This window comes from Natrinema versiforme, from assembly GCF_005576615.1.
Lineage (GTDB): Archaea > Halobacteriota > Halobacteria > Halobacteriales > Natrialbaceae > Natrinema > Natrinema versiforme_A.
This window is the reverse complement of sequence record NZ_CP040332.1, coordinates 171892-229562: the sequence shown is the minus strand read 5'-3', so window position 1 is coordinate 229562 and position 57671 is coordinate 171892. Positions and strand designations below refer to the sequence as shown.

The window sequence follows — 57671 nt, the reverse complement described above, 5'->3', positions numbered from 1 at the left end:
CATGGAACCAGCTTATCTGAACACGATGGTCACCGCAGGCCAAATCTCGATCTCTCAGGATACCGATGTCGAGGAAATCCATCTCAACCTCTACACGCGTAACGAAACCCGGACCTTTCTGGAAGCCACGTTCGATGACCTCACTGACGACCAAGTCCAAGAGATCCATTCAGCAGTCGAAGGTCATCCCCTGTACCAAAGAGTAGAGTCCCACGTTTTTCGTGCCGAAGAGAGGGCGAGGGCTCCATCGAGATCCTCCACCAGAGGTGACTTCCTGTGAGTCAACAACAGAGTACCGACAACGTTTCAATCGGCAACATTCCGGTGGATATCGCGAACACGCAAACAGGTGTCGTTGATCCCACCGATGCCCCCGACGAAATCGAGTCGATCACCCGTGGGCTTGTTGGCGAGCACCCACCAACGAATCTGCTGGTCGTTCTCAAAGCGACTCGCTGGTGGTACATTCACGGCAAGGGCGGAACGGATTCGCTTTCCGTGGGCCATCGAATGGGCGCGTCATCTTACGACCGATACGCCCAGCGATGTCGAGCGATTCGACGAGTTCCTCGAGTACCTTGTCACGGTCGGCTTCGCTGGCGAGAAAGCAGTCCTTTGGTGACCCCCGCCGCAAGTTTTTGTATGCCCCTGAGGGGTGTGGCGTCCTGAACTGACGCACTCGCCGTGAACTCGATTCGGTGAACACAATGGCTACGACCAGTGATTCGTCAGTCTCCTTCGATCAGACCGACACGCGATCGGACGAGATGAACAGCACCATCGAACAATGGATCGATGAGCTCGTCGACGGCATCGACGACGCGCAGGCCAGCGCAGAGTTCCAGGAACGGCTAAACATCCAGAGTCGCTTCCATGACGACTCGTATCGAAATACGCTCCTCATTAAGCGCCAGTGTCCTGAGGCAACCCGCGTTGCAGGCTACCAGACGTGGCAGGAAGAGTTCGACCGCCACGTCCAAGAAGGCGAGTCGGCCATCTGGATCTGGGCACCGATCATCACGAAGCAGTGCCTGGAATGCGAGAATTCGCCGAGTTATCACGATGATACCAAGTGTGACTACAATGAGACACCACCTGAGGAGTGGTCGAAAGGCCTTGTCGGGTTCAAGTCCGCGCCGGTGTTCGATGTCTCCCAGACCGAGGGCGAGCCGCTCCCCGGCCTCGAGACGGAAGCGACTGGTGACGCCGGCGACCTCGTCGCCCAGTTGACTGAGACCGCTGACGAACTCGGTGTGATGGTTCAGATAGTTTTCGAAAAAGGAACGATGCTGATCTCGCACGGACGCTGATCCACGAGTACGCGCACGCCCTCCTTCACTTTCGAGCAGGAGGTGATAATTATTGCCCGTTTCGGTGGTTAGTTCGGCTCGGTCGAGTGCGACCACCTCGTCTTCGAAGCGAATCGGGTACGTAACGTGGAGCGGCGGATGCTCGCCCGACGCAGTTGCCGATCCAGTTTCGAGGACCTCAGCGACGAGTTCGCGCATTTCGTCGATCCCGTCATCATTCCCTCCATCGTTTGAGCGGACGTCGAACGTCGCTGGTTTGAGGATCTCATCCGTCGTGGCATCAGACATCTGCAGGACGCCGGTCGGATCCATACTACACCCGGCGAACGCGGCACAAAGGCCAGTTGCGAGAGACACGAGGGTGCGATGTCTGGAGGGCATCATCCGGATAACAACGTGTCAAGTGCAAATACTTTCTGCTCACGTCATCGTTTTGCACGCCTGGTAGCAGAGTGGTCGACGGTCTTATCGCGACCGTATCGGCGTGGCGGTTATCTTCCCGTGGGTCGAAAGTTAGTAGGCTAGTGGTTTGTAGCAATCCACATCCCGAAGTTGTGCACTTCAGGAAAGCCATTCTGTATAGCGGAATATGATATATAAAAATCTAATAGCATAGAAATCCGCTCTAGCACTCCTCTAACCACTGAATATCGAATAATTCTCTAACTGCACTGCTGGTCATGATTATGCCAATAATCACGGCCACTTTGAAGTACCCCGACGCTGTCGGTGAAGCACTAATGCTACAACCCCCTCACAACGCCGCTTGCCGGGGTAGAGCCGCCAAGAACGGGGTTCGAGATTTCTCTAGGCGCCTCAGTCGAGTCCGTAGAGATGGCGAGGGCCGTTTTCGTGCTAGACCAGATGCCTTTCCTATATTACGACAAAGTACGAACGGTGTTCTATGACTGGAGGTGAATCGAGCTCCGAGGACCCGATAGAACACCAACCCACGGGTGAAGACCGGGTACGAATGGTCGCCCGGCAGGTTTCAGAGCCGCGGACAGCAAACTGGATCGTCTCTGAAGCGGACTGGTCACACGAGCCGACTAAGCGCGTCCTCGAACGGCTCGTCGACGACGGCATCCTCCACCGTAACGACACCGGGGACCACACGACATACTTCCCCGATTATCGTCGTCAAGCGATTAAGGAGGCTATACGCCTTCGGGACAGCGACCACACCGTCGAAGACCTCACCCAACGGCTCACCGAGATGAACGCTCAGATCCGAGGATGGAAGGACGAGTTTGATGTCGAGTCACCGAACCAACTTCGCGGGACGATCGCTGACCAGGTACTCGACGTCACCGAAGAGGACCGTCGCCGAGAGGTTGCGCGTGAGTGGGAACAGCTCCAGCGGCGAATCGAAATTGTGGGTTTTGCTATCCGAGAGTGGGACTTCCTAGCCCCAGGGACCGAACGTGGCGGGGCCCGGAGGTGACGGACCTCGTTCTCCACACGTCCATTGCTGCCAGATGAATATTTAGGCCTATTCCGAATCACGTATAATGTTTTTATAGTAGTGGTCCATGATACGGCATATGAACCGCGAGACGGATAGTACGAATTCGTCTGGGGCAGCTATTTCTCTTTCAATACCCCCTTTAGATCCGACTTTGTTCAAACATAAGGCGACGAGCGACGTCCTGCTCTTTTTAACAAATCACCGATTCAGCGACTTCTCACTGCGAGAACTCGCGACACAGATCGGTCACTCACACCAGTCCGCCCGGCGGGCAGTGAACGTTCTCAGCGCGAACGACCTGGTCGTCGAATCGCCCGAAAGCAATCAGCGACTCGTCCAGATCAACAGACAGCGTCTGTCAATTCCAGACGATCCGATCCTCCGGATTCCCCAACCAGAGTATCACCAACCCGTCAAAGCCGCGGTTACGGAGCTCCGTGAGAACATCACCGATGTGGTCGGCATCATCCTCTATGGGAGTGTGGCTCGGGGCGAGGCTGACCGACGAAGTGATATCGATCTCTGGGTACTCACTCGCTCTGGGCGGGCTGAAAGCCAACGAGAGGCGAACACCATCGCACGCGACCTCGAAGAAATGGAATTCGATGGTGACCGATATGCGTACGATATCGACGTTGAGGCCGTCCAGGCGATTCCAGCCTACACTGAGAACATTCGGGAAATCGTTATTTCGGGAATTCCGGTCTACAAGACGAGTGACTTCGAAACCGTCGAAAACCTCCTTATGGAGGAGGCAGGCGACGATGAGTAACGGCTCAGATCCAACTGCTGTCCTCACTGCACTCGAGCGTGCACAGGACGCCTTTGAGATGGTCGGACGAGGTCGGACAGAGTTCGAACACGGAATTAGTGCCGACGCAGACTGGAAGACACAGCTGACGAAAGCGTGTCGCCTCCTCGAAGTGGCATTGTTCAGATTAGCTGGTTCCAGCAGTATGCGTAGCTCTGCAACCATGTTTCAGCAGTTGCTGGATTGGCGTTTCTGAAACAGTTTCCAAACTGGGAGGTACGTCGCTTTATCTCTTGGAAGAGACGTTCGACAGCGTTCCGATTTCCATGTTTTTCGTATCGAAATCGGAGCCTAAGATGATGGAGTGCAGCTTTGAGCCAGGGTGCTGAATCGACGAGAAACATCTCAGTGAGTGCGGTTGTACGCGTTGAATAGAGCTTGACGTGGCGGAATTCGTGTGTTTTGGGATCGATAGCAGCGTACAGCCAGTAGCGTTGATCGTCGAGTTGGATCACGGTTTCGTCGAGCGCAACGTGATCCGGCTGTTTGCCAGCTGCCAGCTGTAAATCGGCTTTTTGCACCCAATTATGGATCGTCGATCTTGCCCGTTCGACACCGAATCTCTCTAAGGCAGAAACAGTATCCGAAAGTGATAATCCGGCCAGATGGAGCTGGATACTCAGTCGCATCAGTTCGCGCGGTGTCGCCTCGCGCTCCACAAAATCTAATTGAATGCCGCTACTAGAGCCGTTGAGGCGGCTGAGTTCTGGCATGGACACCTAGAATTCTGACCGCCTCGCTTTTCAGACCGTATCTGAACAGCGCCCGTCACCGCGCCATTGTTCAGATAACATCATGACCGGAAGTCGGGATACGAGAGGTAGGGTGCAGTGGGTGACTCCGGAGTCTATTTCGCTCGACCGCCGATTATTTCTTCCGAATGTTAGCCGGTACCCCAATTCCCGTATATTAGAAGCGATAATCCGCGAGTGGAATGCCGACAGAGTACACGAATTACGTTGGCGGACAGTGGACCGAATCGGAACGCGGAGACACGTTCGACGTTCGAAATCCTGCAGATACCGACGAAGTCATCGGGACCTATCAGGCCTCAACGGAGGCGGATGTCGAAGACGCGATCGAAACGGCGGTCGCCACTCAGGGCGACTGGGCCGGTACTCCTGGGCCGGAGCGCGGTCGAATTCTCAGGGATACGGGCGAGGCACTGGCCGTACGCAAGGACGAGGCAACGGAAACGCTCGTCCGAGAGGAGGGCAAGACTCGGAGCGAGGCCGCCGGCGAAGTCCAGCGCGCGATCGACATCTTCCGTTATTACGCGGAGAAATCCCGCGACCTCGGCGGAACGTCGAAGGCATCAAGCGCGCCGGCCTCCGAACTGTACACGAAGCGAGAACCGCTCGGCACCGTTGGACTCATCACACCGTGGAATTACCCGATCGCGATTCCTGCCTGGAAACTGGCCCCTGCGCTTGCGGCCGGAAACACGGTCGTCATCAAGCCGGCTTCGCAGGCGCCGAGCATGACTCGAATCATTTTCGAATGTCTCGACAAGGCCGGACTCCCGTCCGGAGTCGCGAATCTCGTCACGGGATCCGGAAGTGAGGTCGGTGCGCCCCTGGCTGCCCACGATGAGATCGACGGCGTCTCGTTCACCGGAAGCACGTCGGTCGGCACGGCGGTCGCGCAGTCAGCAGCGGACGACCTGAAGCGAGTCCAGTGCGAAATGGGCGGCAAGAACCCTACGGTCGTCATGCCCAGCGCCGACATCGACAGCGCCGTCGATATCGTCGGCGTCGGGGCGTTCGGAACGACTGGTCAGTCCTGTACCGCCTGTTCCCGCGCGATCGTCCACGAGGACGTATACGACGAATTCGTCGAGGCGATCACCGACTACGCGGAGTCGCTCGAGATCGGGCCCGGACTGAATGATCCGGACATGGGTCCACACGTCAGTCGCGGTGAACTCGATTCGACGCTCGAGTACGTCGACATCGCTCGCGACGACGGCGCGACTCTGCAGACCGGTGGCAACGAATGCACCGGCGACGAGTACGACGGTGGGTTCTTCGTCGAACCGACCGTCGTTACCGAGGTCGAAAGCGAGATGCGAATCGCACAGGAGGAGGTGTTCGGACCGGTTCTCGCCGTAGTGAAGGTCAGCGACTTCGAGGAGGCGGTCGCGGTCGCGAACGACGTCGATTACGGGCTCTCGGCGAGCATCGTGACGCAGGATCTCACCGAAGCGAACCGCTTCGTCGATGCGGTGGAAGCGGGCGTCGCGAAGGTCAACGAGAAGACGACCGGGCTCGAACTCCACGTTCCCTTCGGCGGATACAAGGACTCGTCGACGAACACGTATCGCGAGCAAGGTGACGCGGGTCTCGACTTCTTTACCGCGACGAAGACGGTGTATATGAATTACTGACGACTGTGACCGGGTATCGGTCCGAAAATCCGGTTTCCCCTAGGAAAATTTCGTGTTGAGTTCGATCACGTTCGCGGCCCGTTGAACACTTTCGGCGATTTCGCCGTGCAGGCGCTCGTCGGTGATTCGACTGGCCGGTCCAGTGACGCTGATGGCCCCGTGTATTATCTCGTCGTTTTTGATCGGAGCGGCGACGCATCGGAGCCCCTCGATGTTCTCTTCGTCATCGATCGCATAGCCCCGCTCGGCGATCGTCTCGAGATTCTCGTAGAGTTCCCGTTCGTTCGTAATCGTGTTCGGACCGCGCGGCGTGAATTCGGCAGTGGAGACGATTTCTTCGGTCCGGTCGGACGGCAGGTGTGCGAGGATGGCCTTTCCAAGCGATGTCGAGTAGATCGGTTGTTTCTGACCGATACGCGACGCCGTCTCGACTGCGTGCTCCCCCCTCGCTTTGTACAGATACGCTAACTGACCGTGCTCTTCGAGCCCGAACTGAGCAATCTCTCCCGTTTCGTTCGCCAGTTCGTCGACCTTCTCGACGATGACGTTGTAGTTACACGCCTGCTCTCGGACGTCGTTGGCCATATCGAGGATCTGCAGTCCCAACCGGTATCCGTTCCCCTCACGGACGATGATCTCCTGATCCTCGAGCGTTCGGAGGTGGCTGTGAACGGTGCTTTTCGAATGGCCGAGCTCGTTCGCCAGTTCCGTGACGGTGATCCGATCCCGCTTTCGGATCGTTTTGAGGATGGTGAACGCTATTTCCACCGACCGTATCCTGCGTCCGGGGCGTTCGTTGGGAACGTTTGCCATACTAACAATGATTGTGGTTCATTCATATAAATCTGTTCCCGGTAGGGGAACTTCTCGGGCTGACACGGACCCACTGGGACCTCGTATTCCCGCTCGAGATTAGGCATGAGCGCGGATTTCTCCGGATCATTCGCCCGTTCTCAGCAACGATACTTATCGCCGCTATCTGATCTCACAAATCCCTGCTTGGCGTAATACTTACCCGCGCCCTCGAGAATAAATTACAATCATATGGTTGTACGCATTCGGTAGACGGGAACTAGACCGATCATCGCCGGTAGGGAGAGGGGTGCGTCCAGAAACGGTGGGCGCGTTTCCGGAGCGGCATCCGAAACTATTCGCGCCGAATTCGAGCTGTACGAGTCACGGATTGCCTATCGCGAGACAGTCGTCAGTTTTACTACTTAGAACGGCAATCGTGTGGTATGCCCAAGTACGATATCGTTATCGTCGGCGGCGGCTGTGTCGGCTGTTCGACCGCGAAACATCTCGCGGAAGACCGCGAACTGGACATCGCTCTGGTCGAAAAGGAACACCGGCTCGCCGCACATCAAAGCGGGCGGAACTCCGGTGTTCTTCACCCCGGTTTCAACTATGAACCGGGGTCCACGAAGGCGCGGTTCGCTACCGAAGGGACGACTCGGATGAAAGCGTACGCGAACGAACGAGATATCCCCCTTCGGGAGTTCGGCGTCGTCGTCGTCGCTACTACCGCCGCCGAAGAGCGCCGGCTATCGTCGATTCAGCAACAGGCCGACGCCAATGGAGTCGAGACCGAAATCATCGGCTCGGAAGAGCTTGAGGAGCGCGAGCCTCACGCGCAGGGTCGCGCCGCATTGTACTGTCCGGAGGCCGCGTCCGTCGATTCCCAGCAGTACGTCTATGAACTCGCCAAAGAGGCCAAGAACGCCGGTGTCGACTTCTACATGGGGCATACCGTGGAATCGGTGTCCGCCTCGTCCTCCGACGTCCGGGTCCGGACCGATAAGGGAGCGATCAACGGCGACTACTTCGTTAACGCGGCCGGTCTCTATGCCGACAAGCTCGCCGCGGAAGTCGGAGTGGGAACGGGGTACCAGATTATCCCCTTCCGAGGCGACTACTACGAACTCGTTCCCGAACGCCGGCACCTCTGTAACACGATGATATATCCGACGCCGGACCCCGAATTGCCGTTTCTCGGCGTCCACTATACGCGCCGAACCGACGGAAAGGTCATCGTCGGTCCCAATGCAGTGCTCGCGTTCGCTCGTGAGGCGTACCGGAATACGGAGTTCGATCTCGGCGAACTTCGCGACGTGCTCAGCTACGGCGGGTTTTGGAAGCTGATGATGGAGCCGAAAATGATGAAGGTCGCGTGGGAGGAGTTGAACAAATCATACAAAAAGAAGGCGTTCGTCGAGGCCTCCCGGAACCTCGTCCCCGAGGCGCGCGCTCAGGATTTCGTCCGCAGTTACGCCGGTGTACGCGCTCAGCTCGTCGACGGAAACGGCGAACTGGTGAAGGATCCGATGGTCCAAGACGGACCACGCTCCCTCCACGTGCTCAACGCCGTCTCACCTGGGCTGACGTGTTCCCTTCCGTTCGGTGAGCACGTTGCCGAGCAGGTCCGCGAAGAACTGTAGGCCAGTAGTCGACAGCCTTCGGTTTGACCGCCGCCGCCTCGAGGCGGTTACTCGTCCTCGTCGTAGTGGAACTCCGTCCACGGTCCGTCGGCGAACGGGTAGTCCCGGATCACGTCGAGGTTCACATCGACTCCGAGGCCGGGTCCGTCCGGTACGGTCAGCATCCCGTTATCGATGTCCGGTTCGCCGTCGATAATATCGAACGCGAGCTCGAACGGATACATGCCGGGATCGGGTCGACCGTCAATCGTCGGATCGTTTTCGAAGACCGGATACTCCAGCAGCCGCACTTCCGGGGCTGCGGCGACGAGATGGGCGTTGGCGATCAGTCCGAGCCACGTGCCGAAGTTATGGGGAACGAACTCGACGTCACGACCGCGACAGAACTCGATCGCAGGACGACAACCCGAGAACCCCTCGTGATGCCGCACGTCGCCCTGAAGGAAGTCGACGGCACCGGTCTCTCCCAGTTCGACGAGCCCGGACGGGGACTCTTTGCTTTCGCCGCCCGCGAGCGGTGCACCGTGCTCCGCTAATGAGGTATACCCCTCGTGATCGTCCGGCTCCACCGGTTCTTCGATCCAGAACGCACCTTCACGTGCAGCGTGTTCGACGAGATTCTGAACGGTATCGTCCCCGTACGAGCTCCGGAGCTTCCACCACGTGTGGACGTCGAGCATGAACGCCATCTCGTCGGTCGCCGCGGCGAGCTGCTCGACCGTCCGCCGATCCCCGTCCGGTCCGATCCCGGGACGATACTTGTAGCCGAAGAACCCCTCCTCCTCGAGGACCTCGGCTTGCTCGACGTAGCCTTCGGGCTCCATGTACATCCCGCCGCTGGCGTAGAGCGGCATTTCCTCAGCCGGCTCCGTCTCGTATTCGTCGGTGAGCAGGTCGTAAACGGGCGTGCCAAGTTCCTTTCCTCGGAGGTCCCACAATGCGACGTCGACCGCCGAGATCGCCTCCGTCTGGAGGTGTGCCGGAAGGTTCGTATCGGAGATCAGATCGTGGGCGTCGGTCACCTCGGTGATCGTCTCTCCCTCGAGCGCGTCGGCGACGGTACCACCGAGAACGTCGGCGAACGTTCCCTGTGAGTCGCCTTCGAAGTACTCGCGCATCGCGGAGCTACTCGCACCAGCGGTAGCGAATCCCTGTTCCCCGTCACGCGTTTCCAGAACGACGAGAACGACGTCTCGCTTGTTCAACCGTCGGGTGCCGCCGTGGAACGAGCGGTCTTGCGGTGGATCGATCGGCGATGATAATGCATAGCTATCTACATGGGCGATGTCCATACGTGACACACCTTCGGACATCTATTAAATAGTTACGGATCATTTCTCCGCATAGCGGCGTGATGTAGTGGGGTTTCACCAACGTAATCGTTGGACGTATCACTGATTTAATCTGCACCCTGCACCGGGACGTAACCGCACTCGTCACACTGGTACTGGGGGTGTTCGTACGGCCTATTCTGACTCACGTCACATCGAGGGCATGCCATGGGTAGTGTCAATACACTGCACGATATCTAATAAAGTTTGGTACGGCAATTGTCGCACCTGCGCCGTACGCGTATTCGACCGATGGGACGTAAGTCGCCACATCTCGAGTTCTTTGACGGTTTCGCTTCCGGACGCTGCCGCGAGCCGTGCTGGTCGACCGGACCGTCCAGATGTGCTTGGTATTACTCCGTCTCGGCTCTCTGCCCAATCCGTTCGGATCGAACCGTATCGATGACGCCGCGGAGATATCCGACGGTGAACCCGCGAGCGCGGTGTCGCCAGTCATCGTCGCCGACCATCTCCGGAACGTGATCCGGAAGGACTGCTCCCTCGAAGCCGATGTCGTTGAGCGCTCGAACGGCTTCGGCTGGATCGAAGTTCCCGCTATCGACGAACGTTTCGTGGAACTCCGGTACCGTTCCGACGACGTCGCGGAAGTGGACGAAGACGATCTGATCCCGCTTACCGAACCGCTGGATTACGTCAGTGATGTCTTCTCCCATCTGAGAGAAGCATCCGAGACAGAGCTTCAACCCGTGGTTATCGCTCGGGACGAGTTCCATTCCCCGTTCGAAGTTCTCGACGCTGCGGAACAACCGCGGAATGCCAGCGAGGGATTCGAGAACCGGCGGGTCTACCGGATGGAGGGCGAGGTCGACCCCGGCCTCCTCCGCGACCGGGAGCACCGACTCAAGGAAGTACCGGTAATTGTCCCAGAACTCCTCTTCGGTGTACTCTCGGTCGAGGCCCGGTGCGAGCTCGTGCGGGTCGTCGAGTTCGTCCAGGTCGAACGCGGTTCCCTCGGCCTCGCCGCGGATTTCGACCGGGGATGTCCGCATGGGAACGACGCTCCGGGGGTTCCACTGATACCCCAGTATCGGAATGTCCGCTTCCCCGAGGTTCCGGATGAGCGTCGAGATCTGGTCGATCGCTTCGTCCGCCCCGTCTCGGTCGAACATGATATCGCCGTACATCGAGTACGGGAGCGAGTGAACGCCGGTCAACGAGAGTCCGGCGTCTTCCACCCGTTCGCGGGCGGCAGTCAGTTCGCTGACTGACGGGATCTGATCCGGGCCGACCGCGATGGTATCGGATCCGTCGCGATCGTTGAACGCGTCGGGCTCTTCTTCCGTATCGGCGTGGTCGACGAAGATGTCCGTCGCACCGAGCTGACGGACGTACTGTAACCGCGACTCCGAAAGGGATCGTGTTCGGACACCGACTCGAACGTCTCCCAGACGCTCTTCAGTGCTCATACGTCGTACCACTCACAGGCGACCTAAAGCTTTTCGGGAGCATACTCATCCCACGACGGGGAGATTGCCGTCGTGACCGTGCAATTCGCGCCGGTCCGGTAATTCAGGGACGAGCCCCACTGACCGGTCCCGGGTCTCGAATCCAGTGTCCTTCCGGGCGTCTACACGACGGTTGTCCCCGAATTACCGGTCCGTCCCGATAGGAACCTATTCGTACACTCGTCGTCCGGTTTCGCGCGAGAGGATCTCGTCCCAATCGTATTCGACTCCGAGCCCCGGTCCGTCCGGAACGGTAACGAAGCCGTCGCCGTCGATCGTATCGATCGAGTCGGAGTAACCGTTCGCGTACACCGGCGGCTGGGTATTCTGACAGTCCGGATGAACCAACGCGACCTCGTAGTAGTTGCTGTTTCGCGTCGCCGCGAGGCACTGCCGGTGGGCGGGGCCGGGCGCGTGGTATTCCACGTCCAGGCCAAACCCCTCGGCGATGCGAGCGATCTTCATCGCACCGGTAATTCCCCCATCGTATTCGGGGTCGGCGCGGACGAAATCGGTCGCCTCGGCAGCGACGAAGTCCGCGTGCGGTTCCACGCCTCGGACGTGTTCCGTCTGTAGCAGCGGTGTCTCGAGTTTCTGTCTGAGTTTCCGATGAGCGTGCTGCGAAACGCCGCCGTCGCGGTACGGATCCTCGTACCAGAGGAAGTTCGCGTCGTCGCAGGCCTTCCCCATCTTCAGCGCGTCGGCGAAAGTCGACGGCTCGCAGGCGGGGTCGAGCATCAGGTCCATCCGGTCGCCGACCCTGTCCCCGACCGCCCTGACCGCCTCGGCCGTCTCCGCTGGGTCGGTCCAGTTGCCGCCCCAATCGTGTATCTTGAACGCCGGATACCCCATCTCGAGACACTCCTCGGCGAAATCGGCGAACGCCGCCGGAGAATCCAGGCCACCGTTCTTGTCTCCCTGATACGTCGAGGCGTAGCCGGGAAACGATTCGCGGTACGTTCCGAGTAGCTCGTGGATCGGAGCGTTTCGGTACTTTCCGGCGAAATCCCAGAGCGCGATATCCAGCGGCCCCAGTCCCATCCAGTCGTACTTTCGCAGGGCGCGTTTCATCGCGCTCCAGTGGCGCTCACGCTCGAGCGGATTTTCGCCGATCAGGTAGTCGGCGACCATGTTTATCTGTGCGGCCGCGGGCGAGTTCCCACCGACGTACTCGCCGGTGATCCCCTCGTCCGTGTGAATGCGGAGTGCGAACAACCGTCGCTCGGTCGAGGACCCCGGTTCGTAGACGACGCTAAAGCCGTTCGGACTGTATCCGACGTCGGTCAGTTCGTACGCGAACTCTATCGATTCGATGCGCGTAATAGTCGGTGGCATTCGTTCTCCGATGTGATATGTGGTGACATATATCTTCTGTCGTTTGCTCGACCTCGTCCGGCATCTCTCGGCGTGTGACTATCGCTTGCGGTGGGTCTCGACGACATCCCAGTCGAGTTCGATGCCGAGCCCGGGATCGTCCGGAACGTCGATATATCCGTTCCGAATGAGCGGTTCATCGGTGTCGACCAGGTCGTCCCACCACGGAACGTCGCGGGCGTGAAACTCCAGCCCGAGGAAGTTCGGGACCGACGCGCCGACGTGGACGCCCGCCATCGTTGCGACGGGGCTCCCGATGTTGTGCGGAGCGAGCGTCATGTAGGACGTTTCCGCGAGTTCGGCGATTTTCTTCGTCTCGGCGATACCGCCCGTCTTCGGGATATCGGGTGCGACGAAGGCGACCGATTGCCGTTCGACGAGGTCGCGGAACCCGTGTCGGCCGTAGCGATTCTCGCCGGTGAGCAGTTGTTGATCGACGCTCCGGTTCAACCTCGTCATCGCCGACTCGTTCTCCGGCGGGATCGGGTCTTCGATCCACGCGAGGTCGTACGGTTCGAGGATCGCACAGAGCCGTTCGGCCGCCTCGACGCTGAGGTTCCAGTGGAGGTCGACCGTGACTTCGGCCTCGTCGCCGACTTCGTCGGTGACGGCCTCGACGAGGCGCCGCTTGTGTTCCAGTTCCGGTTTGTCGAGGTGACGAGAGAGGGTGTCGATGTCTCGGCCGGACGGCACGTCGAGATCGAACTTCACGATTTCGTAGCCGTCGTCGACCGCGTCGCGCGCCGAACGCGCATACGCCTCCGCTTCGTAGGTCTCGGTTCGTTGGTCGTTGCGGGCGGCCGCGACCATTCCCTCTCCGCCGTGGCAGTCGGCGTACATCCGAACCTCGTCCCGCATCTTCCCGCCCAGGAGTTGATAGACCGGCTGATCGAGGAGCTTTCCGGCGGTATCCCAGAGCGCGAGTTCAATACCGCTGATCGCAATGGTCCCGATCCCCTGCTGGGACCCTCGACCGGAGAGACTGGCCCGCATGAGGTTGTACAGTCGTTCGACGTCCAGCGGGTTCTCTCCCCGCAGGACGGGCTCGAAATAGTCCGTGATCACCTCGTGGACTCCCGGTGACGGATACGCTTCGCCGACCCCGGTCACACCGGTATCAGTTTCGACCGTTACGATCGTCCACGGGAAATTGCCGTCGACAACGACGGTGGAAACATCAGTAATTTCGGCGGGATTGTCTTCTCGTGACGGCGTGCGATCGAAGTCCTGCCACATGGTCGTCGCCAACCGATCGGCGAAGTCGGAGTACATGGTACCGATCTCTTCGTCTCAATTGATAAGCCTGTTCCTCCCCTTCACGAGAGGGCGTCGTGGACGAATGTCTCTGCAAGTGGTAATCCGTTGTCTGACGACGGCTATCGCCATCGCTGATCAAACCCCATCGCGGTCTCGGACCGAGACGGGACCCATTTCGTTCCCTATAGGGGAATAATATGGCATAGGGGCTGCGCTCTCGTCGGATGACCCGGTGGTACGGTGGCCATCGTGTCTACGAATATACAACGGTACCATTGTAGATCGAGAGCTGTTTGCCCTTGGTTTACATCTATACGTTTGTAAGTTCATGGCTGGCCACCGTTCCCCTATCGGGAATCAATCGTGATCGCAGTGCGACCGAACCGGCTCCCCGATCCCGTCGGCTGACCGATTCTCCCGGAATCGAGCCGGATCAGCAATCGAAGCACCACTCGGTGTTCCTCAGTGGGGAACAGGAATCGCGGAACGTGTAATCGAACGAACTGAAATAACTCCACGAACCACGACAACCGAATGCAGCCTCTGGACCGTTCGACGGTCCGTTCAGTTCCCTGCCGATGCTGCAGAACGGTCAGTCCGTCATGTGAACGCCGGCCTGCGGCTCGGTCGGGTCGGTCGGGACTTCGATGAGGGTCGGGCCGTCGCTCTCGAGCGCGTCGGCGACGGCCGACTTGAGTTGCGCCGGCGTCTCGGCAGCGTGCGCCTCGAGACCGATACCCCGGGCGATCGTCTGGAAGTCGAGGGGCGCGTCGGTCCAGCCGTACTCGCTCGTGGACATCCGATAACTGCGTTCGGCCTCTTCGGAGATGATGGCGTAGTCGCTGTTGTTGAGGACGACGACGGTGACGTCGATACCCTCGTCGACGAGCGTATGGAGTTCGTGGACGCTCATCATCAATCCGCCGTCGCCGACGATGGTGAGTACCGGCCGATCAGGATTCGCGGCGCGGGCACCGATCGCCGACGGGAGTCCGGTCCCCATCGTCGCCCACGAGCCGGGGTTGACGTAGTTCCTGGGACCGTACGCGGGGAACGTCACAACGGTCCAGACGCGCGACCCACCGGCGTCCGCCGTTACGATAGCGTCTCTCGGCGCTGCCGTACGGATGGCGTCGAGCGCGGCGACGGACGGGAGCGGCGCTTCGTCCGTCTCCAAGAGCTCGGCTATTCGATTCCGATCGGACTCGCGGACCGATCGCGCGCGATCGACCCCCGACCCGCTCGAGACCGTGTGATCGGCCAACGAGTCGTCGAGCGCAGCGAGCGTCCGCGCGGCGTCCGCCGCGATACTCACCGCCGGGTCGTAGCTGGTGCCGATGTCGGAGGCGTCGAGCGTCACGTGAACGATCGATTCGGGGAGATCCACGGCCCACTTGCTCGTACTCACGGCGTCGAAGTCGGTGCCGACGCCGAGCGCGGCGTCGGCGTCTCCCAGCAGCGCCCGCAGTTCCGCGCTCGATCCGCCACAGAGAACGCCCGCCGAGAGGGGATGGTCCTCCGGGAACGTTCCCTTTCCCTTGTACGTCGTCACAACCGGCGCGTCGAGTCGCTCGGCGACGTCTCGGAGGTCGGCCGACGCCGCCGCGGCTCGAACACCGCCGCCGGCGACGATGACGGGTGCATCGGCGTCGGCGAGCAGCGACGCCGCTTCCGATACCTTCTCGTCGGGAGCCGCGGGGGCCTCGGCGGGCTCGATCTCACCGGCCGCGGCCAGTTCGACCGCCCTCGGGAGGAAGTTCTTCGGAACGCCGATTCGAACGGGACCCTTCGGCGGAGTCCTGGCGATCCGGATCGCGCGTCGGAGTTCCGCGATCGTACTCTGTGGCGTCTCGACGAGTACGTTCTCCTTGACGACGTTGTCGTACGTGTCGGGCGGCGTCTCGTGAATGCCGTCGCCGCCGCGGACCTCCGGTTCCGTTTCGACCGAAATATGGATCAGCGGCGTACAGTCGTTGAGCGCGTTCTTCAGCCCGTTCATCGCGTTCATGTCCCCCGGGCCGGGGATGACCACGGTTGCAGCCATCTCACTGCTCGACTCCGCGTATCCCCACGCGTTGTGGGAAACGACCGTCTCGTGGCGCGCCATCACGAACTCGACATCGTCTCGGTCGCTGACTGCCTCGTTCATCGGTAGCGTTTGCTTCCCCGGAATTCCGAACAGCGTCGTGATCCCTTCATCGACGAGACAATCGATTATTGCGCTTCCAACCGTCATATCTTCCCATGCTATTTCAGACTGCTAAAGCTTTCGGGCGGTCGGTCGGTGTCCTCGTAACTCCGTCCGCAACCGATCGACTCGAAACGCCTCGGCGTTCGCGGTCGAAAAACTCGTCTCGGTCGCTTCCGCGCTGTCCCGTTCGAACCGAACCGTCTTTACTCGACGAGGCGAGCGATATCGTCGTCGAGTTCGCCGTACAGCTCTTCGGCGCGTCGCTCGTCCTCCTCCGAGAGAGAGCGAATCGGCTCGCGGACTTCGCCGCCGTGGAGTCCGGCGAGCTCGAGTCCTTTTTTGACGGCCGGAATACTGATCGCCCCCGGAATCTCGTTTTCCGTCCCGGTCTGGTCACGGAAGTTTTGATACGGGAGACAGATGTTCCGCAGTTCCCGAGCCCGTTCCCACTCCCCGTTCGTCAGGGCATCGAACAGCTCGAGGCCGACCTCCGGGCGGAAGTTGCTCACACCGGCAGAGAACCCTTCCGCCCCTTCGGCCCAGAACGCGACCGCGAACGGTTCGGCGAGGCCGTTGACCCACACGACATCGTCGTCACCGGCTGCAACGCCAGCACCCAACTTCACGGCATCCGGAAGCGCGTATTTGATTCCGACGATACCGTCGACCCGCGTGAGTTTGCCGAGATATTCGATCGAGGGATCGAAGCCGCGGACGTACGGTACGAGTGGCCGATCAGTAGCTGCAGCGAGTTTGCGGTAATACTCCAGCAACCCCTCTTCGTGAAGGTAGGTGTGATCCGGCGGCATGATCATCATGGCGTCGACGCCGATCCGCTCGTATTCACGGATGAGTTCGGTGGCGTTGCTCGTGCTTCCGCCGACGCCGGCGAGCACGCAGGTGTCCTCGGGGAGAGCATCGACCGCCGTCTCCGCGGCGTCGATTCGCTCTCTCTGCGAGAGGGAATGATATTCGCTTATGTTCGCGGTCGCGAGGAACGTTCTGATCCCCTCTTGATAGAGTGTTTCGGCGTTTTCACTGAGCTTTCCGTGCTCGATCTCTAACTCACCGTTCAATGGTGTGAGAAGACCCGCCGCTACTCCTCGAAGGTGCTCCTGCACCTGACTGGCTGACAATGCCATGTTGATCGTTTGTCTCGTCAATCCGCATAAACCCATCGGCAACAAAGAGCGTTCTCGTCCCGTCCGATATTCGGGGTTTGTTTGCCGTCTCCGTCGCTTGCCCTGCTCGGTAACAGCCGGTCTCTTTCCGGATTTCCGCTTTCACCCGATTTAGATCGTTCGAGACCGGCGTCAAATGATTCTTGAGGCCGGTCTTCGGCCGAAGTCCGCAGACTGCGTGCTAACGGGTCGCGGTAACTCACACGGATGGCATGCGGCGGTAGCAGTCTTTCAGGCACACGATCGTCCGCTCGCCACGACTTCCGCGCTCGCTTGGACCCGACCGATCGGACTATCAGCGGGCGACGATTCCGCTGTCGATTTCGTCTTTTACGCTCCTGTAGTAGCGCTCGGCACGCTGTTTGTCGTCTTCGGTTAGCTCCACGATCGGTTCGCGGATCGGGCCGCCGTAGAGACCGGCCAGTTCCATTCCGTATTTGACGACGGGCACGTTATTGGCCGCATCGAGGTCGTTGTCCTTCCCGGTCTCTTCTCGCAGGTCCTCGTACGGGCGCAAACAGTCTCGCAGCGAACGAACTCGCTCCCAGTCTTCGTCCCTGATCGCGTCCATCACCGCGAGTACTTCCTCGGGGAGGAAGTTCCCGATCCCGGTCGTGAGCCCTTCCGCCCCTTCGATTGCAAATGACGGTGCGAACCGTTCCGCGATCCCGTTTGACCAGACGATGTCTGCGTCCGTTGTCGAGACGGCCTTCGAGAACCCGTTGATGTCGTTGACGGCGTATTTAACGCCGACTACGTTCTCGTAGGTCGCGAGTTCCCGAATCAGATCGAGCGTGACCTCCGGCCCTCGCTTGTAGATCACCACGCCGAGGTCGGTCGATTCGATGATCTCGCGATAGTAGTCGATGAGCCCGCGCTGGTGCTGATACGTGTGTACCGGATGCATGATCATCACCGCATCGGCGCCGACGGCTTCGTAGGCGTTCGTCAGTTCGATCGCCGTTTTCGTACTGCCGCCGACGCCACCGACGACGGACCCCTGATCATCGACTGCATCGACTGTGGTCTCGACGACTGCCACTCGTTCGTCGTTCGTCAACGAGTAGTACTCGCCCGTATTGCCACACGGAATCACCAGCGATCCGCCGGCGTCTACGATGTGATCAATGTTTTCGGCCAGTTCGTCGTGTCGAATTTCGTCTCCATCCTCGTCGAACGGTGTCGGATTTGTAAAGGCGACACCTCGGAGGTCGGACTTAAGCTGTTGATACGGCACAGACAGTGGTTCGGAAGGCCGGATTATAAATATTTGGTAGGATCGTCCGATCGACAGCCGTGAAAAGGGGCCAGCACGCGTGTTGAGTCCTCTTCTCTGGACCCCTTACTATAGATCAACATACTAAAACGCTATTTTAATCTCTATATTTGTGGACGCTATCGGAGCGCGGCGGTATAATTAATACTCTCCGATTGATTGGACAAGACGGATGCTCACTGTTGAACCAGATTCACTCGAATCGTTCGCTCGAGCCACGATTGAGGCGTCCGGTGCGACCCCTGAAATCGCGGAAACCGTCGCTCGTTCGCTCGTGTCGTCGGACTTAGTCGGTCACTCCTCGCACGGTGTGGTGCGGCTTCCATACTACGCTGATCAGATCGCCGCCGGTACGGTCGACCCGACGGCGATGCCGAGCATTGAACAGACGGGACTGTTTCACCAGATCGACGGAAGCGGCGCGTTCGGGCAAGTGACCGGTCGCCGAGCCGTCGAACTGCTACTCGAGACTACGAACGAGCATGGCGTCGGCGTCGTCGGTATCCGTAACTCGGGCCACCTCGGTCGCATCGGTGAGTGGGCGGATCGGATCGCTGACGAGGGATTGCTCTTCTCCTCGTGGGTCAACCTTCAGGGCGGGGCCCAGCGGATAGCACCGCCTGGGACCGCGGACAGACGCTTAGGCACGAATCCGATTACCTTCGCCGTGCCGACGTTCGACGCTCTCGATTTCAATCTGCTCTACGACGGGGCGACTAGCCAGGTCGCCCACGGAAAGATCATAGAACGGGACGGATCGGGGGAGACGCTCCCGCCGGCGTGGACGATCACAGAGTCGGGCGAACCGGTCGAATACGCCGCTGATTTCGAAGACCAAGTAGGAGCTCTCCTGCCGCTTGGCGGGACGGAATCCGGACACAAGGGATTCGGGCTCGCCATCATGGCTGAGTTGTTCGCATCGCTCGTCGGCGACGGTCCCGTTTCCACCAAAGAATCACAGGACTGGGCTGGTAACGGAGCGGCGTTCCTCGCGATCGACCCATCGGTGTTTACTACCCGGGAAGCGATCAGTATTCGGGTCGAAGCGCTGATCGAGTACCTTCGGTCGGCGGAACCGATCGCCGACGACGGTGAGGTGATTCTCCCCGGAGAACCGGAGCACCGAACCGCTCGAGAGCGCCGTGATCAGGGGATTCCGATAGAAGACGCAGTGGCGGACAACTTGGAAACGGTCGCGACCGACCGTGACGTCGAGGACGCGCTTCCACCGGCGTTTCGCTAACGGCTTAGTCCGACTATACCCGTCGTTTAACTCCGCTCGTAATCGAGAACGGGAAATGAATTTTCTCCGTCGGAGCGTCAGTGAAGTCTGAGGACGGTCCCGCCATCGCTGGTTCTCTCGGCTCACTCGCGGCCACCATCTCGGTGACGGATATCCGCGGCTGGCCGGGTCGGTCGCTCAGCGTCTCCGGAGAGAAGGGTATGGCTCCCTATCCCATGATGTTGTTCGGGATATACGTGACCAGTTCAGGGAATAGGATGAGAATGATTACTGCGAGGACCATTGGAATGTAGTAGGGGATGATCGAGCGGATGACCTCTTCAAGGGACGCGTCAGTCACTTTCTCGAGGACGAAGAGGATCGCTCCGAACGGCGGGGTGACGACGCCGATCATCAGCGTGAACACCATCACGATCCCGAAGTGAATCGGATCGATTCCGACGGTCTCGATCACTGGGATCAACAACGGCGTGAGAATCGTGATCGAAGCGGTGACGCTCATGAAGGTCCCGATCACGAGGAGCAGGGCGCAGATGAGAAACAGGACCGTCGTCGGGTCGGTCGAGACGGATGTCACCCAGTCCGTGAGCAGCATCGGCAATCGAAGTTGCAGGGCGACCAACCCGTAGACCGTTGCCGATGCGATAATGAAGGTGAGCGAGAACGTCTCGACCATGCTGTCTCGGGCCTCGTCCAGAAAGTCACCCAGGTTCAGTTCGCCGAATACGCAGGCCAGAACCGTGACGTATACCACCGCTATCGCACCGGCCTCTGTCGCCGTGAAGTAGCCGCCGAGGATACCACCGATTATGAGTACCGGAATGAAAATCGCCAGTATCGCCTCTTTAAACGTCGACATCACTTGTGTCAGCGAGAACGGATCGCCGCGTTCGTATCCCCGCTTGAAGATGATGACGGTCACGAATACCATCAACAGCAGTCCCAGAAGGAGTCCGGGTAAGATTCCGCCGAGGAACAACTGTCCAATCGATTGTTCCGCCAGAATCGCATAGAGGATGATCGGAACGCTAGGTGGGATAATCGGTCCAATCATCGACGAGGATCCCGTGACCCCGATCGCGATATCTTTGTCGTACCCGTGATCGCGCATCACCGCGTACTCAATGCGACCGAGACCTGCCGCGTCGGCGAGAGCTAGGCCGGACATTCCCGCGAAGATGATACTGGCCAGGATGTTAACGTAGACGATCCCGCCTCGGAACTGACTGACAAGTGCGGACGCGAAGTCGAACAACCGCTCAGTCATTCCGCTCGTGTTCATCAACCGACCAAGTAACACGTAGAATGGGAACGCGAGCATACCGAAGCTGTTGATTCCGTTAAACAGCCGGCTATTGATGATGACCGAGTTGAAATTGATCCCCGTTGGGAGCGCCATCATAATGATACTGGTCGCGAGCATCGCAATCGCGATCGGCGTCCCAATCCCGTACAGTACTAACAGAATGCCGAGGAACAACACTGCGAGTACCACCGGGTCGAGGAGCGGAATCGTAATCATTTCGCTCTTTCCTCCTCAGCGGTACCCGTCAGCGTTTCGCGTCTTCTCACGGGTGAGACTCCGACGGTCGATATCGCTCTCTGCGTCGAACTTCTACTTATCATTCTGAATCACCTCGAGTGGAGTCTTTCGGTCGAACGAGACCGTGGAGAGCAACTCTTTGAGTTTGAATAGCTCGTACCCTAACATCCACGTGAGCCCGAGACCGATCGCGAGATACACCATTCCGATGTTCACGGCATCGATGTCCGCCCAGTTACTGTTCCACGAGCTCTGTGCGCCCTGGAGCAGTCCGAACACGACGATAGAAAGCGTGATAATGACGATGAATCGAACGAGGAGATCGAAGACGGCTTTCACTCTCGGATACTTCTCCTCGAGTTTCCGAAGCACGATATCCATGCTTATATGTTCGTTATTCCGGGATGCGACGGCCGCACCGAAGTAGGTCCCGATCACGAGGGCCAGTCTGGCCGCCGGTTCCGTCCACGCCAGTGTCACTGATAGATCTATCAGACGAAGGACTACCTGTACCGTTACTAGCACCACAGTCACCAAAAAGAAAGTGACGGCTATCGCTAGGGCGAGACGATCTACCAGTGACTCTCGACGTAGCCCTAATGATTGGTCAATTTCCATAATAAACTGGTTGGGTTCGTTCGTATTCTATCTTATTGAATTTTTCTTATATACTTTGCCATTGATCTAACGAACCGGCGAAATCATCGAACATACTTTCGACGACTGGCCTGGCAGCGTCCTTGAACGCTTCTCGATTGACGTCTTCGATGAGTTCCATTCCGCCCTCTTGGAGTTCGGACTCCATCTCACTGATCTGATCCCGAACGCTCTCAGAGATTTCTTGGGTCGCTTGATTCGATGCTTCGTCGACGAGATCCTGATGGGATTCATCGAGACCCTGATAGAAGTCCTCGTTCATGTACAGCGCGCCGACCTGAACGTGGTGGCCAGTGTAGCTCAGGTAATCCTGGACTTCGTTCAGGTTGAACGAGTGGATCTGTGGGATGTCCCCCTCCGAAGCGCCGACCGTGCCAGTCTGGAGTGCGCTGTACAGTTCGTCGAGGGCGACCGTAGTGGGATTGGCACCGATCTCTTCCCAGATCGCGACCCAGTTGTCTAACGGTGGCAGCCGGAGGTCGACTCCCTCAACGTCCGCCGGTTCCCGGACCGGTTCATTAGAGGTAAAGTGTCGAAGCCCACGGTCGATCCACTGTCCGATCATTCGTTGGTTGCCCTCAGAGATGATCTGTTCCAGACCAGGCTGGAACTCCTCGCTCTCGGTAACGCGGGTCAGGTGTTCGAAGTCGTCGAAGACGATCGGGATGTTGACGAACTCGTATTCGGGAGCGTACTGTGTGAACGGCCACCGTGAGTCTGCGTGCGCCTGGATCGCTCCTTCCCTGACCTGTTCGGCGATTTCACCCTCTCCACCGTAGGACCCCCCGGGAACGACTTCGACTGTGAGCTCATCGGCCTCATCTTCGACAATCTCCTTGAACCGATCGGCGGCCTGTACCGTCACGTGGTCCGACTCGTACGAACTCGCGATTGTGATCGTGTTTCCACCACCGCCGTTGCCGCCACCGATGCAACCCGCAAGCGAGCTGAGTCCGACTACCCCCGCACCGAGCACCGACCTCTTGAGCACTGTCCTGCGCTGGATGTTATCCAAACTCATACAGATCGACGGTATTGGTGATGTCACTTATAGTTTTTGGACAGCAGAGAATATTACGACCATTATGCAATATTATTTTTATAGAAATGTACGTGTGAAGGCGAACTATGCAGACGAATATCCGGTTTCGGGAGAAACTGGCTAGTTCGAATGCTACCTGCGGACCCGATTGAGCGCGAGTTCCGCGTTGCCGATACCGAATAGGTCCCACGGGACACAAATTGTTTATGGGATTACGAACAAGGAGTTGATATGGACCGAGCGCTGATAATCGCTGAACCGACCGATAGAGGGCGTGAATTGGTTGAAATTGCCGGGGAGATGGCTGCCGGTTCCGGTGCGGAACTCGTGCTCCTTCGCGTGATCGACGAGTCGGAGTACGGACGCGACCTCCAGCGGAAAGCACAGACTTCCATGGGAGACGTCGACAGTGTGGACGAACTGACGAAGCGGGCGAGAGAGGCGACGGCCGAACTGGGAGACGAGGTCCTCGGCGAAGACGTCTCGTACACGGTCGAGGTTCTGTTCGGAGATCTCCCAGACGACGTGTTAGCGAAGGCCGACGAACTGGGCTGTGATCACGTCTTTATCGCGGGCGAAAAGCGATCGCCGACCGGCAAGGTACTGTTCGGGGACACCACTCAGTCGGTTCTTTTGAACTTCGACGGCCCGGTGACGTCGTTGATCGGCTGACCGGCGGATAGTCGACGCGAGTCGCCCGAACCGGAGCGTTGAACGAACCGCACAGAAGGGTTGTCGGGAGCCCTACCGAACCAAAATATTTTGTCGTCGTACTCAGAAAAGGCTACCTGGAGTGCTCGAGACGGTATCGCATGCGAGCGAGACAGACACGGCACTTCAATATAACCTATGACGAACGAACACAACGTATTAGTTCTCCACCAGGTTCCGCATCAGGGGTCGCCGTCCGATGTCGCGTCGGCGATCAGCGATCGCATCGAATCAATCGAAATCGAGACAGCGAACGACTATAACGACGCTCTCGACCGAATATCGAGGGCAGATATTGTCGTGTCTCGTCGACTCGATTCGACGTTGCTAGAGTCGGCGGAGAAACTCCGTTGGGTCCAGGCGCTGAGTGCTGGCGTCGGGAGCTACGATCTCGATCAGCTCCAGCGGGAAGATATCGTGCTCACGAATGCATCCGGTGTCCATTCGGTGCCGATAGCCGAACAGGTGCTCGGATACATGCTCACATTTGAACGGAACCTCCACGAAGGAATCCGACGACAGAACGCACGGGAATGGCGCCACTATCGGGCAGGGGAGCTACGGGGCAAAACGGTGGGAATCATCGGGCTCGGTGAAATCGGACAGGAGATTGCGAGGGTTACTGACGCGCTCGGAATGACCGCTATCGGAACGAAACGAACCCCAGAGGAGCTATCGCACGTTCGGGAGGTTTACGGTCCCGACGAGACGCTAACGGTTGTCGGAAAGGCCGACTACGTCGTTATCGCCTGCCCGCTCACGGCGGAAACAGAAGGACTTATCGACGGGCGAGCGCTGGATTCGATGAAACCCGACGCCGTGCTCGTCAACGTCGGACGGGGAAAGGTCGTCGACGAAGACGCACTTCTCTACGCCCTCCGAAAAGGACAGATCGGCGGTGCCGCACTCGATGTACAGGCCGAGGAGCCCCTCCCCACCGATTCTCCGCTCTGGAACCTTTCGAATGTAATCATCACACCTCACATGGCCGGTGCGACGCCTCACTACTGGGATCGATGTGCGGAGATCTTCGCAGAGAATTACGACCGGTTCACCGCTGATAAATGGGAGGAGATGCGTAATCGAATCGTGTGAGGTCCTCTTCACTACCGATGAAGTGCCGTTCCCGAGTGGGGAATCAAATCACACACATCGTCGACGGTGCTTCGAGGAAGAAGACCTCAAGAGCTGTTAGAGACCGAGTTTGAACAGACGATTACTGCCGAGCGCGATGAGGACCACTCCCATGATTGCAGCGAGAAGTGAGAATGAGACGGTCCAGCCGTAGAGGTCGGCGAGCAGGCCGATGACCAGGCTACCAGATGCTCCCGTTACCATGTACACCGTTCGGACGAGACCGAATCCTGCGCCACGATCGGCTTCTGTGAAGAGGTCTATGAGCCGTGACTGGAGTGGCGCACCCCAACTCATAGCGAGACCAATGGAGGAGACACCGATGGCGTAGACGGGGAGGCCATCTCCGACGAGTATACTGCCGTAACCGATTACCCCCGCAGCCATTGAGAGTGCAGTAGTCGGTTTCCTCCCTGCATAATCCGAAAGAGATCCTAGCACCGGCTGTGTTATCCCGTGGACGAGGAAGTACAGAGAAAACAATCCGCTCGCGATTTCCGGTGAGAGTTCCTGTCCCTCGGTAAAGAAAGTGGGTAAGAAAGACGCGGTGGCCTGCCATGTGAACGCACAGAGGAACGCGAGACTCGTTGTGAAAGCGACAGACGGTTTCGCAAGAAGGTCGCTGACGGTCGAGAACGTAAACCGGTTCCACAGTGGCTCGTCGGGTCGTTCCGGGCTGGTCGGCCGAATTCGGCTCGCAAAGAGGAAAAAAACTGGCACAGCCATTACGGTTCCGAGTAAAATTCCGGCCCGCCATCCATACCGAACGGCAATTCCCGTTGCTGCAGCGGGTGCGATAAGCCCCGCAGCTGGACTTCCAGCGACGTGGATCCCGATTACACTGCCGATGTCGTCATACTGTTTCGCTAGAAAAGTCGTCGCGGCCGTGTAGTGGAGGCCGGCGCCGACGCCGAGAACACTGACGAAGAGCACGAAGAAACCGTATGCCGGTGCGATCGCGATACAGAGACTCGATACGCCGGTAAGCCCGATCGCGGACAGAATCACCTTCCGCTCTCCGAGCCGCTCGCCGAGGACGCCGCTTGGAAACTGCATGAGCGCGTACATCGCCCACATAAGTGACAATGCTAAGCCGACAGCACCGTTCGAGACGGAAAATTCGTCAGTGATCGCTGGAACCAGAGGACTGATCGCCAGTCGCGCGACCATCGTTACCATGAAGGCTAACGTACAGAGAGCCAGCGATCGGTGTGCATGACGCGAGTTCACATGTCCCACCTTCGGCTTGACTACCCTATGAATTTCGATTGAGGAAGATTTAGGAGCAAATACGGTAAGACGAAACGCTCCGAGGGCTGACAGAGTTCCCGATAGGGGAACGGGTAACTCTCCCCGTGAGTAAGACAGGTTACGAGAACAGGTTCGTTTTCATATAAAATAGATAAAGCATTGGTGAAATCATGATTAATCCATGGATGAAACAGTGGGGGATGGTAACATACTGAATACGGAATCAGAAATCGGGGTTCGACTGTGATAGGGAAATCAAAAGAGTCGTTCCCTCCTCGGGAATTCACTTGCCTCTTTTACGAGGTATCAGAATCAATTCTCTGCTTGAACCCTCTCAACTACAGTAGGACTCTATTTACATCCATACCGTTGTAAAAGCCTTATTCTACTGGATATCGAAACCAGAGTGATTACACGAGTTGGAAGTAAGTTTATCATATATCTATGTCTCGTGGTCAGAATAGCGCGTTGGCAGAAACAGCATCAGTCGCGGCTCTGCCGATCAGATGTTTGTGACGAGGCTGTGGTCTTCGTCGATCACCTGCACGTCTTCATTCAGCAACGCGACGACAAATTAGGAAACGTATGATCCGAAGTACACGATGAGCGCTGTGATCCGTTCCGAGTTGATCGCCTCGAGAGAGTCGGGGAGTAGGAACGGAACCATCTTGTAGACATCGTGAACGATATACCTCACTAACGCGAATACGAGGCTAATCACTTCATTACCTTTGCTCAGGTGCTCGATTGTGTCCTCATAGGCCGCGACATCGCCAGTGCTGCGAATGATGACTGCGAGACCGTTCAGTGCCCCTCGCGGGTGGACCGTTCTATCTAAATCCGATCGAAGTTGCCGTAACCGGGCGTCTCACAGAGATTTTCTAGATATTTATTAAATGCTTCAACTACATTTGCTTCGATCTGATCGTCCACGTTCGGAACTCGATCAGTTCGTTGGTAACGTCCTCATGACGGTTTTCGAAATCGTCGCGGTCGCTGAGTCGGTTCTCGATAGTCACAATTTCCGCCTCGATTTCGTCACGTTTGTACACCTGGTGATCAATTTTATTGATCTCCTTGTGCCGTTCGAGAATATCACTGTATTCTTCGGTCTCAAATCGTCGATTTCGTCGGTGAGAGTTTTCTTTCCATATATCAATTATCCGATTAGATCGCTCCGACGCACGTCGTCGCTAGTTGTCTCGAAACACTGCTAGGTCTTCCGGTACTCAGTGCTGCTCTCTTTGATTTCAGAGAGTTTCTCCTGCCGATTATCGAACTCAACTGATCTCGGATTGGTCTTCAAGTGATCCTCATGTACTGCTCAGAGTCGTTTGACCGTCGTTTCGATCTATTCTTAGACGACTGATGGTCCATAGGTCCAGCACATGAACTGTCTCTGCGCTCTCTAGCAGGCGGTTCATTACGGGTCCGTCATCATTCTGTGTCGTGTCCGTGCGGAACAATCCCATTTTATTAAAAATCTTATTTAATTGGATTTGGAACCAGAATTATGAGACCATCTCGGAGAGGACACTGTATAGTTCTGAACCTCCTCGATTGGCACGTTTCCGTCGAGAGCTTGATGCGGTCTTTGATGGTAGTAGTGCACGAACTGTTCAAGTCACTCGCGGACGCTCGGCCGACTGCCCACCCACGAATTATGGAAGCGGTCGATACACATTTTGAGGGTGTGAGACCACTTTTCGATGAGGTATCGGTCGGTATAGTTGTCCCGACCGCTTAGTTCGACTCGAGAGAGGGCAGTCCGATAGCCGAATGGATCGACGAGAAACTCAGCATCGGAGAGACCGTGTTTCTCGCGGAGTTTCTGCAGAAACGCAGCCGCCGGATCAGTCCCATGACGACTAAACAATGCAACGTCAAGACTCAACTTTGACTCGATGTCTATTGCAGTGTACAACCAAGACCACTCACCATTGATCTTGACAGCGGTTTCGTCGACAGCGACCCGCGACGGCGATGCCGTCCTCAGAACGCGAAGTCTGATGGGCCGCACGAGAGCTCCGCTCTCGTGGACGTCGGCGGGTCGCGTCCGCTGTCAGCCAGCCGATGAACCCAGTTCCAGACCGCTCCGTGAGAGCGTTCAACACCTAATTCAGCAAGAATCATTGTTGTCTCCTGAAGCAAAAACCGGTTTGGTGGAGGTGGACGGCGAACGCCCTAACAGGCGTCGCCGTCCGCTCGTGGTCGTATTTAGTTTGTAGCATTCTGCCAGACGGCGAAGGCTTGGAGCCACGACTCTGCTGTTGATGGTTTTGCGTGACTGAAGCAGTTTGAGAACGAAGAATTTCGTTGTTTTGTCTCACGAAAGACACGTTCAGAAGCGGTCCAATTTCCATGTTCCTCGTATCGAAATCGGAGTCCAGAGCGACGGAGTGCAGTCTGGAGATGTGTTGCTCCATCGATGGGAAACACGGTATCGTCGAGGACATGTTTCTCAGTGAGTTCCTGCAGAAACCGTTCTGTCAACGCGGTCGTAGTCGTCGAATACAGCAGTATATGGAGAATTTTGTTCGTTTCCGGATCAACAGCAGTGTACACCCAATACCGATGTTCGTCGAGTTGAATCACTGTCTCATCGAGCGCGACGTGATTTGGCTTCGCGTCATCTTCCGGCTGGAGATCGCACTTGTGAACCCAATCGTGGACTACCTTTCGACTGCGTTCGACACCGAACATCTCTAATTCTCGAACGGTATTCGAAAGCGAGAGGTATGCAAGATGGAGCCGAATACCGAGCTCCAGTAGCTGGCAGGGCATCCGCTCTCACCCCCGCAACACTCAAATCGATCAGTCGCTACACCCGCTAAGGCGGTCGATTTTTGGCATGGATATTACAAAATCGTGCCGCCTCACTTTTCACACTTAACGAAACAGCACCCCGCTCGTTCTCCCAATATTCTTCTAAGCCCCCCTCATAGCTCTCGTTGAGCAGGTCTGAAAGCATAAAACAAATCAACATTACGACCCGCTTACTTCTCAATCTGGCTTAACTAGACAGTACCTCCAATTAATCGCCAAACCTGACAAACCCAATCAATTAAACCGAACGGTCCGTGAGTCTCTCGGAGCATGCGCCGGCAGGGACAGGTGATGAATGCCCCCGTTGGCTGCCAACTACGACGCTGTTCCCCGACGAGAGGGCGGTCCGGGTGCGGCTCACTCCGGGGACCGAACCAGGTTCTCCAGGTCAACGGGGGCTGTACCGTCGCCGAGCTGCCGGACGTTCCCAGCGACGATGTCCGCCAGCCGGTCCCAGTGTGCCGGGCTGTGCCCGGCGTTGTGCGGCGTGATGGTCACGTTCTCGAACCGCCAGAGCGGGTGATTGTGGGGGAGCGGCTCGGGGTCCGTCACGTCCAGCCCTGCTCCGCCGATGGCGTTCTTCCGGAGGGCGACGATGAGCGCATCGGTGTCGACGATCGGACCGCGGCCAACGTTGACGAGGTACGCGTCCGGCGGCAGCGTCTCGAACTCCTCGGTACCGACCAGTCCGCGCGTCGTCTCCGTCAGCGGCGTGGCGACGACCAAGTAGTCGGTATCGGCCAGCGCGTCGTGGAAGTCCGCGTCGTCGAACCCGATCACCCGGTCGGTCGGGCCGCCCTTCTTGGGCGTGTAGCGTATGCCGATGGTGTCCACGTCGAACGCCGTGACCCGGTTCGCGACGGCTTTGCCGATCGCTCCGAGGCCGACGATCGTGACGGTGCTATCCTTGATCTCGCGGGCCTGGTAATGTCGCCACTCGCGTCGCTCCTGTCGTCGCCTGGCCTCGTCTAACCCCCGGGCGAACATGAGAATATAGCCGAGCACCTGTTCGGCGATGTTGGGGGCGTGGACCCCTGAGGCGTTCGTCACGGCAACTCCGTGCCCGGCCAGCGCGTCGAGCGGCAGGTGGTCGTACCCCGCAGCGACGCCAGCGAACAGTTCCAGTTCCGGCGTGTCGTCAAGCAGATTGGCGTCGAAGTGGGTCGAGGTGATCACCCTGGCCTCGACCGCGAGCGCCCGCTCTTCCTGGGGCGTCGTCGCTACCTCGATTCGGTGGTCCGGTAGCCGGTCACGGAGTTCGGCCGCGTAGTCTCCCGCCGGCATCCCGTGGGTTCCGGCTCGAAGGACCAGTACGTCGATGGTACTCATGAGTGCGTCCTGATGCTGGACGAGCGTGCACAAATTCCTTTCCCCACCGGGACCGATCCGTTTCTCGTGTTTGGTGTCCAATTGTCTTGTACACCGAGACTCCTCTATCTTACAACTATATGGATGTAATACAACGCTCCGCGGGTCGAATACTTCGGAGACCGGATTCCATGACGGGTAATAACTCGTCGGACACCCACAGTTCGAGGCCGGAAACCGCCGGCCATCAAGCCCACTGATTACGTAGCCTCCAGTTATCGATGAATCTACGCCCAGGAATCTGGTCTGCCGCGGCTGCCACACGGCGTTCGAACAACGGCCTAGTCGAGAAGCGACGGCGCGGCGGAGGCGTAGAGCCGGTGGAGGTGCATCGTATCGTCCGCGCGAAGCACTCGGTCCGCATCCGGGACGGCGCCTATCGTCGACAGCGCCGCGACCAGGCCGGCGTGGTCCATCTCCACGACCGGCGGGAGTCGCACGCTGCGGATCGTACTCCCCGTGACGTTATGTCCTTGCCCTGCCGGTCAAAGACGACGACATCGAGCCCATCGACGGAGCGTCGGGGTACGGTCGTACGCGTCTCCAAGAAGTTCCGCCTCGCGGTCGAGGAACCTGCTCGGTAGGACGCACTCGACAAACGCCGTGTCGTCGTGCTGGTTCTCGACAATGGCGATTTCGTCGACGACCGGGACGTCGCGGTTCGAGGTCCGGCCGACTTCGACGACGTCGATGCTCAACCGAATCTCATAGTCGGTGGCGTCCTCGGGCACACCGAGCTCGTTCAACATCTTCCGTTATCCCTCGCCGGTCGCGCCGCTGTGGTTGCCCATCGCGGGGAATACGAAAGGCTCGTAGCCGGCCGCCGAGGCGGCGTCGGCGACGTCCGAGACGATGGCCGCCAGGTTCGAGATTCTGCGGCTCTCATCGCTGAGGACGATCTCGCCGCCGTCGGGGACGCCCTCGAACGGTAGGTCGTGAACCGCCTGCCACACCGTCTCGGCCGTCTCCTCGAGTGGACCGGGTCCGTTTCCCACACCTGTTCGATGACGCCCATCTCGGGCAGGGGCGGGTCGCCGCACGCTTTGAGTATCATGTCTGCCGGTATCGACAGGTGACTCGCGGCGTTCTCCGGGTTCATACCGCATCGATCGAGGGGTGGGTGATAAATGTGTCCGCCACACCAACTAATCGGTCGCGGTCGACGTTCCCCACGGAGCGCCGTCACGTTCGCCGAACCGCCCTATGGAAACCTGTCTAAAATGATTGGACACCCCGTCTCAGCAGCCGGATCCGTGGCCACCCGAGGAGTTATTCGGATGGGGGACACACGCGAAGGTAATGTCGGAAGACCTGCACGACAAGACGACGCTCGTCGTCGGGGCAAGCCACGGGATTGGGAAGAAAATCGCCGAGGAGTACGCCGAGCGGGGGTCGAACGTCGCGGCGCTGGCCCGCTCCGTCGGCGACCTGGAGGCACTCGTCGAGTCGCTGCCGACCGACTGCGTCGCGGTCGAGTGCGACGTTCGGGACGACGCGAGCGTCGCGGACGCCGTGACGACGGCCGTCGATGCGCTGGGGCCGATAGACGTGGCCGTCAACAGCGCGGGGACGATCGCCCGGAGTCGGCTCCACGAGGCAGACGAGGCGGACTTGACGAGGGTGGTGGACGTGAACCTCCTCGGTGCATTGCGCGTCAGCAAGCACGTCCTCCCCTCGCTGATGGAGACTGAGGGAACGTTGATCCACGTCTCGTCTGAGGCGGGGTCGGTCGGCGTCCCGGAGCTGCCGACGTACTGTGCAAGCAAGGGCGGCCTCGACGCCGCGGTCCAGCAGCTCGCGGTCGATTACGGGCCGGATGGGGTCTCGGTAGTCGGGATCGCCCCAGGGACGACGAAGACGTCGATGAACGAGGCCGTCAGGGAGCGGGACCCGTCGTGGGTCGAGGAGCGCGCGGCGGGGATCCCGTCCGGCCGCCTCGGGATGCCGGAGGATATCAGCGGCCTTGCAGCGTATCTCGCTGCCGACCGGTCGGACTACCTGACCGGCGAGGTGGTCCACATCGACGGCGGGTCGACCGCGTGAGCGGCCGGATCTGATCAGTAGTGTTTCGTCTTGAGCTCGATCACGTTCGCGGTGTTCTGTAGCTCCGGGACGAGCTCGTTCTCGATGCGATCCTCGTCGAAGTCGTGTTTCGGCCCGGCGACGGAGATGGCGGCGTCGGCGGTCACCCCTTCGCTGCTCACCGGTACGGCGACCGACCTGACGCCGTTGACGCGCTCTTCGTCCTCGATGGCGTACCCCTGCTCCCGGACGGTCTCGATTTCGTCCTGGAGCGCATCGCGGTCGACGATAGTGTGTTCCGTCGCCTGCGGGAGGCCGTGCTCCTCGATGATCTCACCGATTCGTTCGTCGGACTGCTGGGACAGCATCGCCTTGCCGAGCGCCGTCCAGTGCATCCGAGTGTACTCGCCGGTCGGCGCGTTGTTGAAGATGGCACCTATCGGTTCTGTCCGGTACAGCATCACCCGGTAACCACACTCCTCGCAGCCGATAGTCGCGACCTCGCCCGTCTCCTGGGCCAGTTCGTCAATCTCGTTGCGGCCGACTTGGTAGAGCCCGTTGTTGTGCCGGACCTGACCACCAACCTGCAGGAACCGAAGGCTGAGCTGGTACTGGCCGTCCCGCTGCACGACGTATCCGGCATCCTCCAGCGACTTGAGGTAGATGTGGACCGTGCTTTTTGGGACATCAATGTAGTCGGCCAACTCCCGGACGCCACAGCCGCCGAACTCCTCCATCCCCTCGACCACCTCGAAGAGATTCTTGACTGCCCCGATTCGGTTCGGATTGTTTCCCGTGTTCCTACCCATGTGTGAGTATGACGTACTACCCCACAATATTATTTTTGAAACCCATCCAACACTATTGGACAAGACCAACTCGAACAATCATTATAGTATGCCGGTTGCGAGGCTGTTCGGGACCAGGAACGAAAAAGCATGGCTGCACCACGGGGTCCGAACGGTCGGGGTCGCCGCGCGGCCCTATGCGGTTCGTTCGAGAAGGCCGCGCATGTATCCGACCGCGAAGAGGCGGCCCTTGGTGTGGTAGCCGGGGTTCGAGTTGTCCTCGCCGACCATCGTCGGGACGTGGTCGGGCCGCATCACCACGTCATCGTCGACGGCGTCCTGGTAGGCCTCCATCGCCGCGAGCATGTCCGTCGGTCCGTCGTCGTGCCACGTCTCGACGAAGTCGTCGGCGTCTCCGTCCACGTCCCTGAAGTGGACAAAATTGATTCGGTCGCCGAACCGGCGGATCGTTGCGGGGATGTCGACGCCCATCGCCGCGAAGTTCCCCTGGCAGAACGTGATACCATTGTATTCGCTGTCGTAGGCGTCAAGGACGCGCTGGTACGCCTTGGGGCTGTTGACAATCCGCGGGACGCCGCCGAGCGACGCACGTGGCGGATCATCGGGATGGAGGCCGAGTTTCACCCCGGCTTCCTCCGCGACGGGGGTCACCTCCCGCAGGAAGTACTCCAGCGCCTCCCAGATCTGCTCGCGCGTGGCGTCGACTGCTTGCTCCGCCCCGTTCCGGTGCATCCTGTCATCGGAGTAGGCGGTCACGAGCGAGCCGCCGCGGGCCTCGACGTGGGCCTCCGTCCGCGCCCACCGGATTCCGACCATCCAGTCGTAGCAGACCACGGGGATGTCAAGGCGCCCGCAGTTCCGGATGAACTTCTTGAACTCGGCGATGTCCTCGTTGCGGCCCTCCAGTCCGAGCCTGATGCGGTCGGTCAGGGGGACGCTGCCCTCGATGACGCCGACCTCCAGCCCGGCGTCCTCGTACCAGTTTTTCAGATGCTGGAGTTCGTGGTAGCTCCAGTCGGTTTTGTCGTCGCCGATCTCCAGGGTGTGTACCACGGCGTTGTCCACGCCCATCTGCTTGGCAAGCTTCCATCTATCGTCAGGTTGCGGCGGTAGGACTACCGCTAGGTCGACCATAGGACCACGAACTGGAACCACAAATAAATAGCTTTCTTTTGGGTAGATTGCTGCCGGACAGCTGATGGCTCGGGTCGGCAACCACGTGGAACGGCGCGGACAGGGGAAGATAGAAATACCATGCCGTGCGAGTCTTTGACAGACCACGAATGAGCGATACGTTCGAGGGAGAGGCGGCTATCGTCACGGGTGCATCGAGAGGAATCGGCAGCGGCATCGCGACCGAACTCGCGGACCGGGGAGCGTCGGTGGTGGTCAACTACCGCTCCTCTGAGGAGCGGGCCGAGGCGGTCGTCGACGAGATAACTGACACCGGCGGGGAGGCCGTCGCCGTGCAGGCCGACGTGAGCGACGAGGACGACGTGGCGGCGATGGTCGAGGCGACCGTCGACCGTTACGGGTCGCTGGACGTGATGGTGAACAACGCGGGCATGACGACGCTCGGCCCGGCCGAGGAGATAAATCTCGACGATTGGCGGCGGGTGATAGATGTCGACCTGACCGGCGTGTTCATCGGCTGCCAGGCGGCGGGCCACCAGATGCTGTCACAGCCCGACGGCGGGTCGATCGTCAACGTCGCGTCGATGATGGGAGAAATGGGCTTTCACATGCGAGCGCCGTACTGCGCGGCAAAGGCGGGCGTCATCAACCTCACCCGGACGCTCGCCGTCGAGTGGGCGACGGAGGATGTCACCGTGAACGCGCTCGCCCCTGGATTCATCAAGACCGACATCACCGATCAGACCCAGGGGTCGGCGGGGTACACCGATGACGACATCCGGCGGCGGACGCCGATGGCCCGGTACGGCACGGTCCAGGAGATGGCGAACTGTGTGGGCTTTCTCGCCCAGGGCGACACGTACGTCACCGGCGAAGTGCTGTGCGCCGACGGCGGCTGGACATCCGACGCCTGGCGGTATCACGAGGAACGTGCCTAACTCGGGTGAACGGCTTCGGAATCCGGGTCACATCCGGAGACATTCGCCCTAGGGAAAAGTTTTTTATAATTAACGATGAACCAGTATAGGTAACCATGACAGATGGTAATCCATGGCTCAGTAGACGTTCGTTAGTCAAGGGACTCAGTACAGGCGCAGTCGCGGCCACGGCCGGTTGCTCAATGGTTGGGGACCTCGGCGGCGGCAGCGGCGACGGCGTTGAGATGACAATCGCAAGCACCTTCGAACCCGGCCATATCCTTGTGCAGGCCGCGGAAACGTTCAAAGAGGAGATCGAGTCAGAGTCGGACGGCGACATCTCCGTCGAGATCAGCCCCGGCGGGTCGTACGGGTCCGAGGACGAGATCGGTGAGGTCGTTAGCCAAGGCGGCGTCGAGGCTCACGCCGCGGGCAGCTTCCCGTACTTCCAGTTCGCGCCCGAGTACTGGTTCTTCGGGTGCCCGTTCGTCCTCTCGGGCTACGATCAGCTGCTGTCGGTGCTGGAAAGCGACGAGATGCAAGAGGCCCACGACGCGCTCGTCGAGAACGGCGACCAGCGCCCGATCGGCCAGCAGATCTACCGCGGCGCGCGGAACTTCACGTCCAACACACCGATCCGCAGTCCGAGCGACGTCGACGGGACCAATCTCCGTCTGCCGGAGCTCGACCCGTGGGTCGCCATCTGGGAGGAAGTGGGTGCGTCGCCGACACCGGTCGCGCTGGACGAGCTGTACAGCGCGCTTGAACAGGGAACCGCAGACGCCTCCGAGGGCGGGGCGGAGCAGATCAGCTCCTTCAACCTTTACGAGGTCCAGAGCCACCTGAGCCTCACGGAGCACCTAATCGCCAATGGGAACATCTACATCAACGATACGTTCTACCAGGGGATCGACGAGACCTATCAGGACATGATCATGGAGGTCGGCCAATCGGCGACGTCCTCGGCGGCCGAGCAGTCACAGTCCCGCGAGGAGGAACTGATCCAGGGCCTCGCCGAGGAGGGCATGGAGATTGTCGAAGACGTCGACGTAGAGGCGTTCCAGGAGGAGGCGGCACCGGCGGTCGAACAGCTGTTCGAGAACACGTGGGCCTTCGACTGGGAAACCGTCCAGAACATGTGAGACGGCGGCAATCGTACAGATAACCACCCGAGACACCCACCGTTTCATTTACAATGGAAATCGACCAATCGCTTGACCTGAAGCGCGACCGGCTTTTCGATAAGATTGTCCTGTACAGCGCGACGGCGCTGTTTACGATCACAATCATTTTGACCACACTGCAGGTCTTCATTCGGCTGTTGAATCTCCCCACGTTCGGCTTCCTTCACTGGACCGAACCGGCGGCGCGGTTCGTGCTCATCGTCGCGACCTATCTGGGTGCCGCCGTCGCCGTCCGGAACAACGAACACATCGCGATCCGGTTCCTGCTCGACCGGCTCACGAACTGGAAGCCATGGCTCGGCTACCTGGTTCAGGTGGTCGGGAAACTGATCATTATCGGCTTTCTCTGGATCGCACTGGAGGGAACGGTCATCACGACCGTCGAGGATTGGACGACGTCGATCGGCGGGATCGGCTTCGTCACGTCCGGCCACCTCTACCTCGGTATCGGTATCGGGATTGGAGTGATGCTGATCTACGCAGTGATCGATTTCGTGGGCCTGGCCCGCGAACTCCTCGCGATGCGGACCGAGGGAACCGACAGCGGCCAGTTCGAGGAGGGGATAGCCGATGAGTGAACTGCTTATTATCGGCGCCCTGTTCCTCGGGTTGCTGCTGGTGCTGTACGCGCTCGGCGTCCCGGTCGGGATCGCCATGGGAGCGACGTGCGTCGTGATAATGGTTTCGCCGTACGGGCGCGGCCTCAACTACGGGCTGATAGCCCAGCAGTTGCTGTACGGGCTCAACAGCTTCACGCTGCTCGCTATCCCGTTTTATCTCCTGTTAGGGCGGCTGATGAACCGCATCGGGATGACACAGCGGATCTTCGCCCTGGCGAACGCCTTCGTCGGTCAGTTCCGGGGCGGCATCGCACACGTCAACATCGTCGCCAGCATGATCTTCTCGGGGATGTCCGGCCTCGCCGTCGCGGACGCCGCGGGACTCGGTCGCGTCGAGTACACCGCGATGCGCGACCAGGGGTACGAAAAGGACATCTCGCTGGGCGTTACCGGCTCCTCGGCAATCATCGGGCCAATCATTCCCCCGAGCGTCCCGATCATCATCTACGCCGTGCTGGCCGAGGAGTCGATTGGCCAGCTGTTCCTCGGCGGGATCCTCCCGGGGATCCTCATCGGCGTGTTCCTGATGTTGCTCGTCTTCCTGTTCGTCTATCTACGGGGTTACGAGACGGAGGACACCTTCGATCTCTCTGAGGCGTGGCAGTGCTTGAAGGAAGCAGTGTTCCCGCTGTTCGCCCCGGTCCTCATCATCGGGGGGATCCTCACCGGGACGTTCACTGCCACCGAGGCGGGCGCAATCGCCGTCGTCTACACCGTCCTCCTTGGGATGTTCGTCTACAACGAGCTCTCACTGCGGGGGCTGTTCGAGGAACTCCAATACGGAATGGTCGAGACGTTCTCGCTGACATTCATCGTCGGCATCGCGTCGCTGTACGGGCTGGTCGCGCTCCAGCTTCAGCTGCCGATCCTGATGGCGGAGTCGATCACGAACTTCTCGAACGACCCGTCAGTCGTGATCTTCCTGCTGGTCGCGCTCCTGCTGGTAGTTGGGACGTTCATGGAGACGATCGCCGCGATCACAATCCTCGTGCCGATCTTCATGCCGATCCTCGACGTCGCGGGGATTGACCCGCTCCACTTCGGCATCGTGATGATCCTGACGCTGATGCTGGGCCTGCTGACCCCGCCGTTCGGCGTCATCCTCTTCGTGTTGGAGAAGGTAACCGACGCGAGCCTGGAGGAGGCGATGAAGGGCGTGTTACCCTACTACATACCGATTCTCCTGGTATTGCTTCTCACTATCCTCGTCCCGGAGATCGTCACGTATCCGGCGACCGAGCTGCTAGGCACCTGACGGCGGCGTCGGGTCCTGGTCGCGGTCGCTTTCGCACCATTCGTCGTCTCGGGGTGGGTCGTCCGACTGCGTATCTGAGTGGCCGCGTCCTCGAGTCGCCAGTCGTGCCTCCTGGATCCCTATGATCGGGGTTGCACCGACGGAAACGCTTTTTTATCCACGTCGTAGAGACTTGTCTATGGCAACGTTTGAGGGATACCCACGGGACAGCGGCCCCGCCGGGGTCCGAAATTACGTCGCAGTGATACCCACGTCGGTCGCCGCGTCGGCGGTCGCCGAGGCGATCGCGGACCGCGCCGGTGAGCACATCCGGGCGACGCCCCACCAGATGGGGATCGACCCTCCGGACGGCGCGCGCGAGCAGATAGAGCGAACGCTGACCGGCGTGGGGCGAAACCCCAACGTCGGCGCGGCGGTCGTCGTCGGTCTGGGTCCGGAGACGGTCGACGCCGAGGTGGTCGCGGACGGGATCGCAGCGGCCGGCCGCCACGTAGAGACGCTCTCGATCCGCGAGGCAGGCGGGACCGAGGCGGCGCTCGATGCAGGCGTCGAACTGACGCGGAAGTGCTGGTCAGGGATCGCCGACGCGCGTCGGGAGGAACGCGACGCGAGCGAACTCGTGTTCGGCGTGGAGTGTGGCGGTTCCGACGCGACGAGCGGGATCGCTGCCAACCCGGCCGTCGGCGCAGCCTGCGATCGGCTGGTCGCCGACGGCGGCACGGCAACGTTCTCCGAGACGCCCGAGTTCATCGGCGCAGAACACATCCTCGCGGAGCGCTGTTCCGACGCGGATGTCCGCGAGCGGCTCCTCGACCGGGTCGAGCGCCGGGAGTCGACGGCACAGCTGATGGGCGTCGACCTCCGCGGCGCACAGCCGAGCCCCGGGAACCAGGAGGGCGGGCTGACGACGATCGAGGAGAAGAGCCTGGGGGCTATTTCGAAGGGTGGGACGACGCCGATCCGGGGGATCGTCGACTACGCCGAGCGCCTCCCGGTCGGCGGCGGACTGGTACTGATGGACACGCCAGGGTACGATATCGAGAGCGTCGTCGGCAAGGTCGCCGGCGGGGCGCAGGTCATCGCCTTCACGACGGGTCGCGGGTCGACGACGGGGAACCCGCTTGCGCCGGTGATCAAGGTGACGGGGAACCCGAAGACTGCGGACCGCCTCGCGTCAAACATGGACGTAGACGCGAGCACCGTCATCGACGGCGAGCCGATCGAGTCGGTTGGCGACCGGGTGTATAAGACGCTGTTGCGCGTGGCCAGCGGCGAGCGGACCGCTGCCGAGCAGCGCCGGCTGGAGGAGTTCGCGATCAACGAACTGCAGCCGAACGAACTGGCGGAGCTCCGGGGGGACGCATGAAGGGGACCGTCCTCGGCGAGGTCGGCCTGCACATGGCGGACGCGGACAACGTCGTCACGGCCATCGATGACCTGGAAGCAGGCGCGGAGCTACCGTACAACGGCGAGATGGTCGAGCTCGCGGAGGCCGTCCCGTTCGGCCACAAGGTCGCGCTGGTGCCCCTGGAGCGGGGCGACGCCGTCGTGAAGTACGGCGAGACGGTTGGCGAGGCGGTCGAGCCGATCACTCCCGGCGAGTGGGTGCACACGCACAACTGCGAGAGCACGCGCGGGCGGGGCGACCGCGCCGCGGAGGACGGGGAGGTGGCCTGATGTCGTCCCCCGAAGGGCGCGAGGAACCCGCGGCCCTCGGCGAGCGGTTCGACGCCTACCGGCGCGACGACGGCGGCGTCGGCGTGCGGAACCGGGTTCTCGTCGTGCCGTCGGTGATCTGTTCGCACGTCGTCGCCGAGCGGGTCGCGGACGCGAGCGACCGCGCCGTCTGCGTCCCGCACGACCACGGCTGCGGCCAGATCGGGGCCGACCACGAGCAGACCGAGCGGACGCTTCTGAACCTCGCCCGCAACCCGAACGTTACCGGCGCGACCGTCGTCGGGCTGGGCTGTGAACACCTCCAGAGCGGGCCGTTTGCCGAGCGGATCGGCGAGCACGGCGTACCGGTCCGCGAGACGGCCATTCAGGACGCCGGCGGAACCGAGGCGGCGCTCGACGCGGGCGTCGAGGCGACCGGAAACCTGGCCGACGCCGCGGCCGCGGCGGACCGGACGGACGCGGCGCTCGCGGACCTGACAGTCGGCGTCGTGAGTTCGGACCTGTCCCCGTCGAGCAGCGAAGTGGCGGACCCGCTCGTCGGCAAGACCGTCGACGCGCTGGTCGACGCTGGCGCGCGCGTCGTCGTCGCCGGAACCGAGCGGCTCGTGCCCCACCGCGACGCGGCCGCCGACCGCGCGGCGAGTCCGGCGGTCGCCGAAGCGACGCGGTCGGCCGGTGACCGCGACGCAGGGCGGCCCAGCAACGCAAAGCGGGTCGCCCGCCGCGCCGAGGTAGCCGAGTTCGACGAGGTGGTCGGAACGTGGGGGAACGCCGAGGTAGCCGAGTTCGTCCCCTACGGCGGTCGGGCGACCATCGACGGGGGGCTGGCGCTGGTGGATTCACCCTCGCGGTTCGAGGAGGCCGCGACCGCGCTCGCGGCGGCGGGCGCGTCCGTCGTCGTCCACGTCACGGCCGACGGAATCACGACGGGCCACCCGGTCGTCCCGATTCTGAAGGTGACCGGTGACGGGACGACGGCGGCAGCGCTTGGCGACGACATCGATGTCGACGCCCGCACTGCCGACTCCGACGAACTGCTGTCGGAGCTTTTGCGGGTCGCGGCTGGCGGCCGGACGGCGAGCGAGGCCCACGGGCTGACGGCGTTCGCGATAAACCGGGTCGGCCCGTCGCTGTGAGGTCGCCGGGTCCAAAAGCCTAATAGCCGGGCCCGTCGAGTGTATGACGATGAGTCAGGTACCGAAGCGTTCGGGACAGCAACGGCAGTCAGGGGACCGCTTCTCCGCCAGCCACGGTTGGCCGGGGCGAAGCGGCGACGGGACACGGGCGCGTCTGAGGTGGACGGGATGAGAGCGGCGGAGCTCGTCGGGGCGAAGCTGTTCGAACTGCGCGAACGGGAGCGACCGTCGCCCGGCGAGTCCGAGGTGCTCGTCGAGGTGAGCGACGTGGGAATTTGCGGCTCGGACGTCCACTGGTACGAGCACGGCCGTATGGGCGACCGCGTCGTCGACGAGCCGCTGGTGCTCGGACACGAGAGTGCGGGCACCGTCGTCGAGACGGGGGCGGCCGTCGACGGCCTCGCTGTCGGCGACGCAGTCACCGTCGAGCCCGGCGTCCCCTGCGGGGAGTGTGAGCACTGCCGGCACGGCGCGTACAACCTCTGTCCGGACGTGGCGTTCATGGCGACGCCCGGGACGAACGGCGCGTTCCGGGAGTACGTCGCCTGGCCGGCCGAGTACGTGTATGCCCTCCCCGACTCGGTACCGACCCGGGAGGGCGCACTCTGTGAGCCGCTGAGCGTCGGTGTCCACGCCGTCCGCCGGGCGGAGATAGGCGTGGGCGACTCGGTGCTAGTCATGGGCGCGGGGCCGATAGGGCTCCTCACGGCCGACGCCGCGCGGGCGGCCGGCGCGGGAGATGTCGCGGTCGTCGACGTCGTCGAGTCGAAGCTCGACCGGGCCGTGGACCGCGGGGCCGATCTCGCGGTCGACAGCCGCGAGGCGGACGTGACCGCGGCGGTCCGGGAGGCGTTCGGGGGAGGCGTCGACGCCGCGATAGAGGCGACCGGTGCACCGCCCGCCATCGAAGCGACACTCGACGTGCCGCGGGCCGGCGGCACCGCAGTGCTCGTCGGCCTCGCCCCCGAGGCTGAGGTGCCGGTCGACACGTTCGAGTTGGTCCGCAGGCAGCTGGATGTCCGCGGGAGCTACCGCTTCGCGAATACGTACCCGACCGCGATATCCATGCTCGACTGCGGCGTCGTCGACGCAGCGGGGATCATCGACTTCGAGGCCCCGCTCGATCGGATCGGTGACGCGTTCGAGCGGGCCGCGGAGCCGGACGTTGTCAAAGGCGTGATCTCAGTCGACTGAGCAGCGGGTCGAGCCTCGGAGGGAGAACATTTATGTTCGAACGGCTATCCCCAATGAATATGGTTATCGTGGCAGCCATCAGCGGCTCCGACGGGTCCAGAGACGTCGCGATGCAGGCGGACGAGTTGGCCAGGGCGTTCGGCGACGAACTCCACCTCGTCCACGTCATCGAGGAGACCGAGTACACGAGACGTGTCGAGCGGGAGTCCAGTACGCGGGAGACGGACTCGGGGTCCATCGAGGCGACCGCGGCGGCCGAGGCGACGGCAGGGCTTGACGAGGTCATTGGGGACCACGAGGTCGTCAGCAGGGTCGGGAACCCCAACAAATCCGTCGTCGGGTACGCCGACGAGGTCGACGCCCGCTACCTCGTCCTCGGCGGGCGGTCGCGGTCCCCCACCGGGAAGGCGCTGTTCGGCAGCGTGACACAGTCGATCCTCCTGAATACAGAGCGGCCGGTCGTCACGGTTACGGGGGCCGAGTAACCATTCTCTCCACCAGCATGTCGGTGTCACCGCGACCGGCGAGGACGAGCCGTCGTCCCCTAATGGACCGAACCGCGAGCGCCGAACGAGGGAACGATGTCTGAAGGAGGGGCGGTCACGGGGTCGGTGACGGAGTTCCGGCAATCACTGTCAGACCTGGACACCCCGACGACGGTCGTCCCGCCCGACGAGCTCGGGGCGACGCTCGCGGACGTGATCGAAGCGCCCGCCGTCGGGGCCGAACTCCCGTTCGACGACCTCTCGCTCGCGGACGCCCCAGTGACGCTCGACCCGTCACCGTCACAGCTCCGGGCGGCGGCGACCGGCGTGACGGGGTCGCGCATGGGGATCGCGTCGCTCGGCACGGTCGCCGTCGAGTCGCGGGCCGACGGCGACGAGTTCGTCGGCCTGTACCCGTCACGGCACGTGGTCGTGATCAGGGCGAGCGACATCAGGACGGACCTCTCGGAGGCTTTCGACTGGCTGCGGGCCGAGTTCGCGGCCGGTCGCCGGTCGTTCGTCCTCGCAACGGGGCCGAGTTCGACCGGGGACATGGGCGCACTCGTGCAGGGCGTCCACGGCCCCGAGGAGGTCCACATCGTCATCATCAGGGACAATGAGTGACTCACAACGAACGGATGCCGACCGCATCCGCACGCTGCTAGCATTGGAGGGCGACGAAATAAAGGCGAACACGCGGCTGTTCAACGCCGACCGGTACGACGCCGTGAAGGCCGTCGGGGAGGACGTCCACGAACGGAACCGCACCAGGGCGCGGGAGATAAAGGAGGACGCGATAGAACGCCTCCCGGAGCTCATCCACCGGACGCGCAACGCCGTCGAGGAGAACGGTGGGACGGTGTACGTGGCCGACGACGCGGCCGACGCGAACCGCTACATCGCCGAGGTGGCCGAGGCGGAGGCCGCCGAGACGGTCGTGAAGTCGAAGTCGATGACGACCGAGGAGATAGACCTCAACGAGGCCCTGGAGGAGGGCGGGCTGGAGATTTGGGAGACCGACCTCGGGGAGTTCGTCATCCAGGTCGCCGAGGAAGCCCCGTCGCACATCGTCGGCCCCTCGCTGCACAAGTCCCGAGAGGAAATAACGGAACTGTTCGAGCGGGAGTTCGACCCCGACGAGTCGCTTGATTCCGCCCAGAAGCTGACCGCGTTCGCCCGCGAGTTCCTCGGCGACCGGATCGACAACGCGGAGGTCGGAATCACGGGCGCGAACTTCGTCATGGCGGAGAGCGGGTCGATCGCTCTGGTGACCAACGAAGGGAACGCCCGCAAGTGCGCGTCGATCCCCGACACGCACGTCGCCGTCGCGGGGATCGAGAAGATCATCCCGTCGGTCGCCGAACTGGAGCCGTTCGCGGAGCTCATCTCGCGGTCGGCCACCGGCCAGGAGATCCCGCAGTACCTGTCGCTTTTGACCCCGCCGGTCGATACGCCGACAATCGACTTCAACCGGGCGGACGAACCGGGCTCCGGGGCCGGCGACGAGGAGCGGGACTTCCACCTCGTCCTCATCGACAACGGCCGGCGGGCGATGCGGCAGGACGACGACCTCCGGGAGACGCTGTACTGCATCCGGTGTGGCGCATGTGCGAACTCGTGTGCGAACTTCCAGTCAGTTGGCGGGCACGCGTTCGGCGGCGAGACGTACACGGGCGGCATCGCCACCGGCTGGGAGGCCGGGATCGAGGGAAACGACGTCGCCGAGGAGTTCAACGACCTCTGTACCGGCTGCTCGCGCTGCGTGAACGCCTGTCCGGTGAAGATTGACATCCCGTGGATCAACACGGTCGTCCGCGACCGCATCAACCGCGGGAAGGACCCGGGGTTCGACGACCTGCTCGTCGACGGCCTCGTGCCCGACGAGGAGGAGAGCGGCACGCCGCTGCGCAAGCGGTTCTTCGGGAACTTCGAGACCGTCGCCAAGCTCGGGAGCGCGACCGCCCCCCTCTCCAACGCCGTCGCCTCGACCGGGATCGCCCGGAAGGCGATGGAGTCGGTGCTGGGCATCGACGCCCGGCGCGACCTGCCGGCGTTCGAGCGAACGACGCTGCGCGACTGGGCCGGGGAGCGCAAGAGCCGCGTCGCGGATCCCGACCGTCGCGTCGCGCTGTACCCGGACGTGTACACGAACTACGTCCAGACCGAGCGTGGCAAGGCCGCCGTCCGCGTGCTGGAGGCGCTCGGCTGCGAGGTAGTCGTCCCCGATGTCGGCGGCTCCGGGCGCGCGCCGCTGTCCCAAGGGATGATCGCGACGGCCGAGGCGAAGGCGGCGGACGCCGCGTCGGCGCTGCTCCCCTATGTCGAGGAGGGGTACGACGTGGTCGTCGTCGAGCCGAGCGACCTGGCGATGTTCCGCCGGGAGTACGAGAAGCTACTTCCCGCCGAAACCCAGGCGCAACTCGACGAGGGGAGCTACGAGGTACTCGAGTACGTGTACGGGCTGCTGGAGAATGGAGCGGACGCCGACGCGGTGCCAGCCGGCGACGGGGACGGCGTCGCGTACCACAGCCACTGTCAGCAGCGCACGCTCGGTCTGGAGACGTACACCGAGACGGTGCTCGATCGGGTCGGCTACGACGTGCTGACCTCGGACGTGGAGTGTTGCGGCATGGCCGGCAGCTTCGGCTACAAGAGCGAGTACTATGACCTGAGCATGGATGTCGGCGAGACGCTCGCCGAGCAGTTCGAGCCGGAGGTTGACGACCGGACAGTCGTCGCCAGCGGCACCTCCTGCATGGAACAGCTCGACGCGCTCCTGTTACCGGGGACGCGTCACCCGGTCGAACTACTCGACCCCGCCGGCCGCTGACCGCCGCTCGGCGTTCCGGAACTGCGCCATGACGCTCGGGGACGGGGCGACCGCCGACCGCGTGGGCAAACTGTTTGTACCGGGGCCCCGACTCACCGTATATGCGTGACTTAGCAACGGACACCGTGCGGAGCGTCGACACTAGCCTCTACCGTGTGCCGAACGAGCAGGCACTGGAGGATGCGACCCAGTCGTTCGACACGCTGGAGATCGTTGCGCTGACCGCAGAGTCGGACGCCGGTCACGCCGGCCTCGGGTTCACCTACACTATTGGACGCGGCGGCGCGGCGACGAAGCGGTTCCTCGACGACGTACTCGCCCCGCGCCTGGAGGGTCAGCTGGTCTCCCCGCGGACCGTGCGGACAAACCTCCGGGGCGAGACCACGTTCATCGGACGCGAGGGGATAAGCGAGTTCGCCGTCGCGGCCGCAGACATCGCGCTCTGGGACCTCCTCGGGAAGGCCGCGGGGCTGCCGCTGTGCGAACTACTCGGCGGCGCGCGGGAGCCGGTGACGATGTACGAGACGGACGGCGGCTGGCTTCAGTACGACGCCGACGCGCTGGTCGAAAACGCCGAGGGTATCGCCGACGCCGGGTTCGCCGGGATGAAGATGAAGGTCGGCTCGTCGCTCGACCGCGACGTCGAGCGTGTCCGGGCCGTCCGCGAGGCCCTCCCGGCCGGTCTGGATCTGATGCTGGACGCGAACTGCTCCTACTCGGTGCCGGAAGCGCGGGCGCTCGCCCGCCGGCTTGACGACGTGGCGATCACCTGGCTGGAGGAGCCGCTTCCCAAGGGCGACTACGCGTCGTACGCCGACCTGCGCAGCCGCGTCGACATGCCGATCGCCACCGGGGAGAACTTCTACAACGAGACGCAGTTCCAGCAGGTGCTCCGGCGGGACGCGGTCGACTACGTACAGCCCGATGTCTGCCGCGTCGGTGGGATTACGCCGTGGGTGAACGTGGCCGAGCAAGCGGCGGCGACCGGCGTCCCCATCTCGCCACACTACATCGAACCGCTCCACGCCCACCTTGCGTGTGCCTTCGGCAACGTGCCGTACATCGAACATCATTCGACCGTGTTGGACGAACTACTCGCCGACCCCATCCCAGTCGAGGGCGGTGAGATAACGCCGCCGGACCGGCCGGGCCACGGGATGGCCTTCGAAGGCGCGGAGCAGTACCGGGTGGACTGACGGATTGCAGGCGGCTCGTGGCCCGGGGCTACACGGTTGACCCGATTGTCCACCCATGGTGGACGAAGGGTGCGGAGAGTTCACTGAGAGAGGTTGGAATGATATCACAGATCTATGGTTGTAAATCGCCCTATCGACGGCGTATTTCGCATAAAAGATAGAGATATACACTGCGGACGGTAGCGTGAATCCACGCTATCTCCGGAAGCGATGGTGTCCAATCAAGTTGGATGCCCCGGAGACCGAGCCGACGGCCCCACGGGAGCGGTTGACCACTGGCCTATCAGAATGTTTTTGTTGGTTGGGAGTGACTTAGTCGTATGCGACGAGTCCGATTCGAAGACCCCGCAGGGAGCGTTCGCAACGGCACTTGGACCGACGACGGGATCGAGTTCGGCGGACGGACGTACGATCCCGCCGAGGTCGACGTGTTGCCCCCGACAGAGCCGAGCAAGATCGTCTGCGTCGGCCTCAACTACGCCGACCACGCCGAGGAGGAGGGCATGGAGCTGCCCGACCGGCCGCTGCTGTTCCTAAAGCCGCCGAACACGGTGTCCGGACACGGCGACACGATCCCGCTCCCGGCGGGCAAGGAGACCGTCGAGTGGGAGGCCGAACTGGGGATCGTGGTCGGCGAGCAGTGCCGAAACGTCTCCGAGAGCGAGGCGATGGATGTCGTTGGGGGGTTCACCTGCCTCAACGACGTGTCGAACCGCGACGACCAGCGCATCGAGCAGAACTGGGTCCGCGGGAAGGCGTTCGACAACGCCGCCCCGGTCGGCCCGGTCGTGGCGACGCCCGACGAGGTGCCCGACGACGCCGGCATCGAACTCCGAGTCAACGGCGAAGTCGAGCAGAACTCCGGACGTGACCAGTTCATCTTCGGCGTCGAGGAGCTGATCGCCGAGATCACGGCGTACATGACCCTGGAGCCGGGCGACGTGATCTCGACCGGGACGCCGGCCGGCGTTGGCCCGCTCTCCGACGGCGATGTCGTCGAGGTGGAGGTCGAGGGCGTCGGCACCCTCGAAAACGAGTTCGTCCGACGATGACGTATCGCGCGGGCATAATCGGCACCGGCGGGATCGCCGGAATGGGCATCCTCGGGATGCACGACGAGGAAGCCATTGGAAAGGAGAAGATCCGCGCCAGCCACGCCGGCGGGTACGACGAGGCGGCGGGCGTCGAGCTCGTCGCAGTCGCCGACGTCGACGAGGAGAAGCTCGACACGTTCGGTGAGGCCTGGGAGATCTCGCCCGAGCGCCGGTACGTCGGCCACGAGGCGATGCTGGAGGCGGAGGATCTGGACGTTGTGTCTGTGTGTACGCCGTCGTTCCTGCACCGCGACCACGTCGTCGACGCCGCGCAGTCTGCGGCCGACCCGGACGTGGTCTGGTGCGAGAAGCCGATCGCCTCCTCGGTGACCGACGCCGAGGAGATGATCGACATCTGTGACGACGCCGACGTGGAACTGCTCGTGAACCATTCGTTCCGCTTTACTGATAAGCTCCGCCGGCTCCACGACCTGATGCAGGAGGAGGACCTGCTGGGCGAGGTCCACTCGGTGTCAAGCCAGTTCCGGATGGAACTGCTGCGCAACTCGACCCACCTGCTCGACACGCTCGTCTACCTGCTCGACGCCCGCGCGGAGCGGGTATCCGGCTACATCTCCGGGGAGAACGAGGCGGTCGACTCGCTCGACGCCGACCAGGACGTCGACGACGCCGCCGGCGGCGGCTACGCCCTCATGGCCGACGGGACGTTCGCCACGATAGACTGCACGATCCCGCGGGACGACTCGTCGATGACGCTCTTGTTCGTCGGGAGCGAGGGGAAGCTGTACATGAACAACGACGACGGCGAGTGGCGCTACTGGACGCTCGATGACGGCGAGCATGTCGAGGAGCCGCTGCCCGGGATCGAGGGCGCGTGGACGTGGGAAGACGACTACGAATCGGCGTTCGGCAACGCGGCCGACCACGTCGTCGAACTCCTCGACGGCGAGGCGAGGAACCGCTCGCCCGGCCGGGAAGCCGCCCGGTCGCTGGAGATAATCGTCGGCTTCTACGTCTCACACTACACCGGCGGCGACGTGTCGGTGCCGCTCGACCGGCCGCTCTGCGACGTGACGATCACGTCCTGGTAGGTCGAGCGGCGTCCGCCGTCCTGCGGTTCTCGCCACTCGCGGCGTTCGACGGTCACGGACCCCGATTCGATCGGACGAGTGACCGCAACGGCCGGCGCATTACTCCGTCGTGATCCGGCCCTCGAGTTCAGGCGAGATCGTCCCCTCGGCCCCGACCGAGTTCGCGACGATGACCGACAGCGGTTTCCGCTCGTCGGTTCGGCCGAAACCATGTAGACCCGCTATACCCACTGTAGTCTCAACTTCCACACGGCCACGGGAAGTTGAGACTGGTCGTCTCAATGTATACGATGTGAACTCCTTGTAGTTTCATTTAGAGGGGCTGTGACTGGATCAACTGCTCAGTAGAAGTACGTACTGAACAGACGATGGGTACACGTGGTTGGCGATTGAGTGGTTCGAAGAACTTGGGATAGCGTGAGAACTTCGCTCTCACTGAGTCACACTCGTTTGCTCCAGACATTCGCGTGACGGCCGCCGATTCACTCGCCGTAAGCGAAGTTGAGAACCGACTATCAGGAGGCTCGCAGACTTTTGGTCGAGTTTTTGTTAGCGACGACGCAGCCGTCGCGCGACAATAGGTCGTACTGAATGCGACTACCTGCGGATCTTCCGAGCTACGACGCGAAGCCGTCGGTAATCCGCGATCCATGTCCCGTCACGGAACTGTTCTTCTCGAAGTCGATCCTCAACGGAGGAGATGACCGCTGATTGTTCGTCGTCTGGGATTGCAGATAAGAGACTGTCACCGAACATGCCGAGCCATTCAGCGAGTCCGTCGGTACCGTTATCGAGTTCGGTCGGTCGGTCAAAGAGCGTCGCGTAGCGCGTTTCAAGACCGTGTGCTTCCAGCTTTGAGGTGTATTCGCCGATACTCGGGAAGTACCACGGACTCTCGACATCATAACCGCGTACAGCCGCCTCTTCACGAACTGCGCTAACGATGGCGGCGACGTTTCCTGTCCCACCCAGTTCAGCAACGAACCGGCCACCAGGAACGAGTGTATCGGTGACCGAATCGAGAACGGCATCCTGTTCCGGAATCCAGTGGAGTGCCGCGTTGGAAAACACGGCGTCAAACGGGTCGTCGAACGAGAATCTGCGGGCATCCTCATTGACGAACTCGCACGCGGGATAGGCATCCTGGGCCTTTTCGATCATTTCTTCGGAGGCGTCAAGACCGACGGTATCCGCTCCTGACTCGGCAATTCGATCTGTGAGGTGGCCGGTCCCACAGCCGAGGTCGAGTATCCGCTCCCCGTGCTCTGGCTCCAGAAGATCCACCACCCCTTCACCGTACTCGAAGACGAAGGAGTGTCCTTCGTCATAACTATCGGTATTCCACTCGTTCGCTGACTTACCGTCCGGTCTACCCATGTCGCTCGCTACTCTATACGTTCACTTCTACCTTTTGAACTATCAGGAACTGGTTCTCATTTCACCAAGTTTGGCCACAGAAGTGTTCGGTAGCCTCTCCGTATTGACTAGATAAGTTCTTGAACGTGTCGTTGCCAGCGTCTCGTAGTGGTTTCGACTCTCAACTCTCGCCGGACTGTCTTTCGACAAATCGCTCGTCAATCGGACGCTGACTGGCCGGTATACGATTCGACGCCGTTGTATAATCGAGCCTCGCTCACCGCGCTGGAATCAGACGTTCGGATCGTTACACAAACATGGTTCAGACACGACGACCACACCTCTGTCGAGCAGTTCGTCTGCTCGCTCCCACTTGCGTATTTTAAATTCAGCACGCACGACCACTACGCAGGGCCGACCAGCTACGGGATGGTCTCCCTCTTTCGGGTATTCATGCTGAAAGACTGTTACGGGTGGGACCACGAGACAGCACTCGTTGAGTACCTCAACCGCTATCCTGTACTCTGCGATCAGCTGGGATTAGAGACGGTACCAGATCAATCGACGCTGTGGCGTAGTTGGAACAAACGGTTCACTGCAAACGATTTGGCGAGCGGTGGACCTGCTGGTACAGGTCGAGTTGACCGATGAGTACGAGCACTCGCCAATTGTGACGGCCGACAATACGCTGACGCTGTTGAAGAAAGAAACGGGAATCGGATAATGAGGGGACTCTACACGTGTTAGCGCAGCGTCTGAATGGCTACACTATCCTATGTCTCGGAAATACTCCGAATTAGTTTCCACTTCGACAAGAACACGCGCTTCGAGAGTAATCTGAGGCAGGTTCCGTTCGTCGAACCGACCGAAAAATGCATCACAGCACCGCTAAACCCGCTGTAGTCTCAACTTCCATTCGGTCGCAGTTCTGTATAGCGCTATGCAGTTTAAATCCACTCGCTACAATCCTATTCTCCCGAAATCTATACTCTCACAGCCTGCAACTACAGCCGAGTCAACACCAACACAGCACAGCACATTAGACCAATAATGTACAGTGGATTTACTAGGGGCCGCGCCCTCTGGTAAGCCGAGTCGATGTCTCAGCACAACCCCGAGGGTTCACGCGACCAAATCCCCATCAAAGCCGCCCGTGACGAGTTCATTGACGAGAAGAAAGGGAACTACGGATCGAACCTCGAGTACACCTTGGAGAAATGGACTGATGACTGGCTCGCCGATCGTGACGAGGAAACGCTGACCGATGTGACACCGCTGACGATGCGCCACTACGCGAACTACCTCGAGCGGCGAGCCCGCGGTGACACGGGAATCGCGGCGTCGACGGCGCGAACGTACTACAACTACGTCTCGGCGTTCCTCTCGTGGGCCGTCGAAGTCGAATACCTTCCCGAGAACCCGGCAGAGAAACGGAAGGCAAAGAAACAACTTCCGACAGCGACCTCGAGTACCAGCGGCGACCAACAGTTCTGGCAGCCAGACCAGCGCCGGACGATCGTCTCCTACGTCGACAACCGTGCTCGCGAGGCGATCGACACCGACGGCATCGATGCCTTCGAGGAAGTCCGTGACAGGGCGCTTGTGACGATGCTTGCCTATTCGGGTGTGCGTGGCGCGGAAGTCCTCGCGGACTCTCGTGACGAGCGACGCAACGGCCTGCGCTGGCACAGCGTCGACCTCGAGAACGGCGTGATAACCGTCCTCGGGAAGAGCCAGCAAAAAGAGGAGACCGCACTCCCTCAACAGGCGGTCGAACCGCTCCGGCGACTCGAGACGCTGCTCGATCTGCCCGCCGACGGCTGGCCGGTGTTCCCCTCGAGGCATCCGCCGTCGCTGTACTCCGCGATCGACGAGGCGGGACACGAGAAACCCGACGGCAACCCGTGGGGATACGTCCTCGAGACCGGCATCGAACCGCCGTCAATGAGCACCTCTGGCGCTCGCACGCTGTTGAAGCGACTCTCGGCAGACGCCGACGTGCCGGGACTCGACGAAGACGACTATCTCACGCTGCACGGAGCCCGCCGCGGTGTCGGCGAGAAACTCTATCGTGAGCGCGGGGCCGCCGCCGCGCAACGAACGTTGCGCCACGCCGACCCACAGACGACGTCGGAGATGTACTCGCACATCGAAGCGAGCGAACTGGCTGAAGACAATACGGAAGTGTTCGACGGAGAGTGACAACCAGCTCCCCTCGAGCGAAAGACTAACAGTCTGCCCCTTCTTGGGTACAACTTGCCTAAGCCCGGAGTGGGGCGTTGTACTCCTAACGCCCCCAACTTTGATACCACAGAGCAGCAGCATTCAGGGCGACATTCACCGCAAGCAGTACGACCGTGGGATCTGGGGTGGGTAAATCAACGATCATAGATGAATCTCATAGGCGCGACCCTCCATCCCAAAGCGCCTACGCCCGGAATGGGGCAGTTCGCACTGGTAGGATATTCATTGATACCTGATAAAACGTGGCGTGGTTGTCTTACTTTTATTGTAGTAATACAAATTTGGTTGCACTAATTCTGAATCCTATCCAAAATAGCCTAAGCGTCCCTCTCTGGCCTCGGCGAGAGACACTCAAGTTCAGGCTCCAATAGATTTACGACGCGGGATGTCAACAACTGTGATATACAGGTGAAACGGAATCCAAAATCGAAGCGTGTTCACGACTCCGACAGTGGAAAGTTTCAATCAGAAGATACGGTGAACAGCCTCACTCCGTTTGGATACAACGATAGCAACGAAAGTTCCGGCTACGGCGGGTTACTCCTCCTCACTGCGATCCTGGTTATGATCGGCTACGCGCATACTCGAGGAATGCTTCCGGTCCTCTTCTGAGAATGAACGGAGAACTCCCGTGGTGGACTTTTGTTGGACTCGTGATTAAAGAGGAACTCGAGAACTACTGCGAGAAAGAGATCCACCATGGGCAACTCTATCCGAACCTCGATGATGTCGTCGACAAGGGTCTCGTTGAGAAGGGCGAACTCGACGTCTTCGAAACGGCGTTTGAGTCGTCGGGTCATGAGCTCTATGTCGTCGATCGTTAATCAGCGAGAGATCCCACCGGTTACGGCGGACGTGAATCGCGTCACGTGACAGAGAACGGCTCTGTTTTACCTCGCTGTATTCGAACGCAGATCCCGTTTCCGTGGGAGACTCCGGTTCGCCGGCCGTGTCCGTAACGCTCTCAGAAGCGGGCTCGGTGGTGGATGACGGTTCCGAGGACGGCTCGCTGTTCGGCCTCGAGTCGGAAGCCGTCAGCTTCGAAGCGCCCTCGTCAGTTCGTCTCGAAGAAGCCCTGATTGGCGAAAGCGTCGGTCCATTCGAGTGTGGTCACCGCCGGTCCAGAACACCAGCAGACAGCACAGCGCCATATCGGCTTTTCGGGTCGTTGTGATTGAGACGTGGATCGCGTTCGCTCTCGTATCGATTCAGCAGTCCGAGGCGTCGATTCCTCCAACACCGTTAGTCGGGAGCGGTGAAACAAGGAGGGCCAACTCACCTCTGGTGTCGGAGATCGGTAGTCGTGTCGATGTCTCTGAGGACGCCGAGATCGTCGGTCTCGATAAGAGCGCTCTCGTCGCTCTCTGCCAGTACAGGGAGGCCCCCGACGTCACCCGTGACCTCGAGAAGGGCATCGAAGTGGCTGCGATCGAACAGCACCGGATTTCCACGGTGGCCGTCGAAGGCAGCCGCTAGCGCTGTCCCCAACTCTGCTCGATACGCGTCGCTAAGGAGTTCGACAGTGGCTGAATCGACGGCCGGCATGTCTCCGGGAAGGAACACCACTGCATCCGTTTCCGGCGTTCCGACGACGCGGATCGCCGTCTCGACGGACGTCGACAGCCCCTTCTCGTAGTCGGGATTGCGGACGGTTCGCACGTCGACGCCGGATAGGGCGGTGTGTACTGCCTCCGCTTCATATCCAAGTACGACGACGACCTCCGAGAGGGCCGCGTCTACGAGTGTTCGCGTCGCGTGTCGGATCAGCGGTTCGCCGTCGAACTCGGTGAGTAGCTTGTTTGCCGACCCGAACCGAGAACTCGTCCCACCGGCGAGGACGACGCCGACGATCGTCGGCTTGAGGGGATCGGTTCTATCGAGCGCGTCAGCGACCCTGTCGGGGCCGTAACAGGGGAAATCATCGGGTTTCATTCACGTGTTGTATCGTCTCGCCGACCGAGATCGCGACGGGGAGTCGGACCAACGGTCGGCCGTCCACATGACCCATACGTGGCCCGTGTACAAATATTTCAGTAGTGAATCTTGGATCTTCTTGACGCCGCGTTGGCCTCCGATGCGACGCTGGTCTTGCAGGCCCCGACGGCGAGCGCACGATTCCCGCAGACGAGTTTTATTACGGGACGTACGCCATAGACATCGGCCCGCCGAGATATTCACCGGTATCGAGGTTCCTTTGGCGGCGGACGCCGTCGGACCCTCCGTGAAGAAGCCGAGTCTGTCCTCGAGGTACGCGATGGTCGGCGTCACGGACCTGCTGACGGTCGACGAAACCGTCGAGAAGGCCCTTATCGGCGAGGCGCTCGACTCGTCCCTCCAGACGAAACACATCTCGGTGAATCTCGACGAGAAACACCAGTGAACGACATCACTGTGACCGCTCGTCGGATATAAGTGGCAGACAGGTGAAATGGGGCGAAGGCTGACTGGTGTGGATTCAATCTGGAAGAGAAAGATCAACTCGGATGATTTGTCACAGAGACTGGGGCTGTTTCTGCAGACGAGGATCGTCAGTCACTTCGTCAGTTCGACTTGTATCGATTTCGCCGTACTGAGTACCTGTCCGGTGATATCCTCTTGGAGGTAGCGGCCGGACAGTCGCTCGAGGGGGCCACAGACCCCGATCGCAGCGGCTGGCGCGCGCTCGTCGAGGCCGAACGAGGTTCCGACACCGACGACGCCCTCGAACTGTTCTTCTCTGGAAAACGCGATCTCGTTGTCCCGGATCGATCGGAGCTCCGCATCGAGCGACTGTCTGTTTGAAATAGTGCTGTCGGTCGCTGATGGGAGACCGTGTTGCGAGACGATCTCGTCGATTCGGTCGGGCTCGAGCGTGCCGAGAATCGCTTTTCCGGGCGCGGTAATGTGTAGCGGGAGGGCGTCGCCACAGACGTACTCCGGCACCCAGGAGTTCGTTCCCGTTGCCATGTACGTGCAGATCCCGACTCCATCCTCCTCGATGAAGAGCGTCGCAACTTCATCGGTCGTTTCGGCGAGGTTGTCGACGTGTGATCGTGCGACGCGGTAGATCTCGTGGCTCGAGCGTGTCAATTCCCCGGGTGACAGGAGGCGAAGTGACGGGCAGTATTTTCGATCTTGTTTCCGAACGTAGCCGAGTTCCGAGAGCGTCCCGAGGTGGTTGTAGACGACCCCTTTGGAGAGTCCGACTGCATCGGACAGTTCCGTGACGCCCATCGGACGATCCGCCTCGACGAGCACCTCTAAAATTTCGAACGAATTCACCGTTGCCTCGACGGTTTTCGGGCTCTGACTCGACATCGATCGGTTCCCGATAGGAGTTCGAGTCCCATAGTAATTGTTCTCCAGAGGAAAACAGTACGTTCGAAAGAGCCGGTTGCCAATCGACCACAACATACATGATTGTTCATTACTAGAATGGTTTCTTATATTTATACCGTGGTTTAAAATTCGTTTTCCAGAGAAAAACGGATTCGAAAACGGATATTCTGCCGCTATCGGAGCGTGAGGAAGGCGATTTATTTTCTGCACGAAACTCTTAACAGGGGCTTTCGAACTCGAGATAACAGGTGGCTTGATGAACGCTGCAACACTCACGGAGGCGAACTCGGTAGAGATCGACGAGCGGCAACGACCGGAAACGGGCAGCGACGAATTGCTCGTCGAAGTCAACGCCTGTGGCGTCTGCACGACGGACGTGCACATGTACACTGGGTCACTCACCGTCGACTATCCGATAACTCCCGGTCACGAGAGTACCGGGGAGGTAGTAGCTGTCGGAAACGATGTCGACGACTACGAGGTGGGTGACCGCGTCGCGATCAACCCCTCGATCCCGTGCAACGAGTGCCGAGCGTGCAAATCCGGACGGGAGAACCTCTGCCGGAATCTCACCTCGCTCGGCGGTGCGGCCACGCACATCATCGAAGGGGCGTTCGCGGAGTACGTGACGGTTCCCGCCGGCAACGTCGAGGAAATCGGCGATCTCGACTACCGGACGGCCGCCTTCGCGGAGCCGCTCGGCTGCTGTATCAACGGCGTCGACCAAATCGACCTCACGAGCGGCGAGACGGTCGTCGTCGTCGGCGCCGGCACGATCGGTCTGTTGCTCACGCAACTGCTCCGTATCAGCGGCGCGGGAACCGTGGTCGTCTCCGAACCCGAATGCCAGCGACGCGAGGTGGCACTCGAGGTGGGTGCGGACCACGTCATCGACCCGACTGACGTGGACCCGACGGCGGCGATTCCGGAGCTCGTCGGCCCGGTCGACGTCGCCATCGAGGCCGTCGGGCTGCCTGACACCATCGAGCAGGCTCACGAGCTCACCGGCCCGGGCGGTCGAACCCTCGTATTCGGTGTGCCGCCGGAGGACGCAACGGTCGAATTATCGCCGTTTGACGTGTTTTACGAGGAACGGGAGATCGTCGGCACGTATTCGCTGACACCGGACTCGTTCGCGCGGGCGGTGGCACTCCTCCAGAACGGTCGGATCGACACGGACACGCTCGTCACCGACGAGTTTTCGCTGGACGGACTGGAGCGGGCCTTCGAACAGATGGAAGACCGGGACGGGCTGAAGAAGATGATCTACCCCAACCAGCAGCCGCCGGCTCACAGAGAGCAACGATGATCGAAACACCATACGATCGACGAACGGTGCTGAAGTCGACGAGTGCCGGCCTCGTCACTGGTCTGGCAGGCTGTACCCGCGGTAGTAGTCCGGACGAGAGTCCCGAACTGCTCAGCGTCCCGAACGATCAACTCCCGCTCAGCGAGTACGAGAACGCGGACATCGACTGGACGCAGTTCGACGGCTCGACGGTCAATATCGGGGCGGTCCAGCATCCGTGGGTCGACGCGATCAGACCCGCCACGTCGATCTTTCAGGAACTCACCGGTATCGAGGTCGAGTGGAACGTCCTCCCGGAAAACCAGTTCCGGACCAAACGCCAGACCGACGTCAGTACCGGTGCTGGCCAGTTCGATGTCTTCTTCATGGATCAGGTCGTCAACCAGTACCGCGAAGCGGGCTGGTTGCAGTCCCTCGATCAGTACTTCGACGACGACAGTCTATACGACGAGGAGTGGTACCGGCCGGACGATATCTTCGAAGCGTCGAAGTGGCAGTCCCAAGGCGGCCCCTTTACGGACGAGTGGACCGGGCTCCCGATCACTGTCGAGGTCCAGACCCAGTTCTATCGGACC

47 protein-coding genes and 8 pseudogenes (3 of these 55 cut by a window edge) are annotated in these 57671 nt (G+C 60.7%); 31 read left to right on the top strand and 24 right to left on the bottom strand.

Annotated elements, in window-relative coordinates; all coding sequences use genetic code 11:
* Positions 1-20: pseudogene (locus FEJ81_RS22065) on the top strand (IS6 family transposase) (it extends 615 nt beyond the left edge of the window).
* On the opposite strand, the gene FEJ81_RS23545 reads toward FEJ81_RS22065, so the two are convergent.
* Positions 1-169, bottom strand: the 5' portion of a protein-coding gene (locus FEJ81_RS23545; protein WP_175416526.1) for a hypothetical protein. 26 nt of this gene lie to the left of the window's left edge; the window shows 169 of its 195 coding nt (coding positions 1-169); its start codon is at positions 167-169; its stop codon lies off the left edge, out of view. The pseudogene FEJ81_RS22065 and the gene FEJ81_RS23545 sit on opposite strands and share 46 nt — an antisense overlap.
* Positions 170-276: 107 nt before the next feature.
* On the opposite strand from FEJ81_RS23545, the pseudogene FEJ81_RS22060 reads away from it, so the two are divergent.
* From FEJ81_RS22060 to FEJ81_RS22035, 4 genes and pseudogenes are all read left to right on the top strand, one after another.
* Positions 277-622: pseudogene (locus tag FEJ81_RS22060) on the top strand (hypothetical protein).
* A gap of 85 nt (positions 623-707) precedes the next feature.
* Positions 708-1357: pseudogene (locus FEJ81_RS22055) on the top strand (DUF955 domain-containing protein); the annotation flags it as partial.
* Between the two features lie 857 nt (positions 1358-2214).
* A complete protein-coding gene (locus tag FEJ81_RS22040; protein WP_138247349.1) occupies positions 2215-2754 on the top strand; it encodes a DUF7342 family protein in 540 nt (179 codons plus the stop codon).
* Between the two features lie 100 nt (positions 2755-2854).
* Positions 2855-3550 carry a nucleotidyltransferase domain-containing protein gene (locus tag FEJ81_RS22035; RefSeq protein WP_175416543.1) on the top strand — a complete coding sequence of 232 codons (696 nt, stop codon included), beginning with the start codon at positions 2855-2857 and terminating at the stop codon, positions 3548-3550.
* A 161-nt stretch (positions 3551-3711) separates the two neighbouring features.
* On the opposite strand, the gene FEJ81_RS22025 is transcribed toward FEJ81_RS22035, so the two are convergent.
* Positions 3712-4302, bottom strand: a complete 591-nt coding sequence (locus FEJ81_RS22025) for an IS6 family transposase (protein ID WP_138247485.1) — start codon at positions 4300-4302, stop codon at positions 3712-3714.
* Between the two features lie 221 nt (positions 4303-4523).
* Here FEJ81_RS22025 and xacF point away from each other — a divergent pair, with 221 nt between their 5' ends.
* Positions 4524-5975, top strand: coding sequence for a 2,5-dioxovalerate dehydrogenase (xacF, locus tag FEJ81_RS22020; RefSeq protein ID WP_138247348.1), 1452 nt, complete (start codon positions 4524-4526; stop codon positions 5973-5975).
* A 39-nt stretch (positions 5976-6014) separates the two neighbouring features.
* Here xacF and FEJ81_RS22015 read toward each other — a convergent pair whose 3' ends face one another.
* Entirely contained in the window at positions 6015-6788 is a 774-nt protein-coding gene (locus FEJ81_RS22015; protein ID WP_138247347.1) for an IclR family transcriptional regulator, read from the bottom strand.
* A 425-nt stretch (positions 6789-7213) separates the two neighbouring features.
* Between FEJ81_RS22015 and lhgO the strand changes: the two genes are divergently transcribed.
* Positions 7214-8413 (top strand): L-2-hydroxyglutarate oxidase, encoded by a 1200-nt coding sequence (gene lhgO / locus FEJ81_RS22010; RefSeq protein WP_138247346.1) that lies wholly within the window; start codon positions 7214-7216, stop codon positions 8411-8413.
* Between the two features lie 47 nt (positions 8414-8460).
* Here lhgO and FEJ81_RS22005 read toward each other — a convergent pair whose 3' ends face one another.
* The 7 genes from FEJ81_RS22005 to FEJ81_RS21975 form a co-directional block, all read right to left on the bottom strand.
* Positions 8461-9705, bottom strand: a complete 1245-nt coding sequence (locus FEJ81_RS22005; RefSeq protein WP_138247345.1) for a mandelate racemase/muconate lactonizing enzyme family protein — start codon at positions 9703-9705, stop codon at positions 8461-8463.
* A gap of 392 nt (positions 9706-10097) precedes the next feature.
* Positions 10098-11171 carry a mannonate dehydratase gene (locus FEJ81_RS22000; protein ID WP_138247344.1) on the bottom strand — a complete coding sequence of 358 codons (1074 nt, stop codon included), beginning with the start codon at positions 11169-11171 and terminating at the stop codon, positions 10098-10100.
* A gap of 207 nt (positions 11172-11378) precedes the next feature.
* Positions 11379-12545 (bottom strand): enolase C-terminal domain-like protein, encoded by a 1167-nt coding sequence (locus FEJ81_RS21995; RefSeq protein ID WP_138247343.1) that lies wholly within the window; start codon positions 12543-12545, stop codon positions 11379-11381.
* A gap of 78 nt (positions 12546-12623) precedes the next feature.
* Positions 12624-13856 carry a mandelate racemase/muconate lactonizing enzyme family protein gene (locus FEJ81_RS21990; RefSeq protein ID WP_138247342.1) on the bottom strand — a complete coding sequence of 411 codons (1233 nt, stop codon included), beginning with the start codon at positions 13854-13856 and terminating at the stop codon, positions 12624-12626.
* 577 nt (positions 13857-14433) lie between these two features.
* Positions 14434-16077: a thiamine pyrophosphate-binding protein gene (locus FEJ81_RS21985; RefSeq protein ID WP_138247341.1), complete on the bottom strand. Its 1644-nt coding sequence runs from the start codon at positions 16075-16077 to the stop codon at positions 14434-14436.
* A 158-nt stretch (positions 16078-16235) separates the two neighbouring features.
* Positions 16236-17174, bottom strand: a complete 939-nt coding sequence (locus FEJ81_RS21980) for a dihydrodipicolinate synthase family protein (RefSeq protein WP_138247340.1) — start codon at positions 17172-17174, stop codon at positions 16236-16238.
* A 334-nt stretch (positions 17175-17508) separates the two neighbouring features.
* Positions 17509-18450: a dihydrodipicolinate synthase family protein gene (locus FEJ81_RS21975; protein WP_229504829.1), complete on the bottom strand. Its 942-nt coding sequence runs from the start codon at positions 18448-18450 to the stop codon at positions 17509-17511.
* A gap of 211 nt (positions 18451-18661) precedes the next feature.
* Here FEJ81_RS21975 and FEJ81_RS21970 point away from each other — a divergent pair, with 211 nt between their 5' ends.
* Complete coding sequence (locus tag FEJ81_RS21970; RefSeq protein WP_138247338.1) at positions 18662-19732, top strand: Ldh family oxidoreductase; 1071 nt, start codon at positions 18662-18664, stop codon at positions 19730-19732.
* A gap of 208 nt (positions 19733-19940) precedes the next feature.
* Here FEJ81_RS21970 and FEJ81_RS21965 read toward each other — a convergent pair whose 3' ends face one another.
* The 3 genes from FEJ81_RS21965 to FEJ81_RS21955 form a co-directional block, all read right to left on the bottom strand.
* The gene (locus FEJ81_RS21965) at positions 19941-21254 is read right to left on the bottom strand and encodes a TRAP transporter large permease (RefSeq protein ID WP_138247337.1); all 1314 of its coding nucleotides are present in this window, start codon (positions 21252-21254) and stop codon (positions 19941-19943) included.
* A 93-nt stretch (positions 21255-21347) separates the two neighbouring features.
* A complete protein-coding gene (locus FEJ81_RS21960) occupies positions 21348-21893 on the bottom strand; it encodes a TRAP transporter small permease (RefSeq protein ID WP_138247336.1) in 546 nt (181 codons plus the stop codon).
* A gap of 46 nt (positions 21894-21939) precedes the next feature.
* A complete protein-coding gene (locus FEJ81_RS21955; protein WP_175416542.1) occupies positions 21940-22953 on the bottom strand; it encodes a TRAP transporter substrate-binding protein in 1014 nt (337 codons plus the stop codon).
* A gap of 321 nt (positions 22954-23274) precedes the next feature.
* Between FEJ81_RS21955 and FEJ81_RS21950 the strand changes: the two genes are divergently transcribed.
* Positions 23275-23646 carry a universal stress protein gene (locus FEJ81_RS21950; protein ID WP_229504855.1) on the top strand — a complete coding sequence of 124 codons (372 nt, stop codon included), beginning with the start codon at positions 23275-23277 and terminating at the stop codon, positions 23644-23646.
* Between the two features lie 177 nt (positions 23647-23823).
* Complete coding sequence (locus FEJ81_RS21945; protein ID WP_138247334.1) at positions 23824-24780, top strand: D-2-hydroxyacid dehydrogenase; 957 nt, start codon at positions 23824-23826, stop codon at positions 24778-24780.
* A 96-nt stretch (positions 24781-24876) separates the two neighbouring features.
* On the opposite strand, the gene FEJ81_RS21940 is transcribed toward FEJ81_RS21945, so the two are convergent.
* From FEJ81_RS21940 to FEJ81_RS24015, 5 genes and pseudogenes are all read right to left on the bottom strand, one after another.
* Entirely contained in the window at positions 24877-26049 is a 1173-nt protein-coding gene (locus FEJ81_RS21940; RefSeq protein WP_138247333.1) for an MFS transporter, read from the bottom strand.
* A 1510-nt stretch (positions 26050-27559) separates the two neighbouring features.
* Positions 27560-28301 (bottom strand): annotated as a pseudogene (locus FEJ81_RS21935) (IS6 family transposase).
* A pseudogene (locus FEJ81_RS21930) lies at positions 28288-28923 on the bottom strand (IS6 family transposase). Before FEJ81_RS21930 ends, FEJ81_RS21935 begins: the two co-directional pseudogenes overlap by 14 nt.
* 330 nt (positions 28924-29253) lie before the next feature.
* Positions 29254-30225, bottom strand: coding sequence for a D-2-hydroxyacid dehydrogenase (locus FEJ81_RS21925; protein ID WP_138247332.1), 972 nt, complete (start codon positions 30223-30225; stop codon positions 29254-29256).
* Positions 30226-30563: 338 nt separating this feature from the next.
* A pseudogene (locus FEJ81_RS24015) lies at positions 30564-31363 on the bottom strand (hypothetical protein); the annotation flags it as partial.
* A 200-nt stretch (positions 31364-31563) separates the two neighbouring features.
* On the opposite strand from FEJ81_RS24015, the gene FEJ81_RS21910 reads away from it, so the two are divergent.
* Positions 31564-32307 (top strand): SDR family NAD(P)-dependent oxidoreductase, encoded by a 744-nt coding sequence (locus tag FEJ81_RS21910; protein WP_138247329.1) that lies wholly within the window; start codon positions 31564-31566, stop codon positions 32305-32307.
* A 14-nt stretch (positions 32308-32321) separates the two neighbouring features.
* Here the strand turns inward: FEJ81_RS21910 and FEJ81_RS21905 are convergent, their stop codons facing one another.
* Together FEJ81_RS21905 and FEJ81_RS21900 are read right to left on the bottom strand one after the other, a co-directional pair.
* Entirely contained in the window at positions 32322-33095 is a 774-nt protein-coding gene (locus FEJ81_RS21905; RefSeq protein ID WP_138247328.1) for an IclR family transcriptional regulator, read from the bottom strand.
* A 174-nt stretch (positions 33096-33269) separates the two neighbouring features.
* Positions 33270-34229 carry a mannonate dehydratase gene (locus FEJ81_RS21900; protein WP_138247327.1) on the bottom strand — a complete coding sequence of 320 codons (960 nt, stop codon included), beginning with the start codon at positions 34227-34229 and terminating at the stop codon, positions 33270-33272.
* 149 nt (positions 34230-34378) lie between these two features.
* On the opposite strand from FEJ81_RS21900, the gene FEJ81_RS21895 reads away from it, so the two are divergent.
* The 14 genes from FEJ81_RS21895 (at position 34379) to FEJ81_RS21830 (ending at position 48869) form a co-directional block, all read left to right on the top strand.
* Positions 34379-35167 (top strand): SDR family NAD(P)-dependent oxidoreductase, encoded by a 789-nt coding sequence (locus FEJ81_RS21895; RefSeq protein WP_138247326.1) that lies wholly within the window; start codon positions 34379-34381, stop codon positions 35165-35167.
* 224 nt (positions 35168-35391) lie between these two features.
* Complete coding sequence (locus tag FEJ81_RS21890; protein ID WP_138247483.1) at positions 35392-36288, top strand: TRAP transporter substrate-binding protein; 897 nt, start codon at positions 35392-35394, stop codon at positions 36286-36288.
* Between the two features lie 53 nt (positions 36289-36341).
* Positions 36342-36908 (top strand): TRAP transporter small permease, encoded by a 567-nt coding sequence (locus tag FEJ81_RS21885; RefSeq protein ID WP_138247325.1) that lies wholly within the window; start codon positions 36342-36344, stop codon positions 36906-36908.
* Positions 36901-38205, top strand: coding sequence for a TRAP transporter large permease (locus tag FEJ81_RS21880; RefSeq protein ID WP_138247324.1), 1305 nt, complete (start codon positions 36901-36903; stop codon positions 38203-38205). Before FEJ81_RS21885 ends, FEJ81_RS21880 begins: the two co-directional genes overlap by 8 nt.
* 178 nt (positions 38206-38383) lie before the next feature.
* Positions 38384-39571 (top strand): UxaA family hydrolase, encoded by a 1188-nt coding sequence (locus FEJ81_RS21875; RefSeq protein WP_138247323.1) that lies wholly within the window; start codon positions 38384-38386, stop codon positions 39569-39571.
* On the top strand, positions 39568-39882 hold the full coding sequence (locus tag FEJ81_RS21870; RefSeq protein WP_138247322.1) for a UxaA family hydrolase: 315 nt from the start codon (positions 39568-39570) through the stop codon (positions 39880-39882). Before FEJ81_RS21875 ends, FEJ81_RS21870 begins: the two co-directional genes overlap by 4 nt.
* Positions 39882-41018 (top strand): UxaA family hydrolase, encoded by a 1137-nt coding sequence (locus tag FEJ81_RS21865; RefSeq protein ID WP_138247321.1) that lies wholly within the window; start codon positions 39882-39884, stop codon positions 41016-41018. The genes FEJ81_RS21870 and FEJ81_RS21865 overlap by 1 nt, the downstream gene beginning before the upstream one ends.
* A gap of 168 nt (positions 41019-41186) precedes the next feature.
* A complete protein-coding gene (locus tag FEJ81_RS21860) occupies positions 41187-42212 on the top strand; it encodes an NAD(P)-dependent alcohol dehydrogenase (RefSeq protein WP_138247320.1) in 1026 nt (341 codons plus the stop codon).
* A gap of 59 nt (positions 42213-42271) precedes the next feature.
* Entirely contained in the window at positions 42272-42697 is a 426-nt protein-coding gene (locus FEJ81_RS21855; RefSeq protein WP_138247319.1) for a universal stress protein, read from the top strand.
* A 96-nt stretch (positions 42698-42793) separates the two neighbouring features.
* Entirely contained in the window at positions 42794-43321 is a 528-nt protein-coding gene (locus FEJ81_RS21850; RefSeq protein ID WP_138247318.1) for an LUD domain-containing protein, read from the top strand.
* Positions 43314-45527: an LUD domain-containing protein gene (locus tag FEJ81_RS21845; protein WP_138247317.1), complete on the top strand. Its 2214-nt coding sequence runs from the start codon at positions 43314-43316 to the stop codon at positions 45525-45527. Before FEJ81_RS21850 ends, FEJ81_RS21845 begins: the two co-directional genes overlap by 8 nt.
* A 101-nt stretch (positions 45528-45628) precedes the next feature.
* The gene (locus tag FEJ81_RS21840; RefSeq protein ID WP_138247316.1) at positions 45629-46723 is read left to right on the top strand and encodes a mandelate racemase/muconate lactonizing enzyme family protein; all 1095 of its coding nucleotides are present in this window, start codon (positions 45629-45631) and stop codon (positions 46721-46723) included.
* 320 nt (positions 46724-47043) lie between these two features.
* Complete coding sequence (locus FEJ81_RS21835) at positions 47044-47775, top strand: fumarylacetoacetate hydrolase family protein (protein ID WP_138247315.1); 732 nt, start codon at positions 47044-47046, stop codon at positions 47773-47775.
* Positions 47772-48869, top strand: coding sequence for a Gfo/Idh/MocA family protein (locus FEJ81_RS21830; protein WP_138247314.1), 1098 nt, complete (start codon positions 47772-47774; stop codon positions 48867-48869). The genes FEJ81_RS21835 and FEJ81_RS21830 overlap by 4 nt, the downstream gene beginning before the upstream one ends.
* 597 nt (positions 48870-49466) lie before the next feature.
* Here FEJ81_RS21830 and FEJ81_RS21825 read toward each other — a convergent pair.
* On the bottom strand, positions 49467-50246 hold the full coding sequence (locus FEJ81_RS21825) for a class I SAM-dependent methyltransferase (RefSeq protein WP_138247313.1): 780 nt from the start codon (positions 50244-50246) through the stop codon (positions 49467-49469).
* Between the two features lie 147 nt (positions 50247-50393).
* Between FEJ81_RS21825 and FEJ81_RS24580 the strand changes: the two genes are divergently transcribed.
* From FEJ81_RS24580 to FEJ81_RS21810, 3 genes and pseudogenes are all read left to right on the top strand, one after another.
* Entirely contained in the window at positions 50394-50876 is a 483-nt protein-coding gene (locus FEJ81_RS24580; RefSeq protein WP_138247312.1) for a transposase, read from the top strand.
* A 447-nt stretch (positions 50877-51323) separates the two neighbouring features.
* Positions 51324-52427 (top strand): tyrosine-type recombinase/integrase, encoded by a 1104-nt coding sequence (locus FEJ81_RS21815; RefSeq protein ID WP_138247311.1) that lies wholly within the window; start codon positions 51324-51326, stop codon positions 52425-52427.
* 656 nt (positions 52428-53083) lie between these two features.
* Positions 53084-53236 (top strand): annotated as a pseudogene (locus tag FEJ81_RS21810) (helix-turn-helix transcriptional regulator); the annotation flags it as partial.
* Between the two features lie 291 nt (positions 53237-53527).
* On the opposite strand, the pseudogene FEJ81_RS24480 reads toward FEJ81_RS21810, so the two are convergent.
* Positions 53528-53629, bottom strand: a pseudogene (locus FEJ81_RS24480) (phage NrS-1 polymerase family protein); the annotation flags it as partial.
* 115 nt (positions 53630-53744) lie between these two features.
* On the bottom strand, positions 53745-54401 hold the full coding sequence (locus FEJ81_RS21805; protein WP_138247309.1) for a nucleotidyltransferase family protein: 657 nt from the start codon (positions 54399-54401) through the stop codon (positions 53745-53747).
* A gap of 322 nt (positions 54402-54723) precedes the next feature.
* On the opposite strand from FEJ81_RS21805, the gene FEJ81_RS24300 reads away from it, so the two are divergent.
* Complete coding sequence (locus FEJ81_RS24300; protein WP_267877963.1) at positions 54724-54849, top strand: hypothetical protein; 126 nt, start codon at positions 54724-54726, stop codon at positions 54847-54849.
* A 152-nt stretch (positions 54850-55001) separates the two neighbouring features.
* Here the strand turns inward: FEJ81_RS24300 and FEJ81_RS21795 are convergent, their stop codons facing one another.
* Entirely contained in the window at positions 55002-55730 is a 729-nt protein-coding gene (locus FEJ81_RS21795; protein ID WP_229504854.1) for an IclR family transcriptional regulator, read from the bottom strand.
* A gap of 313 nt (positions 55731-56043) precedes the next feature.
* On the opposite strand from FEJ81_RS21795, the gene FEJ81_RS21790 reads away from it, so the two are divergent.
* Both FEJ81_RS21790 and FEJ81_RS21785 read left to right on the top strand, forming a co-directional pair.
* On the top strand, positions 56044-57096 hold the full coding sequence (locus FEJ81_RS21790; RefSeq protein ID WP_138247307.1) for a zinc-dependent alcohol dehydrogenase family protein: 1053 nt from the start codon (positions 56044-56046) through the stop codon (positions 57094-57096).
* On the top strand, positions 57093-57671 hold the 5' end (the start) of the coding sequence (locus FEJ81_RS21785; protein ID WP_175416538.1) for an extracellular solute-binding protein. The gene runs 819 nt beyond the window's last position; the window shows 579 of its 1398 coding nt (coding positions 1-579); the start codon lies at positions 57093-57095; its stop codon lies off the right edge, out of view. The genes FEJ81_RS21790 and FEJ81_RS21785 overlap by 4 nt, the downstream gene beginning before the upstream one ends.

Coding starts and splice junctions, on each gene's coding strand:
- FEJ81_RS24300 (WP_267877963.1), top strand. CDS start 54,724: ATGGTCGGCGTCACGGACCTGCTGACGGTCGACGAAACCGTCGAGAAG.
- FEJ81_RS21980 (WP_138247340.1), bottom strand. CDS start 17,174: ATGGCATTGTCAGCCAGTCAGGTGCAGGAGCACCTTCGAGGAGTAGCG.
- FEJ81_RS21845 (WP_138247317.1), top strand. CDS start 43,314: ATGAGTGACTCACAACGAACGGATGCCGACCGCATCCGCACGCTGCTA.
- FEJ81_RS21875 (WP_138247323.1), top strand. CDS start 38,384: ATGGCAACGTTTGAGGGATACCCACGGGACAGCGGCCCCGCCGGGGTC.
- FEJ81_RS21860 (WP_138247320.1), top strand. CDS start 41,187: ATGAGAGCGGCGGAGCTCGTCGGGGCGAAGCTGTTCGAACTGCGCGAA.
- FEJ81_RS21895 (WP_138247326.1), top strand. CDS start 34,379: ATGAGCGATACGTTCGAGGGAGAGGCGGCTATCGTCACGGGTGCATCG.
- FEJ81_RS21995 (WP_138247343.1), bottom strand. CDS start 12,545: ATGCCACCGACTATTACGCGCATCGAATCGATAGAGTTCGCGTACGAA.
- FEJ81_RS21905 (WP_138247328.1), bottom strand. CDS start 33,095: ATGGGTAGGAACACGGGAAACAATCCGAACCGAATCGGGGCAGTCAAG.
- FEJ81_RS22000 (WP_138247344.1), bottom strand. CDS start 11,171: ATGAGCACTGAAGAGCGTCTGGGAGACGTTCGAGTCGGTGTCCGAACA.
- FEJ81_RS21815 (WP_138247311.1), top strand. CDS start 51,324: ATGTCTCAGCACAACCCCGAGGGTTCACGCGACCAAATCCCCATCAAA.
- FEJ81_RS22005 (WP_138247345.1), bottom strand. CDS start 9,705: ATGGACATCGCCCATGTAGATAGCTATGCATTATCATCGCCGATCGAT.
- FEJ81_RS21960 (WP_138247336.1), bottom strand. CDS start 21,893: ATGGAAATTGACCAATCATTAGGGCTACGTCGAGAGTCACTGGTAGAT.
- FEJ81_RS21840 (WP_138247316.1), top strand. CDS start 45,629: ATGCGTGACTTAGCAACGGACACCGTGCGGAGCGTCGACACTAGCCTC.
- FEJ81_RS21880 (WP_138247324.1), top strand. CDS start 36,901: ATGAGTGAACTGCTTATTATCGGCGCCCTGTTCCTCGGGTTGCTGCTG.
- lhgO (WP_138247346.1), top strand. CDS start 7,214: ATGCCCAAGTACGATATCGTTATCGTCGGCGGCGGCTGTGTCGGCTGT.
- FEJ81_RS21955 (WP_175416542.1), bottom strand. CDS start 22,953: ATGAGTTTGGATAACATCCAGCGCAGGACAGTGCTCAAGAGGTCGGTG.
- FEJ81_RS22015 (WP_138247347.1), bottom strand. CDS start 6,788: ATGGCAAACGTTCCCAACGAACGCCCCGGACGCAGGATACGGTCGGTG.
- FEJ81_RS21790 (WP_138247307.1), top strand. CDS start 56,044: ATGAACGCTGCAACACTCACGGAGGCGAACTCGGTAGAGATCGACGAG.
- FEJ81_RS21850 (WP_138247318.1), top strand. CDS start 42,794: ATGTCTGAAGGAGGGGCGGTCACGGGGTCGGTGACGGAGTTCCGGCAA.
- FEJ81_RS21830 (WP_138247314.1), top strand. CDS start 47,772: ATGACGTATCGCGCGGGCATAATCGGCACCGGCGGGATCGCCGGAATG.
- FEJ81_RS21965 (WP_138247337.1), bottom strand. CDS start 21,254: ATGATTACGATTCCGCTCCTCGACCCGGTGGTACTCGCAGTGTTGTTC.
- FEJ81_RS21825 (WP_138247313.1), bottom strand. CDS start 50,246: ATGGGTAGACCGGACGGTAAGTCAGCGAACGAGTGGAATACCGATAGT.
- FEJ81_RS21900 (WP_138247327.1), bottom strand. CDS start 34,229: ATGGTCGACCTAGCGGTAGTCCTACCGCCGCAACCTGACGATAGATGG.
- FEJ81_RS21870 (WP_138247322.1), top strand. CDS start 39,568: ATGAAGGGGACCGTCCTCGGCGAGGTCGGCCTGCACATGGCGGACGCG.
- FEJ81_RS21985 (WP_138247341.1), bottom strand. CDS start 16,077: ATGACGGTTGGAAGCGCAATAATCGATTGTCTCGTCGATGAAGGGATC.
- FEJ81_RS21945 (WP_138247334.1), top strand. CDS start 23,824: ATGACGAACGAACACAACGTATTAGTTCTCCACCAGGTTCCGCATCAG.
- FEJ81_RS21885 (WP_138247325.1), top strand. CDS start 36,342: ATGGAAATCGACCAATCGCTTGACCTGAAGCGCGACCGGCTTTTCGAT.
- FEJ81_RS21990 (WP_138247342.1), bottom strand. CDS start 13,856: ATGTACTCCGACTTCGCCGATCGGTTGGCGACGACCATGTGGCAGGAC.
- xacF (WP_138247348.1), top strand. CDS start 4,524: ATGCCGACAGAGTACACGAATTACGTTGGCGGACAGTGGACCGAATCG.
- FEJ81_RS21950 (WP_229504855.1), top strand. CDS start 23,275: ATGGCTGCCGGTTCCGGTGCGGAACTCGTGCTCCTTCGCGTGATCGAC.
- FEJ81_RS22025 (WP_138247485.1), bottom strand. CDS start 4,302: ATGCCAGAACTCAGCCGCCTCAACGGCTCTAGTAGCGGCATTCAATTA.
- FEJ81_RS21805 (WP_138247309.1), bottom strand. CDS start 54,401: ATGAAACCCGATGATTTCCCCTGTTACGGCCCCGACAGGGTCGCTGAC.
- FEJ81_RS22035 (WP_175416543.1), top strand. CDS start 2,855: ATGAACCGCGAGACGGATAGTACGAATTCGTCTGGGGCAGCTATTTCT.
- FEJ81_RS21970 (WP_138247338.1), top strand. CDS start 18,662: ATGCTCACTGTTGAACCAGATTCACTCGAATCGTTCGCTCGAGCCACG.
- FEJ81_RS21865 (WP_138247321.1), top strand. CDS start 39,882: ATGTCGTCCCCCGAAGGGCGCGAGGAACCCGCGGCCCTCGGCGAGCGG.
- FEJ81_RS21910 (WP_138247329.1), top strand. CDS start 31,564: ATGTCGGAAGACCTGCACGACAAGACGACGCTCGTCGTCGGGGCAAGC.
- FEJ81_RS21855 (WP_138247319.1), top strand. CDS start 42,272: ATGGTTATCGTGGCAGCCATCAGCGGCTCCGACGGGTCCAGAGACGTC.
- FEJ81_RS22040 (WP_138247349.1), top strand. CDS start 2,215: ATGACTGGAGGTGAATCGAGCTCCGAGGACCCGATAGAACACCAACCC.
- FEJ81_RS21890 (WP_138247483.1), top strand. CDS start 35,392: ATGACAATCGCAAGCACCTTCGAACCCGGCCATATCCTTGTGCAGGCC.
- FEJ81_RS21835 (WP_138247315.1), top strand. CDS start 47,044: ATGCGACGAGTCCGATTCGAAGACCCCGCAGGGAGCGTTCGCAACGGC.
- FEJ81_RS21925 (WP_138247332.1), bottom strand. CDS start 30,225: ATGAGTACCATCGACGTACTGGTCCTTCGAGCCGGAACCCACGGGATG.